This window comes from Polaribacter sp. OB-PA-B3 (genome assembly GCF_054589375.1).
Map to the genome: position 1 here is coordinate 172,661 of NZ_BAAIIX010000001.1, position 56,376 is coordinate 229,036.

Consider the following 56,376-nt stretch of genomic DNA (forward strand, 5'->3'; position numbering starts at 1 on the left):
AACAATCCTAAAATATTAAAAAACGAAACCGAAGACTTACCTAAAACATAATGTACCAATTTACTTTTTTTAATTGGTAAAATTAGCATTGGTTTTATATTCATAACAGGTAATTTCTGCATTAGATATCTAAATATTAAATCTCCTAAAATTGCATATAACAAATAAGAATTTACCAATTGTAGTGGGTCTGATTCTGGAAATTGTTTCTTTAAAATATAATAACCTCCAATACCTATCAATAAAAAAGTAGCTAAAAAATACAGGACAAAAAAGCCCATAATTATTTTAATGGCAATACTTTTTCCGAAAGAAGCTGAGCGAAGAAATTGCTTCCATTCTAGTTTTAAAAAGCGTAACATCATAAGTTTAGTAATTAGTTAGATTGATAATAAGTAGTTAAGTATTACAATTTGTTACAAATTATTTACAATTTTATATTCTGGGTAGGTTTCTATTAACAATTGTTCTGCTTTTTCTGGCAACACATAATTAGAAATATAAAACAAAATGCACAATAAGGTTAAGACTACAGAAATCACAAAAAGCCAATAGATATTTAAGTGACTAAAATCGAACCTTGTTAAGTTAGCAATGTTAAATAAGTTTACAAAAGTAAAGCCAGTGTAGGTGTTTTTTGTTGTACCAAGCATTGCTTCTAACAAAAAGATTTTCTCTTTTTTAACTTCTTTTTCTTTATGTTTTTTTCTGATTTTATAAGCGCTGATTCCTTCTAAACTTATTAAAACCAATAAGGTTCCTAAAAAAATATATTCTGAAAACTTTACTTGTAAAACACTAAAAAATACTAGAAAAATGGTAATTGTAATTACAATTTTTGGAAGCGTAAACCACTCTTTGGCAAAATTTAGAATAATGTTCCAGTAACGTTTATTCATCTGTTTTTGCTTTTCTTCTACAACATCCATAAAACCAAAAACGCCAAATTTTTTAAATGATTTATCTCTTGCAGCTTCAAATGATAAATATGGTTGTGACTGCCAAATTTCTTCAATATCATTTGCCAAATGATCTACCAATTCACTTTGTACATCGTAATATTCTACATAATGTTTTCTAGTGAATTTGTAAAGTTCTTGTATGTGGTTTTGGGTCAGTTTCATGGTTTAAACAATTACATTAGGGTACTGTGTTTTTACAAGTTGCTTATTCTTCTTATACACAAATTCACCAGACCAATAAAAGAGTATAATCAACACAAATACCGCTAATTGAATATTATTATGTACTGGATTTAAAAAACTTTCATCGGTTCTAAAATTTGTAATTGAATTAAAACAAATAAAAATGAAGTTTAAAACTTGTAGAAATACATTTGTTTTATTTAAAATTAAAAAGGATTCTTTATTCTTCTTTTTGTCTTGTTTTATTTGATAAAAAACGTAAAAAACAATTAGTAATAAAATACTATACAATCCAAAAAAGAAATCTTTTTTACCTTCAAAAAAATTCATCAACAAAAACAAGACATAAAATATACTTGCAGAAATTAAAATTCTAGGAAGTTTAAAAAATGTAATTAAATGCTTTAAAGTTGCGTTATAGAATTTTTTTTGAACAGCTCTTGTTTTATCCTTTAAAAGGTTACTAAAACCTCTATCAGAAAAATTTCTGTGGATATTTTGTATTTCTTTTTTGAAATTTATATCAGGATTTTTAGCTAACTTTTGCTCTAAAATATTGGCAAAATGGTCTACAATTTCTGTTCGAACATCGTAGTATTTTATTCCGCAAGAAAACACGTAATTGTCTATTTGTAAAAGTTGCTCTTTTGTTAATTCCATAACTACGAAATTTTATATTTCTTAATGGTTTCTTTGTGTTTTTTATAAAAGTAGAAATAGCAAAATAAGTTTAAAATATACATTGATAGAAAACCAACATTAAAAGAATTCAAAACTCCTTTTTCTGATAAAAACCTTAATCCAAATAATATTAAAAAACCAATAAGAATCCCCAAACTTTGCGTTTTTAAAACAAAGCTGTAAGTAGTTTTTACTTTTTTTGTATCCTTATTTACAAATAGATAAGCAAAAGATAATAAACAAATAAGAATAATACTATAAAAGACAATATTTAAAATATTTTCGATTTTTGTTGAAAGAATAATATTTAACTTATCAATTAAAATTAATGGTATTGAATATGATAAGAGCGATAAGAAAAACCATTTTTTATAATATTTTTTAGCTTTTTCTAATATAATTTTTGGAGCAGAATACATTACTCCGAAATAAAAACTTGATGTGTCTTTTAAATGTTTATTCCATTTGTCTGTAATAGCATAAAATGAAGTGTCAAAATCTAATTTTTCTAATTCCATTTTTTCTTCAATATCAGAAATAATATGGTCAAAAATTTCTAATCGAATATCGATATAATCAATCTGTTTTACATTTAAATAATGCTCTACTCTTTGTGTTTGTTCTTTTGTTAATTCCATAGCGTTAGTTTAACAAGTGTTTGTATTTTTCTAAAATGATTTTTTTATGTTTTAAAATAACCATTAAAGCCGACAAACCATAAATTATTATAAATAAAGCCACTAAAGTATACAACCAGCTATATTTCATAATTGAATAACACAAATTTGTAATTCCCAATAACTGAACCAATGTAAAAGGCAACCAAATTTCATTACCTAAAAACTTAACCTCGTCCAAATTTTTTAACTCTTTATTCTTAATCATTCCTTTAAAAACAGAATATCCAAAAATAAGAGTAGACAAAATTATAGTTACTAAGTAAACTATTTTATCAGTAACAGTTTCATTTAAAAAATAAAAAAACAATAAAGTACTAATGGAAATTAATAACAATTTAGGTTCTGTAAAAAATTTAAAAAACTGCTCCCAAGTTTCTTTTCTATAAGTCTTTTTCATTAGACTTACACCTTTAAAAACAAATCTTGCAATAAACTCTAACTCATTAGATAAATATTGAGATAAATTACCATTTTCTGTTGTAGCTTCAAAATCAGACACCAAATGATCTATCAATTCAATCTTGGTTTCATTAGAAATACCTGGATATTTTCTGAGTAAAAAATCCTCTAAAAAAACCAATTGCTTTTCTGTTATTTCATAGCGCTTTTCCATCCTACTCCAAACTTAATTTAGGGTTCACCAATTGCTGCATCGTTCTTAAAAACTCTTGCATTTCATCCAACTTATTGGCAGTTTCTTTAGTACCAGATTCTGTTAATTTGTAATATTTACGTAGTCTGTTACCAACTTTTGCAACCTCTACATCTAGCAAACCATCGGCTTCTAATTTATGTAAAGCTGGGTACAAAGCTCCTTCGGTAATTTTAAGTTCGCCTTTGGTTAATTCTTTTACTTTTTGTGTAATTTCATAACCGTACATTTTATCATTACTTTCTAATAATTTTAAAATGATGGTTTGTAAAGAACCTTTATATAATTTCTGATTTCCCATTTTTTTGGTGTGTTTTTGTCAGTTTAACAGATTTCGATTTTTTCATCTAAATCAATCGAATTAACAACCTTTAAATCTATTTCGTCAAATATACATAATTTTCTTATACATAGAATTCTTATGTATTTGTTTTTTGAATAAAAAAAATCCTGAGTTTTTTAAAAACTCAGGATTTAAAATATTTCCAATCTAAAAAAGCGGTCTATTTTTCTACTTTTAAAACCTCTTTAATAATACGTTCTAAATCTGCTTTTGGTAAAGCTCCGTTTGCCATTTGTGGTTCTCCTTCTGCAGGACAAAATAACATAGATGGTATGCTTCTAATACCAAAAGCTGCAGATAATTCTTGCTCTGCTTCCGTATCAATTTTATAAATATCTATTTTACCTTCGTATTCGGTAGATAATTGCTCTAAAATTGGCGCAAGCATTTTACATGGTCCGCACCAATCTGCATAAAAATCTATTAATGCGGGTCTTTTTCCTTCAAATTTCCATTCTTTATTTTTTTCGAAATTAAATACTTTTTCTAAAAATGTTGCTTTTGTTAAATTTTCTGTCATATAAATGTTTTTAATTCAACGCTGTTGAATTTTATTTTAAAATTATTTTTCTACATAAATAGTCGTAAAAACCTCTAAAGTATTACAAATAGCTATCGATAACAAACATCGTAAAGTTAAAAACAGTTAAAACATTCTTTAATAAAGCGATTATAATTTAATTTTGATAAAACAAGTAACTTTGTTTGGCATACTTAACATCATAAATAAACTTGCATTGATATATCCAAAAACAAATAAAAATCCAGTTGTAGATACTTATTTTGATACAGAAGTTACAGATAATTACAGGTGGTTAGAAGATGATAGAAGTAAAGAAACCGAAGCTTGGGTAAAAGCACAAAATGAGGTTACTTTTAACTATTTAGACCAAATTTCTTACAGAGATCAATTAAAGAATCGATTGGCAAGTTTATGGAATTATGAGAAAATAGGCACACCTTTTACAGAGGGAGATTACACATATTTTTCTAAAAATGATGGGTTACAAAATCAAAACGTAATTTATAGAACCATAGGTAATTCTGAACCAGAAATATTTTTAGATCCAAATACTTTTTCTAAAGACGGCACAACTTCTTTAGGCGCATTAAGTTTTTCTAAAGACGGCAAAACTGCCGCGTATTCAATTTCTGAAGGTGGTTCTGATTGGCGAAAAATAATTATTATTGATGTTGTTTCTAAAAAACAAAAAGAACCTGTTATTGTTGATGTAAAATTCTCTGGAATTTCTTGGTATAAAAATGAAGGTTTTTACTACTCTAGTTATGATAAACCAACCGGAAGTGAATTGTCTGCTAAAACAGATCAGCATAAATTATATTATCATAAATTAGGAACTTCGCAAAAAGAAGATGTTATTATTTTTGGTGGAATTCCATCGGAAAAACACAGATATATTGGTGGTTATGTTACAGAAGACAACCGTTTTTTAGTAGTTACTGCACAAATTTCTACATCTGGTAACAAATTATTTATCAAAGATTTATCCGAAGAAAAAAGCACTTTAAAACCAATTATAGAAACTCTAGAAAGTGACACTTATGTAATTACTAACAAAGCATCTACACTTTTTTTAGCCACCAATTTAAATGCACCCAATAAAAAAGTTGTTACTGTAGATTTTTCGAATCCTACACCAAAATATTGGCAAGATTTTATACCAGAAACAGAACATGTTTTGGCTATTTCTAAAGGCGCAGATTATTTGTTTGCAAATTATATGGTAGATGCGGTTTCTAAAGTTTTTCAATACAATTTTAATGGTGATTTTATAAGAGAAATTTCTTTACCTGGTATTGGCTCTGTTGGCGGTTTTAGCGGTAAAATAGAAGCTAAAGAATTGTATTTTTCTTTTACGAATTACAACACTCCGAATTCATCTTATAAATTCAACCCAAAAGATGGCACTTACCAAGCGTATTGGAAGCCAAAAGTAGCTTTTAATACTGATGATTATATAAGCAAACAAGTTTTTTATCCGTCTAAAGATGGCACAAAAATTCCGATGATTATTACACACAAAAAAGGAATTGAGTTAAATGGTAAAAATCCTACTATTTTGTATGGTTATGGCGGTTTTAATGTAAGTTTAACGCCTAGTTTTAGTATTGCCAATTTAGTTTGGATGGAGCAAGGTGGCGTTTATGCTGTTGCAAATTTACGCGGTGGCGGAGAATATGGTAAAAAATGGCACAATGCCGGTACAAAACTTAACAAGCAAAATGTTTTTGATGATTTTATTGCTGCTGCAGAATTTTTAATTGATAAAAAATATACTTCATCAGAATTTTTAGCGATTCGTGGTGGTTCTAATGGCGGACTTTTAGTTGGCGCAATTCTTACACAAAAACCAACTTTAGCAAAAGTTGCGTTGCCTGCTGTTGGTGTTTTAGATATGTTGCGTTATCATACATTTACTGCTGGCGCAGGTTGGGCATATGACTATGGTACTGCAAATGACAACAAAGAAATGTTTGAGTATTTAAAAAGATATTCGCCTGTACACAATGTAAAAAAGGGAAATAAATATCCTGCAACATTAATTACAACAGGTGACCATGATGATAGAGTTGTACCAGCACACAGTTTTAAATTTGCAGCAGAATTACAAGAAAAACAAACAGGCAAAAATCCAACATTAATAAGAATAGATACCAATGCTGGCCACGGAGCCGGTACACCAATTGCAAAAACGATAGCGCAATTTGCAGATATTTTTGGTTTCACTTTATTTAACATGGGCTTTAAAAAACTACCTAAACTCCTAATAGACAATTAATTATTTTCAATAAAACTCTTTTTCGTTAATTTAATTACCTTTGATACATCTCATTTAAAATATTTCATGCTATTAAAGTATGTAACATATTACTATTTCGAATACTAATTATCATAACACTCAAATTATATAAACAATGAAAACAGTTAAAAAAGTTCTTTTTACAACTGCAATCGCATCTTTTGCTTTTGTTGCTTGTAAAGAAGAAAAGCCAGAAGAAAGATCTGCAGGAATCATTATAGAAAACATGGATACTTCTGTAAAAGCATCTGACGATTTTTTTAGACACGTAAACGGTACTTGGATAGATAGTACATCAATTCCAGAAGACCGAACATCTTGGGGTGGTTTTGGTGAGCTACGTAAAAAAACAGATGAAGATGTTTTAACTATTTTAAATGAAGCTATCGCTCAAAAAGATTTTCCGAAGATAAAAGATGCGCAAGGAAATGAAATAGATTCAGATCAAGAAAAAGCAGTAAACTACTACCAAACAATAATGGATACTGTTGCTAGAAACAAACAAGGTAAAGCACCTGTTATGCCTTTTTTAGCTAAAATAGACGAAATAAAAACAAAAAAAGATGTACAAAACTACATTACAAATATGGCGCCTTATGGTGGTGCTGGTTTTTATGGTTTTGGCGTTTATAACGATTTAAAAAACAGTAGCCAATATGCAGGTTATATGGGTGGTGGTTCTTTAGGTTTATCTAGAGATTATTACGTAGACGCAAAAGTTGCAGATAAATTGGCTAAGTACGAAATATTTGTTGCTAAAATGCTTCAAGAATTTGGTGATGATGAAGCTACAGCTAAGAAAAATGCAGCTACAATTGTTGCTTTTGAAACTAGTTTAGCAACACCAATGATGACTAAAGAAGAACGTAGAGATACTCGTAAAATCTATAACCCAATGTCTGTTGCAGAGTTAACAAAGTTAGCACCAGCTATAGATTGGCAAGCTCATTTAGAAGGAATTGGTGTTACAGATTTAGAAACAATTATAGTTACAGATCCTGGTTATTTTAAAGCTATGAGTAAAATTTTTACAGATAGATCTGTAGAAGATATGAAATTATTATTCCGTTGGAACACTATAAACAGTTCTTTAAGTTCTTTATCTACAGATTTAGAAACTGCAAACTGGGAGTTTTATAGCAAAGAAATGCGTGGTGCTAAAAAACAACGAGCAAGAAACGAGCGTGCTTTAGGTAACTTAAACGGTGCTGTTGGTGAAGCTTTAGGTAAATTATACGTAGAAAAAATGTTTCCGCCAGAAGCAAAAGCCAAAGCAAAAGAAATGATTGACAATGTGATGTTAGGTTTCGAAAAAAGAATTGCTGGTTTAGAGTGGATGAGTACAGAAACTAAAGAAAAGGCTTTAGAAAAACTACATAAATTAACTGTTAAAATAGCGTATCCAGATGTTTGGAAAGACTACTCAGAATTACAAGTTAAAGGTTTAGAAGATGGTGGTTCTTATTTCGAAAACAGTATTAATGTTACAAAATGGAACTACAACAAAAATATGGCTAAATTAGGTAAAGAAGTAGACAGAACAGAATGGGGAATGTCTCCGCAAACTGTAAATGCTTATTTTAACCCTACAAATAACGAAATTGTTTTTCCAGCTGCAATTTTACAACCTCCGTTTTACGATTACAAAGCAGATGAAGCTGTAAATTATGGTGGAATCGGAGCTGTTATTGGTCATGAAATTTCTCATAGTTTCGACGATTCTGGATCACGTTTTGACGGCGACGGAAACCTTAAAAACTGGTGGACTGAATCAGATTCAGAAAAATTTGCAGTAATAGGTAAGCAATTGGTAAAACAATACTCAGATATTATTGCTATAGATTCTATGCACTTAAATGGCGAATATACGTTAGGTGAAAACATTGGAGATTTAGGTGGTGTGCAAGCAGCTTATGAAGGTTTACAAATCTTCTTAGAAAAAAGCGGCAGACCAGAAAAAATTGATGGTTATACACCAGAACAACGTTTCTTCCTTTCTTGGGGAACTATCTGGAGAACAAAAATGCGTGATGAAGCACTTAAAAACTTAATCATGACAAATACACACGCTCCAGGAATGTACAGAGCATATATGCCTCTTAAAAACGTAGATGCTTTTTACGAAGCTTTCGATGTTAAAGAAGGTGATAAAATGTACTTAAAACCAGAAGAAAGAGTTAGAATCTGGTAAGGTCGCAGACCTTTTTGGTATAATTTTCTTTTTCTAAAATTTATACATTAAAATTCAAAACCGATACGAAAGTGTCGGTTTTTTTTATGTTTTTTGGGCGTTACCTAAAGGTCGCGCTTTTCGCACTCGCTTTTTATTCGTTCCTCATAAAAGAGCTCAAACAAATGCTTCAATCGCTAACGCAGGCGTACTTGCTGTCTTATTTACAACAAGAAATCAAATAGAAACCTTATTTTTGCAAGATGCTAAAAGTCCAAAATATCTCTTTCGGGTACACTAAAAACAAAATGGTTTTAGACAACTTTAACTTCAATATAAAAGAAGGAGAACACCTATGTGTTATGGGAGAAAGTGGCTGCGGAAAATCGACACTTTTAAAAGCAATTTACGGTTTATTAGATGTAAATAAGGGAACCATTTTTTGGAAAGATCAACAAGTTCTAGGGCCAGAATTTCATCTAGTTCCAGGTATGGATTTCTTTAAATATGTAGCACAAGATTTCGATTTAATGCCTTACATTTCTGTATCAGAAAATATTAAAAAATTTCTGTCTCGATTTTATCCAGAAGAAAGCGAAAAAAGAACACAAGAGTTGTTAGAAGTTATAGAAATGAAAGCTTTTGAAAACACAAAAGTTAAAAATTTAAGTGGCGGACAAAAACAACGCGTGGCAATTGCAAGAGCTTTGGCAAATGAACCAGAATTACTATTGTTAGACGAACCTTTTGGACAAATAGATAACTTCAAAAAAAACTCTCTAAGAAGAAAACTTTTTGCATATTTAAAAGAAAAAAATATTGCGTGTATTGTTGCAACGCATGATAAAAATGATGCGCTTTCTTTTGCAGACAAGCTGCTAATTATTCGTAATCATAAAATACTGACACACAACACACCAAAAGAAATTTATAAAAATCCAAAACAAAAATATGTTGCTGCATTATTTGACGATGTAAATGAAATTGAAATAAATGGCAAGACAATTTTATTATATCCGCATCAAATAAAAATTGTTGATAATTCTGAAACCAACGCTATTGTAAGAAACGCGTACTTTAAAGGTTCTTTTTGGTTGATAGAAGCTGAATTTGAAAACCAAATTGTATTTTTAAATCATACAGATTTTATAGAAACCAACACTAAAATTAAGCTATCTCTAAAATCTTAAATGCATTTCCGTTAAAAGAAATTGTTTCGCCTTTTTGTTTTCCTAAAAGCAGTTTCCCTATTGGCGATGAGACTGAAACTGCAAAATAAGTTGTGTTTTCAATAGTTAAATGGCCTGCAGAAATACTCAAAAAATAATTTGGCTTATCCGTATAAACAATACTGCCTAAATGTGCATTCTTCGAAGTTTTAGAAATATCAATTTTTGCTAATATTTCTTTCATTTGAGTAATTCCAGCCAATTGTTGGCCCGCTTTCTCCATTTCTAATTGCAACATTGCTCTACCAGTTTCGTGCTTATCTCCTGCAGAACTTTTAGTTTCTGTTTGTAATGCTTTTTGATTAGAAGAAATAACTTCTTCTATATTTTGTAAACGTTTATTTACAAATTCTTCGCATTTATTGTAAAGTTCTTCTTTAAGTTTCATTGTTAAGCGTAAATGCAAATGTTCCGTAATTTCCATGATGAGAAATAGAACAAGATTGAGTTATCTTTTTTTCTTGATGATAAAATAATGGCGCACCAATAGAAGATTTTCTTTTTGTTATTTCTTCTGGTAGCACGTTAATTATTAATGCTAATTTAATTTTTAAATCTTTATCTACATTATCTGCTTTTCCAATTTTTGAAAAAATAGAAGTTGTAGTTGCCTTTTGTTTTGCAATAGTAGAAAGATAAAACAAGCTAAAAATTGTAGTTGTATAAAAGATATTGTCTTCAAAAATTACAGTTCCTTCATCTTTAGAAATTAAATTACATTCAAATTTTAAAGGAGCAAAAAAACGTTTTTCAACTTGTTGTGTATAACATTTATAAGCAGCTTCTTTCATAGACCAGAATTGCCAAACTTGTAAAAACGGATTTTTAGATTTTAAGATTATATCTTGTTCACTTTTGGTAAATTGTTTCTCTAAAAAACCATCTCTTTGCCAATTACTTTGAGTTTTAGCAAGGTTTAAATCAACAATATCATTACCAATATTATCCATTCATTTTTTCTTGAATAATTGCTACAGTTGCTTTTACAGATAACATTTTTTCCATAGAATCGTTGTCTATTTCTATCTTAAATTCGTCTTCAACATCTAAAATAATATCTACTAAGTTTGCTGAATTTATTTCTAAATCGTTTATAAAATCTGTGTCTTCAGAGATGTTTTTAAACCCATCTTCATTTTGAACATAAGGCTTTACAATAACTGTTAATTTGCTTATAATTTCTTCTTTTGTCATTTTTATTCTGAATATTTTTTAAAGATAACACAAGCATTCACATCACCAAAACCAAAGCTTGCTTTTGCTAAAATAGTAATATCTTTCTCTATTATTTTTGTTGGAATTTTATCCGTAGAAATTAATGTTGTAATTTCAGAATCTACATCTTCACAATTTATATTAGGAAACACAAATTGCTCTTTAATTTGTAAAACAGCTGCTACAGATTCTATGGCTCCTGAAGCTGCTAAACAATGCCCAACCATAGATTTTAAAGAATTTATATAAGGAAAATTAGTTCCTTTTCTATTCAAAGCAAGTGTCCAGTTTTCTATTTCTAAACTGTCTTTTGATGTTGCTGTTAAATGCCCATTAATAACATCAATTTCCGCTGCAGAAATTTCTGAATCTAAAATGGCATCTGTAATACAATTCTGAACTGCTTCTGCATTTGGCGCAGTTAAGGTTCCGCCATTTCTTTGCCCGCCAGAATTTATATTTCCTCCTAAAACCTCTGCGTAAATAGTTGCTTTTCTTGCCAAAGCACTTTCTAAAGATTCTAACACCAAAGCTCCTGCTCCGCTTCCAGGAACAAAACCAGAAGCAGTTTCACTCATTGGTCTCGAGCCTTTTTCAGGCGTTTCATTATGTTTATAAGACATTACACGCATAGCATCAAAACCACCCCAAGTATATAAACTACTATCGCTAGAACTACCAACTAACATTCGTTTTGCTTTGCCACTTTGTATTCTCTCAAAACCCATTAATAATGCTTCTGTACCTGTTGTACAAGCAGATGAATTTGTGGTTACTTGATTTCCTAAACCCAAAATTCCGCCTAAATAAGCAGAAATTCCACTTGCCATTGTTTGCACCACAGAGGTACTTCCTAAACGTCTTACATTTTGATCATCAATTTTATAAATTGCTTCTCTAAATTTTTCGATTCCTGAAGTTCCTGTTCCAAAAATCAAACCAGAATCGTAATCTAAATTTGAGTTTTCATCAACAGAAAAACCAGCATCTTTCCATGCATCAACACCTGCCATCACTCCATATAAAATAGAGGTTGAATTAAAACCACGTAATTGCAAAGGCGATAAATATTCGCTTATTTTTTCTTCAGAAACACTTGGAATTCCGCCAATACAACAAGAAAAACCTTTGTCTTTTAAGTTCTGATGAAACGTAATGCCAGATTTTCCTGTTTTTATTGCATTTGTAAATTCTTGCAAACCAACTCCGTTTGGGGCAACAACGCCTAAACCTGTAATTACAACTCTGTTTTTTACGTATGTTGAATTCATTTCAGTATTTATTTAGCGATTATCATTCCAGAAATAGTTCCTCTACAAACCAATTCATTTTTAGAGTTTAACATCTTTACTTTGCATTTTAGTTTATTAAATCTAAAAAACTCTTTCTCTGAAATTACTGTTACTTTTTCATTTGGTAAAACCGGTAAAAAGAAATCTATTTGGTTAGAAGTTAACGCAATTTGTGGTTTTTTATCCGAAGAAATTTTATCTTTTAATAAGAAAACACCTAAAGAAACAACACCAATTTGTGCCATTGTTTCCGTTAAAATAACACCAGGCGTAATTGGATTTTTTTTAAAATGTCCTTCATAAAAAAATTCATCTTCTCTATAAGTATAATTTCCCGTAATTCCATTTTCTGAAATTTCTATCAATTCATCAACAAACAAAAATGGTTTTTTGTACGGTAATAATTTTATGATTTTAGTTGAATTCATCTTATTAATTTTACCATTCTAACAAAATTCTTTGCGCAGAAAAACCAGGACCAAAACTTAACATAATTCCTCTTTCTCCTTTTTCTGGGTTTCTATCCATAAAACGCTCTAAAACATATAAAACCGTTGCACTAGACATGTTTCCGTACAAACGTAAAACTTCTTTTGTATCGTCTATATTTTTTCCTAAAACACCAAATAAAGCTTCTACTGTTTGTACAATTTTCTTTCCTCCAGGATGAAAAATTAAATGGTCTATATCTTTAATAGTTAAGTTGTTTTTCTCTAAAAAAGGATGAATGATTGCTGGAAAATGATCTGAAATTTTCTGCGGAACTTCTTTATCTAAAATCATTTGTAAACCAGTATTTACCAATTTAAAACCCATCATATTTGTAGCATCATAAAAATGATACATGGCTTCATCAATAATTGCAGGACCTTTATCATCTTCAAAAGAAGACAAAATAACTGCAGAAGCTCCGTCTCCAAAAATGGCTGCAGAAACAATATTTGTCATAGAATAATCTTCTAGCTGAAACGTTGCTGTTGGTGCTTCTACTGCAATTACTGCAGCTCTTTTATTAGGGTTAGATTTCAAGAAATTCTTCGCATAAATAATACCAGAAACTCCTGCTGCACAACCCATTTCTGTAACTGGCAAACGTACAATATCTTGTTTCATTCCTAATGAATTTATTAGATACGCGTCTACAGAAGGAATCATAATTCCGGTACAACTTACCGTAATTATATAATCGATATCCGTTGGTTTTAATTTGGCTTTATCTAAAGATTTTTTTAACGATTTTTCTGCCAATTGCACAACTTCTCTTGCATAAATATTATTTTTTTCTTCAAAAGATGTGGCAGTAAAAACTTCTTCAGGATCCATTATAGAGTACCGTTTATCTACTGCAGCTCCTTCAAAAAGTTTAATAACTTTTCTCTGAAAACGAGTATCTTGATCTTGCATCCATAATTTTACAAACGGAATAATATCTTTAGTTTCTCTATAATATTTTGGTAGTTGCTTTGCAACCGATGTTATTTTTACAGCCATTTATTTTTTTATTATCCAAAGAAAACGAAATGCCCATTTCCATGAAATTCTTGGTTTTACTTTTATTTGTCTAGATATATTTTCTAAATCTTTTCGTTTAAATCCTCGTAAAACTGAGGTTAAACCATCTTCAATAATCATTTTATTAGAAATAAAAATAGATAATAACATAAATAAATAATACGCTAATTTATGTCTGTGTAAATCGTTTACAACAATTCCTATTTTTGCAGATTTTATTGAATTCTCTAAAAAAGAAACCAGTTCTGGTTCTTTAAAATGATGTAAGAATAAAGTCGCCAAAACCACATCGAACTTTCTTTTTTTAAATTCCTCAGAAAAAATATCTTGTGTTTCAAAAGACAATTCTGGGTAATTTACAGACAACTCATTTGCATAATCTATAGCTGTTGGGTTTGCATCTACTCCAATCAATTTAAATTTATAATTATTCTTTCTTCCAAATTTTGCAACATCTCGTAAAATATCTCCATGGCCACAACCCACATCTATAATTATAATTTCTTTGTTTTTAGGATGTTTTTTTAAAATAGATTTTAAGCCATTTACAGTCACTTTATTACCTCCTAACCATCTATTTATATTTTCTAATTTATCTAAAGTATCGCGTAATAAATCTCCACCAATAGAAAAATCATCCATTAGTTCTTCTTTATCTGTTCGTTGTTTTGTGCTTATGAAAAAATCCATTAATTTTCTATTGGTTTTCCGTGAGTTTGTTTAATAATTATGGGTAATAAAAAAGGAATTTTCTTTAAAATTGATAATAAAAGTGAAGCAATTTTGTCTTTTCTAAACAACATAGCAATAAAATGCCCCATTTTTAAACGCCATTTAAATTGCTGATTCCACTGTCTAATATACTGCTTTTCAAGATCCTTTCTTGTCTCGATAGTACCATTCAAGTAATTTAGAATCAATTTAGACGCAATTTGTGCAGCTTGTATGGCCATACTCATTCCGTTTCCACAAAGTGGATGAATCATTCCCGCAGAATCACCACACATTATCATATTATTTTCTACTGGTTTTTTTGTTTCAAATGAAATCTGACTAATAGAAAGTGGTTGTTCCCAAATTGGTTCAGAATTCTGAAACATTTCTTTTAAAAACCTATTTTTAAAAACTACATTTTCTTGAAAATCTTCTATGTTTTTATACTTTTTAAAAGAAGAGAAATTAGTGATATAACACAAATTAATTGCATTATTTTCTACTTTAGAAACCCCACAATAACCACCTTTAAAATTATGAAGTGCCACTAAATTTTCTTGAAAAGTACCTTTTACATGTATTTTTACACCTAAATATGGCGATTTCTTTTTGATAAAATCTCTCTCTAATTTTACGTCTAATACAGAACGTTTACCAAAAGCACCAATACAAATTTTAGAATAAAAACTTTTATTTTCTTTGGTTTCAATATTAAAAAAATCTTCTTTAAAATCTACATTTAAAACGGAATCTTGTAAAATTATAACGCCATTTTCTTTGGCTTTTTCTGATAAAATAAAATCTAATTTGTAACGAGAAATTCCAAATCCGCCCAAAGGTAATTTTGCTGTAATAAGTTTATTTTTTGTAGTTGATAATTGAAACTCTTCAATTTTTACGGCACCAAAATTAAACGGATTAATATCTAAATATTCTAAATAAGGTAATACTTCATTCGAAATATATTCGCCACAAACCTTGTGTTTTGGATATTCATTTTTTTCTATCAGTAAAACTTTTTTTCCGAATTTAGACAAATTGATTGCGTTGCATAATCCTGCTAAACCTCCACCAATTATTACAATTTCAAAATTTTTATTCATCTAACAAATTTGCTAAATCTTTGCCCACTAAACTTCCAATAGCAACTCCCATTCCGCCCAAACGAACTCCGCAAAAAACATTATTTGAAACTTGTTTTACAATTGCTTTTTTCTGCCCTTTTAAATTTTTAAATCCTACGCCCATAATTCCACTCCATCTATGTGCTATTTCAAAATCTGTATTTGGCAAAATAGTTTCTTTTAAAATACTTTCTAATTTATTCTGAATAATGTCTGTTTTACCAAATAAGCTAGTTTCTTCAGTTTTAAAATCTAGATTTCTTCCACCACCAAACAAAATTCTATTATCAATATTTCTGAAATAATAGTAACCCTTATCTAAATGAAAAGTACCTTTTATATGTAAGTTTTTAATTGGTTTTGTTATTAAAACTTGTGCTCTTGCAGGTTTTACTTTTTCTTCTAGTAAATTATTAGCAAAGCCATTGGTAGCAATTAATAATTTACCTGTTTTAAAGGTAATTTTATCCGTTTTTACTTCAACATTATTTCCAATTTCTGTAAAAGCTTTAACAGAAATATTATTTAAAATTTTAACGCCTAATTTCTGCACTTTATGTAATAATTCAAAAGCCATTTTACCGGTATCTATTTGTCCTTCAAAATTATTTACTAGGTATTGATTGTGTATTTTTTGAAATCTAAAAATATTCTCTGAAGTAGAGAAAACATCTGCATTAAAAATAGGTTTTAAAAGTTGATTGATTTCATTTTTCTTAGATATACAATCTTCAAAAAAAGCTTCATTTTCACACAACTCAAAACCTTTATTTTGCTGAAAATGGATGTTTTTATCTCCTAAATTATTTCTTAATAACTGTAAGCCTTTCCAACGTTTGTCTACCAAATTAAAAACCTCTTCTGTAGTATGAGACTTTAAATCATCTATAATTTCAGACAAACTCCCAAAACAGGCAAAACCAGCATTTTTAGTACTTGCACCTTGTGGTAACATCCCTTTTTCGAGAATTAAAATATTTGCTTTTGGGTGCTGTTTCTTTAACTGTAAAGCACAATTTAAACCCACAATTCCGCTACCAACAATTGTAAAATCTACGTTGGTAAACCATTCTTTTAATTCCCAATAACTGTAATTCATCTACACGTTTTTTTCGAAACAAATACTATTTTTCATTCCAACATATTGTCCGTAATTTTCTATTACATTGTAATTGCATTTCTCATAGAACTTAACAGCTGCTTTTTGTCTTTTTCCGGTTTCTAAAATACATTTAGATAAACCCAATTCTTTTGTCCAAGTTTCTAATTCTGCTATTAATTTTTGTGCTAAACCTATGCTTCTATAATCATTAGAAACATACATCCTTTTAATTTCCATAGTAGAATTGTCAAACTTTTTAATAGCGCCACAACCCACCGCAACTTTATTAACATACAATATAACCACATGTTTTATTACATCAATATTATTAAATTGATTGTAAAAATCGTGCTCATCTTTATCAGTAATTTTTAAATAAGCATCTAATTCTTTTACCAAGGTTATAAAATCTTGATGTGCTGCGTTGGTTCTAATAATTTCTGAATTCATTTCTTTATTCTTCTTCTTTAAAAAAATCTGATTCCTTAAATTTTAACTTTAACTGTACCCAAACAGGTTCTTTAATTTCGGTATTTAAATTACCAAAAGAAAGCCCCAATAATCTAACTGAATTTGGCAATTCATCTTGAAATAACAACTCTTTTACTACAGGAAAAAACTCTTCTTTTTTCTGCATAAAATAGTTTTTTGTTTTGCTTCTGGTTTGTTGTGTAAAATCAGAATATTTAATTTTTAAAGTTATAGTTTTCCCTTTGGTATCTGCCTTTAACATACGTCTTTCTAACTCGTCTGCAATTTTATCTAAACGCTCTAACATGTAAATTTCCGAAGAAATATTTTCGCTAAAAGTTCTTTCTGCTGCTAACGATTTACGAATTCTGTTTGGTTTAACTGCACTGTTATGAATACCTCTAACAATATTGTAATAGTGCACACCAGATTTACCAAAAAGCTTTACAAGTTCTTCTAAAGAACGTTTTTTTAAATCATTGCCAACAAAAATACCGTTGTTGTACATTTTTGCAGCTGTTACTTTACCAACACCATAAAATTTATTTACCGGTAATTCTTCTAAAAACTGAATTACCTCATCTGGATGTACCGTTTTTTGCCCGTTTGGTTTGTTAATATCAGAAGCAACTTTGGCAATAAATTTATTAATAGAAATTCCTGCGGATGCTCTTAAACCTGTTTCTTCGAAAATTTTTTGCCGTATTTCTCTTGCGATTTCATTGGCAGACGGATTTCCTTTTTTATTTTCTGTTACGTCTAAATACGCCTCGTCTAAAGATAGCGGTTCTACTAAATCTGTGTACTCGAAAAAGATTTCTCTTACTCTCGCAGAGATTTCTTTATAACGCGCAAAATCTGATTTTACAAATATTAAATGCGGACATTTTTGTCTTGCCAAACTACCGCTCATAGCAGATCTTACACCAAATTTTCTTGCCTCGTAACTTGCCGCAGAAATAACACCTCTTCTACCTTCGCCGCCAACAGCAATAGCTTTTCCTTTTAACTCTGGATTGTCTAATTCTGCAACAGATGCATAAAACGCATCCATATCTACATGAATTATTTTTCTAAAAGGCGGTTGCAATTCCATATGTCTAAATTACGAAGTTAGACAGGAATATCATTAATTATTTTAATAGAAAAACTATTCTTTATGCTAAAAAACGAAGGCATAAATTTTTAACTTCTTCTAACTCTTTTGATAAGTTTTCTTGTAACCAAGGATGTGAAACATTAAAAACATGATCGGCATTTTCAATAATTTCTAATTGACTATTTGTAGACCAAAATTCAATTTTTTGACCTTCTTTTAAAGAAATTGAGGTATCATTGTCTCCGTGAATAATTAATAACGGTATTTTTAAATTCTTTACAGCGTTTTCTATAAATAACCGATTTTCGTTTTCTTTAAAATTGGTGTAAAATTGATAAAAATGTGGCATATTTTGATTTGTTCGTCCATTTAAAACATATTTTACACCGTTTTTACGCCAATTTTCTAAATCGCCAATTGTAGAACTTCTACTACCAAAATCTGAAACCGCGGCAAGTGTAATTACCTTTTTTACTCTCGAATCTTCGTTGGCTTTCAGTAATACAATTCCACCTCCTCGACTATGACCAATTAAAGCAATATGATTCAAATCGACATCATTTGTAAAATTTTCTTCGGATGAAATCCAATCCAATACATTTTCTAAATCGTCTAATTCTTTGGTATAATTATTATTACCGAAAGCTTCTAAATCGGGAAAATCTATCGGTTGTTCTGCTGTACCACCATTATGCGAAAAATTAAATTTTATAAAGAAAAAACCTGCTTTTGCAAATGCTTCTGCCATTAAATTCCAAGCGCCCCAATCTTTAAAACCTTTGTAACCATGACAAAAAATTACTACTTTTTTGGGTGTTTTATCTTCTTTGTAAAAAACGTCTGTTACAATCGGTTTTTTATGTTTTCCTAGCACTAGAATATTCTGTATAACTTTCATTTTAAACAAATTTTAAAGAACGAATTTTAAAAGTGTACATAACGCAAAAACAGCAGTTAAAACACATAGAAATAAGTTGATATGATTGGTAAATTTACCTGTTTTTTGCTTAATTACAACTGCAAATTTACCGTATATTAATAAAATAGAATATGTACCAAAAACTGCGCCTACAACAAAAAAAAAGTTAGAAACTGTATTGAAACTAAAAGAATTAAATGCAATAAGTATGGCTACAAGTGTACAGAAAAACGGAATTGCAAACATGTTTAACAAGGATAAAATTACGCCTGTAAAAAAAGAGTTTTTTGTTTTAATTTCAGTTTTCTTTTGTTCTTTTTTATGCTGTACATAAAAGTAAATCGATAACAATACAAGAACCAAAACACCAGTTTTTTCTAAAAATGCTATTAAAACAGTGTTCGTAGAAAAATATTCTAAAATGTAAACAGAAATGTAAACCTGTATAAAAACTACCAACAAAACACCTAAGGTAAAATTTGTAAATTCTTTTTTGGTAGCGTTTAATCTAATTTTTAAAGCCGTCATGTTTAATACACTAGGCAGTGTAAAACCTAAAAAGGCCCCTAAAAAACCATAAAGAAATATAGAAAACATAAACACTATCTTGTATAAAAAATCAGTCGGCTTACAAACTTATTCATTACTTTTCTAAATTAAAAAAACATTTTTAGTATCGAAAATAAGGCAACAAATCCTGTTAAAATTGATAGTACTAAGTTTATATCCTTAGTAAGTTTTCCTGTTTTTTGTTGAATAATTTTTGCATACTTTCCGTAGAAAAATAGAATATAAAAGGTTCCTAAAACAGAGCTTATTGTAAAAATAAATGTATCTAAATTTGAATAATTAAATATATTATAAGCATTTAATAAAATGATTACACCACAATAAAATGGTATAGAAAACATATTTAAAATCGAAAGAATTATACCCGTTAAAAACGGATTCTCTTTTTTAGAATTGATTTTAGCTATTTTAATTTTACTTTTTCGAGATTCTTTATAGTAATAGTAACTTAAAAATATAAATATAATGGTCGCAATTTTTTCTAATGTTACCAAAATAGAAGGATTGTCTGCTAAAAAATTGGTTAAAGTAACTGCTATAATTATTTGAGGTACTACAATAATTGCTACTGCAAAAGCATATTTATAAGCTGCTTTTTTTCCGTTGGCTAAACTAACTTTTAAGGCTGTCATGTTTAAAAGACTAGGTGTAATAGAGCCTGCAAAAGAGAATAAAAAGCCTAAGAAAAAGAGAAATAAAAGTTTCACATATTTTATTTATACAGCAAATATAATAGATTTCCTAGAGCAACAACACCTGTTAATGCACCTAAAATAAAATCCATTTTTGTAGCTATATATGTTAACTTGTGTTCTATATTTTTTGCCACTATTGCATACAAAGAATATAAGGTAAAAGAACCTATAGTAGAACCTATAGAAAAGTAAAATCCGTTTAAATAAGAATATTCAAAATAATTTAAACCTATTAAAAGTGAAATTGTAGTAAAGTAAAACGGAATTGCAATTGTGTTTAAAGAAGACATCATTATACCATGTAGATAGGCTTTTGATTTTGGGATTTCTTCTTTTACTTTTTTCTCTTTTGATGAAAAATGCAATCGGAAAAAATTTAACGACAATAAAAATAAAATACCTGTTCCTATTTTTTGAATTAAGGAAATATATTCAGAATTTTTCATTAAAATACTAGATAAATATGCACCAATATTTGCTTGAAAAAATAAAACTGTTGCATAACCTCCAATAAGATAAAAAGCTGCTTTTTTTCCGTTTCTAAGGCTAAACTTTACAACTGTTAAATTTAAAAAACTAGGCGTAATACTGCCAGAAGCCGCAATTATAAATCCTAAGATTACACAGATAATAAAGTTCATACTTATATTTTATATCTACAAAAAAACAAAAAAACGCGTTAAAAAATTAACGCGTTTCAATTTTATAATAACTTATAAGAAAATGTTGACTAAACAATTCCTTGTGCTAACATAGCATCTGCTACTTTTACAAAACCAGCAATATTTGCTCCTTTAATGTAATCAATAGATCCATCTTCTTGTGTACCGTATTCTACGCAAGAATCATGAATATCTTCCATTATATCTTTTAATCTTTCATCTACTTCTTTACGAGACCAGCTTAAACGTAACGAGTTCTGGCTCATTTCTAATCCAGAGGTTGCTACACCACCTGCGTTAGATGCTTTACCTGGGGCAAATAAGATTTTTCCTTTTTGAAACTCGTGAATTGCTTCTGGTGTAGAAGGCATATTTGCTCCTTCAGAAACACACATACAACCATTTGCTATTAATGTTTTTGCTTCTTCTCCGTTTAACTCATTTTGAGTTGCACATGGTAAAGCTACATCACATTTAACAGACCAAGGTCTTTCTCCTGCCACATATTTTGCATTTGGATACTTCTCTACATATTCACTAATTCTTCCACGCTTTTCGTTTTTGATATACATTACGTGTTGTAACTTTTCTGAATCGATACCTTCTTCGTCTAAAATATATCCTCCAGAATCAGATAAAGTTAAGATTGTAGCACCTAATTCTAATGCTTTTTCTGCTGCGTATTGTGCAACATTACCAGAACCAGAAATTACTACTTTTTTACCTTCGAAAGAATCTCCTTTGCGTTTTAACATGTTGTCTGCAAAGTATACGTTACCGTAACCTGTAGCTTCTGGTCTAATTAAAGAACCACCCCAAGATTGTCCTTTACCTGTTAATACACCTGTAAATTCGTTTTTAAGTTTTTTATACATACCAAACATAAAACCAATCTCTCTAGCACCAACACCAATATCTCCGGCAGGTACATCTGTATTAGAACCAATGTGTCTAAATAACTCGCTCATAAAAGCATGACAAAAACGCATAATTTCGTTGTCTGACTTTCCTTTAGGATCAAAATCAGAACCTCCTTTACCACCACCCATTGGTAAAGTTGTTAAAGAGTTTTTAAACACTTGTTCAAAAGCTAAAAACTTTAAAATACTAGCATTTACAGTTGGGTGAAAACGCAAACCACCTTTATAAGGTCCAATTGCAGAATTCATTTGAACTCTATAACCTCTATTTACTTGAATTTCACCTTTATCATCTACCCAAGAAACTCTAAAAGAAATTAATCTTTCTGGTTCTACCATTCTTAAAAGAATGTTTTTACCATGATAAATATCATGATTTACAATATAAGGTATTACAGTTTCTGCAACTTCTTGTACAGCTTGCAAGAATTCTGGCTCATGGTTATTTCTTGTTTTAACCATTTCCATAAACTCATTTATTTTTAACTCTATACTTTCAGCCATAATTTTTTATGAATTTAATAAAAATTTAATGGGACAAAGATAGTTAATTTCTGAATTCGCAAATAAAAAAAGTATTTTTATTTATTTCGAAGATATCCTTATTTCAATCGATTTCGAAAGCTCTTGTTGTTTTCTTAACTTTAGCTTGATAAAACTCTATAAAAAACACTAAATTTGTGGCATAATTTTACGCAAGAAATGTTAGACAAAGTAAAAGAACTTATTGGAGAGGTACAAGCATTTAAAGCTACAACCAAAGATGAAGTAGAAACATTTAGAATTAAATATTTAGGAAGCAAAGGTTTACTTAAAGATCTTTTTGCAGAATTTAAAAATGTAGATGCAGAATTACGTAAAGATTTCGGTCAAGCACTAAATAATCTAAAAAAATCTGCCGAAGGTAAAGTTGCAGAATTAACAGATGCTTTAGAAAGTAATACAACAGAAAAATCTTTTTACGGAGATTTAACAAGACCATCAGAACCAATAGAACTAGGTTCTAGACATCCTATTTCTTTAGTAAGAAACCAAATTATAGAAGTTTTTAATAGAATTGGTTTTACTGTTTCTGAAGGACCAGAAATAGAAGACGATTGGCACAATTTTACTGCCTTAAACTTGCCAGAATATCATCCGGCAAGAGATATGCAAGACACGTTTTTTATAGAGCAAGATCCAGATATTTTATTAAGAACACACACTTCTTCTGTACAAGTACGTTATATGGAAGAAAACGAACCACCTATTAGAACAATTTCTCCTGGTAGAGTTTTTAGAAACGAAGACATTTCTGCAAGAGCACACTGTATTTTTCATCAAGTAGAAGGTTTGTATATTGATACTGATGTTTCGTTTGCAGATTTAAAACAAACCCTTTTATATTTTACTAAAGAAATGTTTGGTAAATCTAAAATTAGATTAAGACCTTCTTATTTTCCGTTTACAGAACCAAGTGCAGAAGTAGATATTTATTGGGGATTAGAAACAGAAACAGATTACAGAATTACAAAAGGTACTGGTTGGTTAGAAATTATGGGTTGTGGTATGGTAGATCCTAATGTTCTTAAAAACGCCAATATCGATCCAACAAAATATTCTGGTTACGCATTTGGTATGGGTATAGAACGTATTGCAATGTTATTATATCAAATACCAGATATTAGAATGTTTTACGAAAATGATAAACGTTTCTTAGAACAATTTAAATCTATTATTTAATGAATTATTTTACACAGGTTTGGGATGAAAACAGAGATGATGAATATGCAGATTGGGGCAACTCTGTTTGGTATTTTGAAACGAATGATGCAGACCAAGTAATAAAACAAGTTACTATTTATGATAATGGTAAACTTGTAAAATATAGTGAAGATAATATAGAAGATAAATTTGGTGGTTTATGTGAAGGTGCATTAACCATTGATGATTGCGACGGAGAAGAAATTACAAAAGAAGACTTTTATAAAGTTTGGTCTTAATTGACACAATAAACTTTTAGATTTCATGAAAAAAGACATTCAAATACCAGAAGTTACGGGCGTAGAAATGGCTGTAGTTTACGAGTTTAATGATATTTACAACACCAACGATTGGAACATTTATATTATCAATAATAAAAATGTAGATTTAGAAATGATGGTGATTGTGTCTCAAGGTTTTTCTGATACAAAAACAACTTCTTTATTACGTAAAAAAGTAGAAAAACTTCCTGCGAATTCTTTTGCTAAGATTGAGTTTATTCAACCAGAATTATTCAAACTAAATAATCGTTTTCAGGTTACTTTTTTTGAAGGAAACACGTTATATGAAAAAACATTTATCTTTAAAGAAAACACTATTAAAGAAGGTGCTTTGCGTATGATAGACGAAATTAAAAAGCGTGGAATTTTAGCAACTTAATTATCTTTTATGTTTTGCTTTATAATATAGATAAAAAACACCTTAATTTTTAAGGTGTTTTTTTATTTTATATACTTATTAAGTGTAAACTAACCAACAACTACACAAAAAATTAATTACTTGTAATTTCTGTACATTTCTAAAGAAGCCCGCGTTAGCGATTGAAGCATTTGTTTGAGCTCTTTTATGAGGAACGAATAAAAAGCGAGTGCGAAAAGCGCGACCCTTGTGGTAACGCCCAAATTATTTAAATTAGTAAAAATCTATTGCAACAATGTTAACCAAAAAACCCAATTGCCAAATACAATAAAACGGTTATTACACCACCAATTAACGCGTAAGGTAATTGTGTTTTTACATGATCTATATGATCACTTGCAGACGACATTGAGGAAATTATAGAAGTATCGGAAATTGGAGAACAGTGATCTCCAAAAATTCCTCCTCCTAAAGTTGCCGCTACAACAATTGTAATATCTGCACCATGAATATTTGCCATCGGAATAGATATTGCCAACATAATTGCAAAAGTTCCCCAAGAGGTTCCTGTAGAAAAGGCAATAAAAGAGCTAATTATAAAAACTACTGCTGGTAACAACTCTGGTGACAACCAATCTTTGGTTGCATTTGCTACGTAAATACCAGTTTCTAATTCTTTACATGCATCACCAATTGCAAATGCTAATAACATTAATAAAGCCAAAGGCATTAATTCACTTATTCCTTTTAAAGTTAAGTTTACGGCTTCTTTTGGTTTTAGAATTCCTTGTATAAAATACATTAGAATTGCTACTAAAATAGCAGTTATAACTGCATATAAAACAGAAGAAGAACCAGAACCTTCTCCGATAGCTTGTGAGGCATGATTTATAAATGATGTAGATTCTTTTACTGCATCCCAACCTGTATAAATTAAATTAATAGGCATCATAAAAACCATTACCAAAAGTGGCACAATCATATTATAAGCCTTTGCTTGTATGCCTTCTTTAGGCGGAAAAGAGGTTACCTCATCAGAAACCATTGGTTTAGAACCTTCGTTCATTAATTTACCTGTTTCTTTGGTTCTTTTCTCTGCTTTTTTCATCAAACCAATATCTTTTTTAAATAAGATGGTAAAAAGCAAAATAGCGATTGCTAATAATGGATAAAAGTTATACTTAATTGCGGCAATCATTACAGAAAAGGGTTTATCGATACCTTGTGTTAATAACAAACCCATTATAAATGCGCCCCAAGCGTTAAAAGGAATTAATATTGATGATGGTGCAGAACTAGAATCTGCGATATAAGCTAATTTTTCTCTGGGGATTTTTAATTTATCAAAAATTGGTCTGTATAAAGTACCCACCGTTAAAGAACTAATGCTAGTTTCTACAAATAATAATAAACCTGTAAATGTTGCTAAAAGTTGCACCATTACTCTACTGTATCCTGTTTTTTTAGTTTCTAGTTTGGTAAGTTTTCTGTTGATAATATTTATAAAACCTTCTACACCTCTAGAATATTGAATAAATATTAACAGCGCACCAACCAAAGCACTAAATATTATGGTTCTTGTGTTTCCTTTCGATTGAAAAACATTTACCATACCTTCTATCATTGAAAGTGTTCCTTTTAATGGATTAAATCCTTCTATTATCAACCAAGAAAACCAAATTCCGAACAACAAAGCAATATATACTTGCTTGGTTCTTAAAGCTAAAATTATGGCAACAATTGGTGGTATTACTGATAAAAATCCATATTCCATATAAAAGTGTTTAAGATTGCTAAAGGTAATAATTTAGTTGGGTTTTTTAAAACTTCAATGTTTGTCGGAAAAAAGACCAAGTTTGTCGATTTTTATTTTTTTTCCTTAGATTCATTCTTTCATTTGTAGAATAATCTATAAATTTAAAATTATGAAAACTAGAAACTTAATCATTGCTCTTAGTTTGTTAATGTTTACTTCTTGTGTTGTTAAATCTTTAAACCCTTTTTACACAAAAGAAACCATTTCTTTTGATGAAAATTTTATTGGTGAATGGGAAGATTCTAAGAAAGGAAATTGGAAAGTAATAAAATTTGAAAACGTATTTTTATCCAATGCAAAAAAAAACTGGGAACCTAAATTTGTGAATGGATATTTAGATAACAAAGTAGAAATTTCAAAAAAAAATTTATCTAAAGAAGATAAAAAATTATATGCAGTATATAAAGACAGTTATTATATCTTAAGAGAAAATAAAAACAAGAAAGTGGCATTTATTGCCACACCATTTAAAATAAATAATCAGACTTTTTTAGATTTTATTCCAATAGATATACAAGATAATATAGATAACTTACTCGAAAGTCATACTATTTATACGCATAGTTTAGTTAAGTATGATTTAAGAAATAATGGAGAAATAGAAGTAAGGTGGTTAGATGAAGATAAGGTTGAAGCACTTTTTAAAGAAAAGAAAATTAAAATAAAACATGAAAAAATTGGAATAATAGATGACAAATATTTACTAACCGCAAAACCTGAGGAATTACAACGCTTTATTAAAAAATATATGGCTTCTAATGATTCTGAAAAATGGGAAACTTCAACAAAATTTACATTAAGTAGATTAAATGGAACAGATTAACACTTTTTTTAAAAGAACAAATTCTTATAATATAGTTGTCTTTAACACTATATTATGGGGATTTTCATTTCTTGTTTTATTGTTTTTATTTTCGGAAAATTTTTCTCCTTCCAAAATAGATTATGTATACACAATTGCATTTTTAATTACCATTATAATTCCAGTAACTATAAATCTATATATACTAATTCCATATTTTTTAAAGAATGAAAAATATGTGTTTTTTATACTCTTATTTATACTAAATTTATGGTTTTTCTCTCAATTAAATATTTGGTTTTTTAATTCTATAATAGAAGGCGTTTTTTCTGATTATTATTTTATTTCTTATCATTCTGATTTTAAAATAATAATAATTTTCGGTGCTTTTTTATTGGTAACAACTTTTATAAAACTTTCTGAAGATTGGTTGTATTTAAACCAGTTAGAGAACCGTACTTTAAAGTTAGAAAAGCAGCAAATAGAAAATCAATTATCTTCTTTAAAAGCGCAAATAAATCCGCATTTTTTGTTCAACTCTTTAAACGTCTTATATTCTTTATCTCTTGTAAATAAAGAAGAGACTACAGAAGCAATTTTAAGACTTTCAGATATTTTAAGATATCTTTTATATGATACAAATACTAAAAAAATAAGTTTAAAAGAAGAAATTATTTTACTTGAAAAATTTATCGATTTTCAAAAATCTAGGCATAAAAAACCTAATATTAATATTGATGTTGAAATTGATGATGACGAATTTGAAATTTACCCAATGTTATTATTACCCTTAATTGAAAACAGTTTTAAACACGGAATTAAAGGTGATACTGAAAATACATTCATAAACATAGAAATAAAGAAAAAGAACACCGAATTTTATTTCTTTATAGAAAATAATCTACCTGAAAAAAAAGCTGAAAATTTTGTTACAGTTGGTGGAATTGGTCTAAAAAATATCAAACGAAATTTAGCGCTTATTTATCCAAAAAATCACTCTTTTTCTACGCATATAATAAATCAAAAATTTCAAGTCTCTTTAAAAATTAAAACAAATGAATATTAATTGCTTAATTGTAGATGATGAGCCAGCAGCGCAATCAATTTTAAAAATTTTTATAGAAAAAATAAATTTTTTATCTCTTGTAGGAATTGCTAACAATGCTGTTGAAGCGCTGACCGAATTAAAATCTAATTCAAAAATTGACTTACTTTTTCTGGATATTAATATCCCAAAAATATCTGGTTTATCTTTTTATAAGTCTTTACAAAACCCACCTTTTGTAATTTTCACAACTGCATATCCAGAATATGCAGTAGATGGTTTTAGTGTAAATGCAATAGATTATCTCTTAAAACCATTCTCTTTTGATCGTTTTTTAACAGCTGTAAATAAAGTTGTAGATAAATTAGAAGCAAAACCTCTAACCGTAATTTCTGAAGAAACTATTTTAATTAAAGCAGATAAAAAACTTCATAAAATTGCTGTTTCTTCTATTTTCTATATCGAGGCTTTTGGCGATTATGTAAAGATTTATTTAGAAAAAGAGTTTCTTTTAACAAGTAGCACTTTCAAAAATATTTTAACATTACTTCCTCAAAAAAAAATTATTCAGGTTCATAAATCATTCGCAATAAATTTAGAAAGGGTACATATTCTCGAAGGAAATCAGATTTTGATACAATCTCGTAAAATACCTATTGGTTTAAAATTTAAAAACAATTTTTTAGAGAAATTTAAAAATGAATAAGTAAATTTATAGCATGTCTAAATTTTACACAAAACTTACAACAAGACTTCAAAAATTTATTGAAGCACAAAAAATATTCTTTGTTGCAACTGCGCCAACTTCTGGCAGAATTAATTTATCGCCAAAAGGAATGGATTCTTTTAGAGTGGTTGATGAAAACCGTGTTTTATGGTTAAATGTTACGGGAAGCGGAAACGAAACTGCTGCACATTTATTAGAAAACAACAGAATTACTATTATGTTTTGCGCTTTTGAAGGTGCACCAAATATTTTACGTTTGTACGGTAAAGGAAAAGAAATTAAAGAAGGTGATGCTTCTTGGAATGAATTAATTACACTTTTTCCAGAAACACCAGGAACGCGTCAAATTTTTGATATTACGGTAGAATCTGCACAAACTTCTTGCGGAATGTCAATTCCGTTTTTTGAGTATAAAAGCGAAAGAAACGAGCTAAATGATTGGGCAAGCAAACAAGGTAAAGAAGGGATTTCTAAATACTGGGAAGAAAAAAATCAAATAAGTATTGATGGCTTACCAACACATATTCTAGATTAATTTTTTAATCTTTATCTACTTTTTTAATTGCGTTAATAAAATCGTTTAGGCTATTATTATTGGCAACTAAATGTATTGCTTCATCACAAATTTTTTCTGCCCTTTTTATTGAAAAATGTAGACCAACAGCTATTTTTCGCATTAATGCAACTTCTATTAATTTAGCTTCACCATCAATTAAAATCATTTTTGTTAAACGATACAAACGCTCTATTCTTTCATCATAATTAATTGGCGGATTTATCGGGTACTTTTCTGGGTTGTTTAAGATTAAAGAAAACTCTTCTAAAGTTATATTTAAGTTTTTTCCTGCTCTTATTAACAATTCTTTTTCTTCGTCTGTAATTTTACCATCTGCTCTTGCAATTTTTACAATATTAGCAAAATGACCAATTTCTTGTTTGTGTTGTCCGCTAGAATATAAATCTGATATTGCCATTTAATTTTTTTTATAAAAATAAATAAAAACAAGTAAAAAGGCTATTAAAAAAAAGCTAAAACATAAATCTAATGAATCGCTTTTTCGTATTTTGCTATACCATATCGTTATAAAATTTTAATCTAAAACTTAACTTTAGTTATGACCAATTTTTCTTACTTAAACAGAAATAATAGTATCAAAGAATTAAAAGAAACTGAATTTGATATTTTGATAATTGGTGGCGGAATTACAGGTGCTGGAATTGCTTTAGATGCAGCTTCTAGAGGAATGAAAGTTGCCTTAATAGAAAAAAATGATTTTGCTTCTGGTACAAGTAGTAAATCTACCAAACTTATTCATGGTGGCTTACGATACTTAAAACAATTCGATTTTTGGTTGGTTAAAGAAGTGGGTACAGAGCGTGCAATTGTGCACAAACTAGCACCGCATTTGGTAGTACCAGAAAAAATGATTTTACCTTTAATAGATGGCGGAACCTATGGTTCTTGGTTAACTTCTATAGGATTAAAAGTTTATGATATTTTAGCATCTGTAGAAGGAGAAGACAAACGTAAAATGCTCGATAAAGAAGAAGCTTTAGAAAAAGAACCTCTTTTACCAGAAAGTATATTAAATGGTGCTGGTTATTATGCAGAATATAGAACCGACGATGCTCGTTTAACTTTAGAAGTTTTAAAAACAGCTCTAAATTACAATGCAAAAATTGTAAATTATACAGAAGCTACAGATTTTATTTATGAAGACAACAGAGTGGTTGGCGCAAAGGTGAAAGATATTTTTACCAATGAAGATTACCAAATTAAAGCAAAATATGTAGTAAATGCAACAGGACCTTGGGTAGATAATTTACGTCAAAAAAATCACTCTAAAACAGGCAAACGTTTGCATTTAACCAAAGGAGTACATTTGGTTGTTGCGCATGAGAAATTACCGGTAAAACAATCTGTTTATTTTGATGTACCTGATGGCAGAATGATGTTTGCAATCCCAAGAGGTAAAGTAACTTATTTTGGTACTACAGATACCAACTATCAAAAAGACAAAGACAACGTAGAAACAAGTTTGGTAGATGCAACATATTTAATTTCTGCAGTAAATAATATGTTTCCAGATATAAATATTTCTTTAAAAGATATACAATCTTCTTGGGCAGGTTTAAGACCGTTAATTCACGAAGAAGGTAAATCTGCATCAGAATTGTCTAGAAAAGATGAGATTTTTGTTTCTGATACAGAACTAATTTCTATTGCAGGTGGTAAATTAACTGGTTACAGAAAAATGGCAGAACGTATTGTAGACTTAGTTGCCAAAAAATACAAAAGAAGATACAACAAAGAGTTTGATGAAATTAAAACCAGAGATATTGTACTAAATGGAGGCGATTTTAAAGATTCTAGCGAAGTACAAAGTTATACAGATGCAATTTATAACAGAATCGCAGAAGTAGATTTTAATCAAAAAGACGCAGAATATTTAGTGCATAATTACGGAAAACAAACAGACATTATCTTGCAAAAATTTGACGATTTAATGCATGATAATATGCAAGAAAAAATGATAAAAGCAGAAGTTTGGTTTGCTATAAATTATGAAATGACTTGTACACCAACAGACTTTTTTATGCGTAGAACGGGTCGTTTATTTTTTGATGCAAACAGTGTTTACACACATAAAGATTTAGTAATACAACTATTTAACAATCAGTTTAATTGGGATGAAAATCAGAAAGAAAAAAATAGTAAAGAATTGGATGAAAAATTAACATCAATTTTAAATTTCAATTAAAAAAAAAGATATATTTGTTATAGCAAAATTTAATTTTTAAGGCTTATGAACATATAGTTAGTTATACCTCAGCAAAAGCGGGTTCTTTTAAGAAAAAAGAACAGCTACTATATTAATAATAAGAACAACCTTAAATTTTAAAATAATGAAAAAAACATTCAATATAGCATTCGTGCTATTTATAGCTACGGCTTTATCTTTTACAACTAAAATTACCAATATTCAAAATACTTTAACTGCTACTTTTATAGAAGTTACAGACGATGATTTCTTTAAATTTATAGATGCTGATAAAAAAGAAATCCTTTTTTACGATGTAGTCGAAGAAGTAGAAATAAGTTTGTATGATGATGAAAACCTAAACAAGAAATTTAAAATTACTTGGGTAGAAAAAGAAATCGAATTAATGGATGATGAAGGAGATTTAACCGGAGAAAAAAAGAAAGTGAAATCGATAACTTCACTTACATTAATAAACTAATTTTATAAAAGAAACCGCTTATTTTTAAAGCGGTTTTTTTTATACATTTTCTCTTAAAAGACTTTTATATGTTTTTCGAAGTTGAACGGGCGAAACACCTAATTTATATTGTAAAAAAACATATCCATTAATTAAATTTACTTTTAACCAAGAATTTTGTTCGTATTTTCTTGCGCTAACAGTAGCTTTAGATTGTATAATATTAAATTTTATTTTTTGTTTTCGAACTCGACCAATCATTTCAAAATCTTCCATAATACAAAACTGTTCGTTATAGCCATTTAGATTATAAAATGTTTTTTTTGTGAAAAATTGGCATTGATCTCCGCCACCCGCAAATAAGCCATCTTTGGTTGTAAACTTACTGTTAAAATTTAAAAACGCCGAATCTTTATCGAATTTATAAGCAAAAAAACCAGCCTTATTTCCTTGGTTTACAGCTGTTATAATTTCTGAATAAAAATTAGTTGGTAATGCGACATCAGCATGTAAAAAAAGAAAAATATCACCGTTTGCCTTTTTTGCACCAAAATTCATTTGTGCTGCTCTTCCTTTTTTATCGCTTGTAAAATATGTAACTTTAGAAAAAGTTTTACAAACTTCCGGACTTTCATCTGTAGTTTCAGGAGAATTAGATACAATAATTTCTAAAGGAAATTTGTTAGCTTGTTCACATAAAAACGACAACCTTTTTAGAAGGTTTTCTTTCTCATTATATACCGGAATAATAATACTTAATAACATATTTAAACGTACGTAAATTTATATGAAACAGTTTTTTTTAATACTTGCTTTTGCTTTTAGTTTTCACCTTGTTGCACAAGATAACATAAATTATAATGAGGTTTCTCAAGATTTATTACAAAATATAATGGATGGAAAATCCTATATAAAAGAAGTTAAAATTTTAGAAGAAAGTACTTTAGAAAATTTGGTTGCACAATTAAAAACCGACAAAGAAAAAATTGCTTTTTGGGTAAATGTTTACAATTCTTTTATTCAAATATCTTTAACCGAAAACCCAAAAGAATATGAAGATAGAGGTGCTTATTTTAAAAAAGAACGTGTAAAAATTGCTGGTGAAATTTTATCTTTTGATGATATAGAACACGATATTTTAAGAAGATCTAGAATAAAACTAAGTTGGGGTTATTTAAGAAAGTATTTTAGACCAAAATGGGAACGCAAATTACGTGTAAAAAATATTGATTGGCGAATTCACTTTGCACTTAATTGTGGCGCTAAAAGTTGTCCGCCAGTAGCAAAATTTACACCAAAAGGTTTAGATAAAGAATTCGATTTTATGACAACAGAATACTTAAAAGAACAAACTACTTATAATAAAGATACAAGAACAGCTAAATCTGTTTCTTTATTCTCTTGGTTTAGAGCAGATTTTGGGGGTTTGTGTGGCGCAAGACAAATTTTAGCTGATTATAAGATCACATCAGAAAAACCTAAAAAAATAGAATTTAATAATTACGATTGGACTTTGAGTTTAGGTAATTTTAGAAAAATTCCTAACTAATTATAAAAATTTTTAGTTTAAAAAAAGCCTTCTATTTGAGTAAATAGAAGGCTTTTTTTAAACTTCTTTTTGATTATTTTCTATTTCTTCTGTTAAATCTAAATCTCTTAAAACAGGGTTTTTTAAAGCGGTTACACCAACGGTTAATAAAGTCATTGTTCCACCAAAAACCACCGCCGCCACTGGACCAATAAGTTTTGCTGCCAAACCACTCTCAAAAGCACCTAATTCGTTAGAAGAACCTACAAACATAGAGTTTACAGAAGAAACTCTACCACGCATATCATCTGGTGTTTTTAACTGTAAAATAGTTTGTCTAATAACCATCGATATACCGTCTGCAGCACCGCTTATAAACAATGCTAAAATACTTACCCAAAAGATAGAAGATAATCCGAAGGCAATTATACTAAGTCCAAAAACAAAGACAGATACCAACATTTTTTTACCAGTATTTTTATTGATAGGAATATACGTTGTTAAAAACATTGTTACGATACTTCCCATAGAAATAGAAGCATTTAAAATACCAAATCCTTCTGGGCCAACTTTTAAAACATCTTGAGCAAATACAGATAAAATAGCAACTGTTCCACCAAATAACACTGCAATCATGTCTAAAGTTAAAACTCCTAAAATTGCTTTATTTTTAAAAACAAAGCTAATTCCTGCCTTTAAACTTTCTTTCATTGGCTCGCCTATTTTTTTATTTAAAATAGGTTTCTTTTTAATTAAAAATGTAAAAATTAAAGATAGAATTACTAAAATAAATACTAAGCAAAGGGTTTGATCTACACCAATCCAACTTATTAAAAAACCCGCAGCTAAAGCACCAGAAACGGAAGCAGTTTTCCAGGTACTTGTGCTCCAGGTTGCTGCATTATGATAAATATTTTTAGGAACAAGTAAGGCAACTAAAGAAAATATTGTTGGGCCGAAAAAAGATCTTAAAAATCCGCCAAAAAAAACCAAACCGTATATAGAATATAATATCGAATTGGTAGACCAGCTATTAATTACACTATCTGTGGTTAGTAAAAATAACCCCAAACTAATTAAAGAAAATGCAGCTGTACAAACTGCAAGCAAATTTCTTTTTTCTTTTTGATCTACAATATGACCCGCAAATAATGCCATTGTAAATGCTGGTATAATTTCCATTAAACCAATAATACCTAAAGATAACGGATCTTTTGTAATCGAATATACTTGCCATTCGATAACAATAAATTGCATAGACCAACCAAAAACCAATAAAAATCGTACAAATAAGAAAATATTAAATTCTCTAATTCTTAATGCTGCATAAGGATCGAGCTTATTCATTTTAATAAATTTTAAATATTGAACTTTTTAAAAAACCAATTCTTAATTAAAATCGTAAGTCTTTCGAGTTCTTTTTGTTTTCAACTTAAAAATAATTAAAAACAAAAGTAGGGTAAATCTAAATAGAGTTGTCTTATAAATGAACAAGAATAATATCAATATTAAAAAACATACAAATGAAAAAAATTACATTATTAGTAGTATTTATTTTTACGGGGTTATTTAGTGTAAGTTCTAGTGCACAATCAAACGAAAAAACGATAACTGCAATTTATAAAGGCATGACGATTTCCGATAATTTTAAATTTGAGGACAGTAAAGGAAATCCTATTGTTTTTCATGATGAAGACCAATCTTTTGAAGGTTCAATTACTCTTTGGGATGAAGGTTTAATTGGTAAAAGAATTAAAGTTTCTTATAAATGGGTAGATGTACATTTATTTGATGATCAAGGTTTGGCTACAGGAGAAACTATGAAAGTTAAAAGAATTTTTAATTACAGTTTACAATAATTAGTAGAATTAAAACTTTTTTGAATTAATTATTAAAAGCCAGCTTTATGCTGGTTTTTTTGTGCTCATTTAAACTAACACACTTACTATATACTGATATACAATTGTTTAAACTGTTAAAGTTGTTTAATATTCTTTCTTTTTGGGTTAACAATTTTCACATATGGGTTAATTTTAACTGTAATTACGTTGTTACTTTGTATCGGAATTAAAGGACATATTTTAAAACCTTAATTTATAAAAAAAAGACAATTATGAAAATTGTCATCAATCAATAAAAAACTTTAAATATTAGAAATTATGAAAAAATTATTTACTCAAACAGTTGCCTTATTATTTGTTGCTATTTTATCTTTTAATGTACAAACAACTAACGCACAAGAAACTACTAAAACAAGCAACGAAAAAACTTTAACTGCTACTTTTAAAGGATTAAATGTTAGTGATAACTTTAAATTTGAATTTAATAACGGTGAAGCAATTGTATTTCACGATGAAGCAAAATCATCACCAAGTAAAATTAGTTTATTTGACGAAGGATTAATTGGAGAAAGATTTACAATTTTTTACAAGTGGGTAGATGTAATGTTATTCGAAAACGGTGAAGCTACCGGTGAGACAATGAAAGTTAAAAGAATTTACAACATTATGCCAGCAAATAATTCTTACCAAAGACCAGATGTTTTAGTTACTTCTAACGAACAGTAAAATATATAAATATTTATAAGAAAGGCTTAAAGTGTTAACTTTAAGCCTTTTTTGTTAACTCAACTTCATGTCCATTAAAATGGCAAAAGTTTGATTTATATCTTGCTCTTTTACAACAATTGTCATTTCATTTGTTGTAGAAATAATTTCTTGTAACGGAATATCTGCCCAAGCCAATTGCTTTAATATAAAGTAATAAATACCAGATTGTTCTAAATTTTCTTTTGGCAACTTTATAGTAATCGAAGCCAAATCTAATACATTAGATATTAAAGTTTCTTTTTCGAAAATATCATTTACAAAAGGTTGCAAATTTTTACTAGTAACAATATTTGTTTCGAAAATACCTTGAGAAACTGTTAAAAAGTAATCTGAATTTTCTGATGATTTCGTTAAAATCTTTGCAATTTCTTTTAAAAGAGAAGGCGTATTTTTAAATGTAAAATCACATAAATCAGATCTTACAATTACATCACCTAAATCTAAAGCTAACTTTTTTATATTCTTTCTAATACGAAGTTCGCTAGCAGGAGAAAGCCTATTAATTGCCATCATTACTGCACCAACCTTAACATCTTTCTTTAATAAAGTAGAAACTTCTGGTAAAATAATTCTAGCCAAAGAAGAAACATTTATCAATTTTTCATGCAAAGCTTCTTCAATAAATGGTGTTTTTCTAATGGTACTTTCTACAACTTCTTGTATTGTTTTCATACTTATTGTTTAATATAACATACTAATGTTCAAAATTAAACAATTAATCTAATTTATTCGTTAACTTTTTAAATTCTTTTTTAGCGTCTTTATTATTGTATAAAACGTTGTAAACGGCATTAATAATTGGTGTGTTTGCTCCGTTTTGCTCTTTCATTTTAAAAGCACTTTTTGTAGCATAAAAACCTTCTGCAACCATACTCATTTCCATTTGTGCAGATTTTACAGTGTAACCTTTACCAACCATATTACCAAATTGTCTGTTTCTACTAAAAACAGAATAACCAGTAACTAATAAATCACCTAAATATGCAGAGTTATTAATGTTTCGCTTCATTTTATGAACTTTTTTAATAAAGCGTTTCATTTCTCTAATTGCGTTACTCATTAACACAGATTGAAAATTATCTCCGTAACCCAAACCATGTGCAATACCTGCGGCAACTGCATAAATATTCTTTAACATTGCGGCATATTCTGTACCAATAATGTCATCAGAAATTTTAGTTTTTATATACCAACTTTTAAGAGATTTGCTCATTAACTTGGCATTCTCTTGGTTTTGACATGCAATTGTTAAGTAAGACAAGCGTTCCATGGCTACTTCTTCTGCGTGACAAGGCCCAGTAATAACACCAATATTTTCATAAGGAATGTCATAAACATTATGAAAATGCTCGCCAACAATTAAACCTGTTTCTGGTACGATACCTTTTATTGCAGAAAAAATTATTTTCCCTTTTAATGATTTTTTTAATTTTTCTAATTCACTAACCAAAAATGCAGACGGTATCGCAAAAATTAAAACATCATAGTTTTCTACCATTTTATTAATGTCGTTAGACAAATCTAGTTGACTCGCGTAAACATCTGCAGATCTTAAATAATTAGGGTTATGATTGTTCTTTTTTATATGATCTATGGCAGATTTGCTTCGCATATACCAACCAACGGTTTCTAAATTTTCTGAAAGCATCTTCACAATTGCAGTTGCCCAACTTCCTCCACCTATAACCGCTATTTTTTTCTGATTATTCATTTATTTATAAATTTTATGCCCCAAAAGTAAGAAATTTACTATCTAATGATGAATGCTAGTATGAATTATTATATTTGTAAGACTTCAAACTTTATTATGAAAATACAAATCTCTATTCTTTTTAGTGTTTTTTTATTGATAACATCTTGTAAAGTTAAATCACAATCTAAAGAAGCGTCTAATATAGAAATCAAAAATCAGACCGAAACTAAAGGTACTGTTAGTATTTTAGAAAAAGAATTTGTAATTAAAAATTTAAATAACGTTTCGCATAAAGTTTGGTTGTATTTACCACCAAATTATACAACTTCAAAAGAAAAATATCCAGTAATTTACATGCAAGACGCTCAAAATCTATTTGATGCAAAAACCTCTTTTGCTGGCGAATGGGAAATTGATGAAACCTTAAATAAATTATATAATAAAACTAAAAAAGGTTTTATTGTTGTAGGTGTAGAAAATGGCGGAGAAAAAAGAATTGAAGAATACACCCCTTGGTCTAACACAAAATATGGTGGTGGTAAAGGAGACGTTTATTCAGATTTCTTGGTAAATACATTAAAACCATATATCGACAATAATTATAAAACTAAATCCTCTGCAGAAAATACAGCTATTATTGGAAGTTCTTTAGGTGGCTTGATTTCTTTTTATACCGGTTTAAAACACTCTAAAGTATTTGGTAAAATTGGTGCACTTTCTACTTCTTTCTGGTTTTCTAGCAAAGTAAATTCTTTTGCAGAAAAACACGCAAACCTAAAAAACACGAAATTGTATTTATTAGTTGGCGATAAAGAAGGGGCTTCTATGGTGCCAGATACAGAAAATATGGCCGAAAGGTTAGTTGATAATGGTTTCGAAGCAAAAAATATAAAAACTAAAGTTGCTGCAAACGGTACGCACACAGAATCGTTTTGGAAATCAGAATTTTTAGAAACAATAACTTACTTATTCAATTTATAAACAAAAATGAACGTACAAATTATAAACAAATCTAAACACGCTACAGCAAATTACGAAACAAATGGTGCTGCTGGTATGGATTTAAAAGCTAATATAGAAGAAGCAATTATTTTAAAGCCTTTAGAAAGAGCCATTATTAAAACAGGCTTATTCATAGCCTTACCTATCGGATTTGAAGCACAAGTTAGACCTAGAAGTGGTTTGGCTGCAAAAAAAGGAATTACAGTATTAAATTCTCCTGGTACAGTAGATGCAGATTACAGAGGAGAAATTGGTGTTATTTTGGTAAACCTATCTAATGAAGATTTTGTTGTAAATGACGGTGAAAGAATTGCACAATTAGTAATTGCAAAACACGAAAGGGTTGTTTGGCAAGAAGTAGATGCTCTTAGTGAAACAGAAAGGGGCTCTGGAGGTTTTGGAAGCACAGGCGTTTAAAATGGATGATATAGATTTACAACCTTTAAGAATTACAAGTAGTTGGCATGTAGAATGGAATTTATTTTATGAAGTTGATCCTTCTAAAGAAACCATGCAATATCTAGATTCTAGCTCTTTATTACATCTAAATAATTACAGTTTAATGCGTGCTATAAACTTAGATTATAGACCAGAAAATGATGTAAACGGACACTTTTATTTAAGGGTTCTTAATTTAAAAGAAGTCATAAGTTCTAAATCTAAAGAAGTATCTTTTGATGCTGATTGGGAAAATTTATATTTCGAATTAAAGTCTAAAAGTAGAATTGAAATTGTCAAACAAATAGAAAGGTTGGTTAGAGAAACCCCTCCTTTTAAAGAAAAAAATATAAACTAAATAAATTTAAATTATGATTTTAGGTGTATGTGAATGGTTAAGTACAAAAACGCAATTTTCAGCAAAAAACATTAGAATTCTATTTGTTTTACTCGTATTATTTGCTGGTTTAGGTATTGGTGCTTACTTTATTTTATGGTTGGTAAAAATTCTATCTAAAGAATAAGTTTATATTTTTTTATAAACCTGACTCATTTTTCGAACCTTATCATGTAATAATTCAAAAGGTAGAAAAGTGTGAGAATGATATTGATACCCAAGTTTTTTTATAAAATTGAAACGCTTGGGGTTGTTCATTCATAGCATCTAACCAAATAATTTTATAGTCTTTTTCTTTAGCTTTTTCTTCTAACCAATTTAGTATTTTTTTACCAAAACCTTTGCCTTGAGTTTTTTCATGAAGATATAATCTATGTAATTTCATTTGTTTTTCTTCGGATAAACCTTCTAAGGTTTTATCCCAAATAATTCTAAGGTTTCCTGTTATCTCATTCTTATAACAGATAAAATAATAAGATGAATTCTCTTCTAAAAGCTCTTGTTTTAGGTTTTCTTTAGAATATTGAGAGTTGATATACCAATTTCCTTCATCTTCCCAAAAATGACTATACGCTGTCGGATATACAGTTTTCATTAAAGCATATAAAACCTCAGCATCAGAAATTAAAATCTTTTTTAATTTAAGATCTTCTGTAATTTTTATCATAACTAAATATAATAAAAAACTGCCATAGATTGATTAATTCTATGGCAGTTAATAATAGTTAGAACTTTTAAATAAACTTATTCTTGATTTTCTATAGCAACTTTTATTTTACCTTCAAGTTCTTCTGCCAATTCAGGATTGTCTTTAATTAAACCTTTAACGGCATCTCTACCCTGACCTAATTTTGTGTCTCCGTAGCTGAACCAAGATCCGCTTTTTTTAACAATACCTAAATCTACACCAATATCTAAAATTTCACCAACTTTAGATATTCCTTGCCCATACATAATATCAAACTCTGTAATTTGAAAAGGTGGTGCAACTTTATTTTTAACAATTTTAACCTTTGTACTATTTCCAATAACTCGGTCACCGTCTTTAATTTGTGTTCTTCTTCTAATGTCTAATCTAACAGAAGCATAAAATTTTAATGCATTACCACCAGTTGTTGTTTCTGGGTTACCAAACATTACACCAATTTTTTCTCTTAACTGGTTAATAAATATAACAGTACAATTTGTTTTAGAAATAGTACCTGTTAATTTACGCAATGCTTGCGACATTAAACGTGCATGAAGACCCATTTTAGAATCTCCCATTTCTCCTTCTATTTCAGATTTTGGTGTTAATGCTGCTACAGAATCAATAACAACAATATCAATAGCACCCGAACGAATTAAGTTTTCTGCGATTTCTAATGCTTGTTCACCATGATCTGGTTGAGAAATTATTAAATTATCTATATCTACACCTAAGTTTTCTGCATAAAATTTATCGAATGCATGTTCTGCATCAATAAAAGCTGCAATTCCACCAGCTTTTTGTGCTTCTGCAATTGCGTGTAACGTTAATGTTGTTTTACCAGAAGATTCTGGTCCGTAAATTTCTATAACTCTACCTCTTGGATAACCACCAACACCTAAAGCCAAATCTAAACCTAAAGAACCAGATGAAATTGCATCTATATCTTCTGTAACTACATCACCTAATTTCATTACAGAACCTTTACCATATGTCTTATCTAGCTTATCTAGAGTAAGTTGAAGTGCTTTAAGTTTTGCTGCTTTTTCTTTATCTGCCGCCATAAATCTTGCTTGTTTTATTTTTAAATAAGTGCCACAAGTTACAAAAAACTAAGATGAATTCACTAAAAAAAAAGAGTCAAATTTATACTATTTTTACACAAATTATTTATGCAAATGAAAACCAAGGTAATCTTACAAAACAATTTTTCTACTGTTGTAATAGAAAAAGGAGAGTTAATCAGTTTTATAAAAAACAACCAAGAATTTGTACATCAAAAAGGTAATAAAGGTTGGCGAAATTCTGATGATGAAATGTTTCCAGTAATTGGTCCGACGGTTAAAAATAATTTTAGAGTACACACCAAAAATGGCGACGCTATTTTAGACCAACATGGTTTGTTGCGAGAATTAGAATACAATTTAATTTCTTCGGATGAAACTTCTGCAAATTTTATAAAAGAATACGTTAAAAATACTATAGTTACAAACAGTAAGTTTCCTGCTAAATCGAAAGAAGAAAATTTAAATTGGCCTTTTAATTTTACGTTTGAAAAACATTTTACTTTAGAAAATGATATTCTAAAAATCGATTTTATTATACATTCTGAAGTAGGAATGCCATTTATGTTAGGTTATCATCCGGCTTTTTTATTATCTAATACGGGTAAAGAAACTTTAGAAGCAGGTAAAGAAAAAATTACATTAAAAGATATTTACAAAGCGGGCTCAAACGCTTTTCCGGTATTAGATACAGAAAAAATTACGTTAAAAAACATCAATAAAAACGACTTAGAAATTACCACAATTGGTTTTAACAACTTTATGCTTTGGACGGAAGTTGATAACATGTTATGTATTGAACCAATTACGCAATATACCTCTTATACAGACCAAAAGTTTTCTGAAGAAAATATGAGTTTATCTAAAGGTAAAAATGAATTTTCTGTAATTTTAAATGTACTATAATTTGCCAGAAACTCATCATCATTTTATGATTCATAAACCTTGGGGAATGATTTCTCAGTTTATAAATCCCGCGAAGCGGAAAAAAAAATTATTAGGCGATTTGTACGATTTTCCTGAAGGAACGATGGCAATTGGTCGTCTAGATGTGCCTTCTGAAGGTTTATTACTTTTAACTACAGATGGTAAAGTATCCGCAGAAATTAGATCTAAGAAATACGAAAAAGAATATTATGTACAAGTAGATGGTGTTATAACAGAAAAGGAAGTTGAGCAATTAAGAAATGGTGTAGAAATAGGTTTTAATGGTAAAAAATATACCACAAAACCAGGAAAAGCCTTTTTAATTGACGATCCCAAATTTCCGTTAAGAAGTCAGAAAATAAGAGATGAAAGACATGGCCCAACAAGTTGGGTTTCTATAATTATTAGAGAAGGTAAATTTAGGCAAGTTCGAAAAATGACTGCTGCTGTTGGTTTGCCCACTTTGCGACTAATTAGAGTAAGAATTGGCGATATACTTTTAGGAGATTTAGAAGTTGGCGGCGTTAAAGAAGTAACGAATTTAATAGAAAAAGAGAAGTAAAATTACTTCTCTTTTTTATTTTTAGTTCTAACTAAAATTCAAATCCTAAATAGATTTGTACTACTCTATTTTTTGGTTTGTCTTGGTCATAAATATCACTTTGACCGATATGATATCTGGCACCTAAACTAACACCTGCATCACTTTTAAAACCAGCACCAACATTTACACCCCAATCAAAATTACTTGGTTCAAACTCTTGTTCTGTATCATATAAAACAAAACCGGCATCAAAAGTTTCTTTATGTGAAATCGAAAACCCTATTTGCGGACCCGCTTCTATAAAAAAGCTTTTTACAGGATACATTTTTAACATTACTGGCACATTTATGTATTCTAATTTCTGTGTATAAGTACCGTTTTCATCTACTATTTTATATCCTTGTTGTGAGTATAAAATCTCTGGCTGAATTGCAATGTGTTTACCAACATAAGATTCACCATAGATACCAATATGAAATCCGTGTAAATTAGATGTTTCAGATGTGCCGTCGAAACTTACAGAAGATAAATTGTAACCTCCTTTAATACCAGCCGAAGCTGAGTTTTTTCTGTCTTGTGCGTTTAATGTAATACTTGTAATAAACATTAAAGCTATTGTAAAATATAATGTTTTCATTTTTTTCAATTTTAAATTATTTACCGCCATTTGCTTTTAAATCTGCTAAACATTGTGCATCTAAAGTTGGTAAACTTCCACCAGAAACCATGTTGCCAATTCCTTGGCTAGATTCTGCGGCCCAATACATTAAACAATCTTGTTCGATGCAATGTTTTGGGTGTTCTTCATCTTCATGATCACTTTGTAATTCGGTTCCTAGATTTGTTAAACCTAAAATATGACCAAATTCGTGATGAATAACAGAGCTTTCTAAAAGGCTTCTATTTGGCTCGAACGTACTATCGCTTAATCCTTGTATAGTTTCTTCATAAATAACAAAAGAAGTGTTCCAATAAGCGGTTCCTAAAATTGCACCTTGATTGCTGTCTTTAGATGATTTACCATCAATAAACAATACCCAAACTGCAATTGTATTATTTGTGTTGTATTGTGTTCTATTTTCTTTTTCAATTTCTACAACCTCTTCTAAAGTATAAGTTGTTTTACCTGTGTTTTCTATTGATTTCTCTACAAACGTTACCCCTTCTGGTTTAAAAGTTCTTTCGTTTATAAAGTTTTTAAAATTATTTAAAGCTGCTTCTGTTGGTTTAAAACCTTGTATATAGGCAACTTCAACAATCATTTTTTTAAAAGTAGAAGCAGAAAGTAAATCGTTAGCAGAAGAACCTGTTTGCTGTCTATTTAAGTTAACATTTATAGGTGTTTCTGGCTCTGTAATTATATCTGTTTCTGAGGAACAAGATGTAATAATTAAACAAACTAAAAATACTTTTAATAAAAATTTTATCATTATTGATTGTTCTTTAAAACTTTACAATTGCTATAACGTAAATAACAATTGTAAAGTAATTCTATTGTTTTTTACTATTAAATTTTCTGAAAAGTTAATGTAATGCTAGCATCTGTTTTACTTTCTAAAGCTACCATTGTATCGCTATAAGAAGTTATTACCCAATCGTTATTTAAAGCACTTACACTATTGTTGCTACCAAATGCAATATTTAAAAATACTGATGTATCTGAACTTACAGAATACGTACCTTCTATTTCTGATAATGCAGCGTTTACATTATTTTTAGCAACTAATTTAAGATCGTTTGTAAACTCTATAGACCAATCTGCAAAATCTGCTGCCGTGTTAACACCTGCGTTTACAAAACTTTGTACTTTAAATTGTGTGTTTGTTAAAGTTGCTTCTACTTCTGCAGCCATTGTTGCAGCTTCATCTTCTTCTTCTTCAAATTGAACACAGTCTGAAATTGAATCTCTAAATTCAGTATCAGAATTTAATTGAACTGTTGTACCATTACTTAATGTTGCACTAATAGGATAATTTACTGTAAAAAATTCATCTGATTGTAAACCGGTCATAAAAGTATATAATTGCTTTTCTGATTGTAAAACCACTGTACCTGTTTGTTCTAAAGCAATATCATAAGTTAACATGGTAATAGGAAAATTAAAATCTAAACAAGAAATTGCATCTCTACCTTCTGCTTCTGCACTTTCACATTCTGCATTTAAAGCATCTAATTCTTCTTGATTATTTACGGTAACTTCTGTGTAATTACTAGTTCTTACTTTTATAGGAAAGTTAAATGTTACACTGTCTGTATCATCATTAAATTCTGCAAAAATATTTAAAACAGCAGAAAAATCTAATTCAGATATTATTGAAATATTTTGTCCGTTTACTATTGCTGTTAAAGGAAATAATAACTCTGTACAGGCATTACCGTCTAAAAAATCATCATTAGAACCATCGTTCATAGAAGCTCTTTCAAAATTAGAAGCGGTTGGCGATGTAGAAGAGTTTGCGTTTGGATTAGAACCAACTTGTGTATTTTCTTCTGATTGGCATGATGTAAATCCTAAAACTGCTGTTAATGCAAATACTGTAATTAATTTTAATGTTTTCATTTTAATACGTTTTAATAATAAATGTTTATTGTTTCTGTTAGTAAGACAACTCTATTTTATTTTACCCTACTTTTTTTTTAAAGACTATTTTTTGCCCTTCTGTTAGTTAAACAACTAAACATTTATTTACCCTACCTTTGTATTCTATTTTTTTTATTTTTATAATTTAAAACCCTACAATGACTAATAAATCTCTTTGCGACGAAATTTATTTTAATGAGTTTTACACATCTCATATACAGTCTGCTAGTAACTTTGCTTACTACAAATCTGGCAATAAAAATACGTCATTAGATTTAGCGCAAGAAGCTTTTATAAAAATATGGGAAAATTGTGCAAAAATAGATTTTTCTAAAGCTAAATCTTACTTATTTACAGTTGTTAACAATCTCTTTTTAAATAAAGTTAAACACGAAAAAGTTGTTTTTGAATATGCGAAAAATAGCCCGTATTTAGACGTTAATAACCAAAGTCCAGAATATTTATTAGAAGAAGAAGAATTTAAAGAGAAACTAAAAAATGCCATAGAAAACTTAACCGAAGGAGAACGAGAAGTTTTTCTGATGAATAGAATAGACGGCAAAAAATACAGAGAAATAGCAGAAATGCTAGAAATATCGCAAAAAGCAGTAGAAAAAAGAATGTCTTCTGCCTTAAAAAAGTTAAGAAATAAAATTGATGGTATTTAAAAGTAGGGTAAATAAACATTTAGTTGTTACATATATAGAAGTCTAACAAAATGGAAAAAAACAAAGACATATTAAAATGGCTAAACAGAGATATTTCTGACGAAGAACTACTGCGTTTAAAAGAAACTGAAGGTTTTGATACATTAGAAAAAATTGCACATTACGCATCGCAAATAGATACGCCTAAAGTTAATGTAGAAAATGCATTGGCAGAGTTAAAATTAAAAACTCAAAACAAAACTAAAAAAGGAAAAGTTGTTGCTTATAATTTTAATAAAATATTTAAATACGCCGCAGTTATTGCAGTATTGTTAACAACAAGTTACTTTTTACTTTATAGCAACGATACCAATTATACTACGGAATTCGCACAAACAAAAACATTTAATTTACCTGATAACTCAGAAGTTATTTTAAATGCAAATTCTAACATTTCTTATGCTAAAAAAGAGTGGGAAAATAATAGAAATTTAAACCTAGACGGAGAAGCTTTTTTTAAAGTACAAAAAGGAAAAAAATTTACTGTTAATACAGAAATTGGTAATGTTACCGTTCTTGGTACACAATTTAATGTAAAAGAAAGAGCTAATTATTTCGAAGTAAAAACTTACGAAGGTTTGGTAAGTGTGGCTTATAAAGATACACTTGTAAAATTACCTAAAGGATCAATTTTTAAAGTTGTAAATGGTATTATAGATACTAATACCACTTTTGATACATCAGAAAAATCTTGGTTACAAAAAGAATCTAATTTTAAAAGTACACAGCTTAAATTTGTACTTAAAGAAATAGAAAACCAGTTTGGTTATACAATTACAACAAACAATATAAATTTAGAAACGTTGTACTCTGGTGGTTTTACACATTCAGATATTAATGTTGCATTACAATCGGTAACAATACCGTTGCAGTTGTCTTATAAAATTGATGGTAAAACAATTACGATCTATACATATGATCAATAAATTATCTTTAATTTTATTAGGTTTATTACTTACTACAAGTATAAATTATGCTCAGAAAACGCCTTCTAAAGTTGCGCTTTCTTCTTTGCTAATTTCCTTAGAAAAAACATACGATATTAAGTTTTCTTATTCTGATGATGACGTTGAAAACATACAAATTATAGCTCCAAAAACAGGTATTTCTTTAAATGCTCTTTTAACTTATTTAAACCAAAAAACTTTTTTACAGTTCAAAACCTTAGACAACAGATATATAACAGTTTCATTTTTAAATAAAACTATTAATATCTGCGGGAATGTATTAGAAAACCAAAATCTTATGCCCTTAGCTTTGGCTTCTGTTAAAGTAAACGGTTACAATTTAGGAACAACAACAAACACAAACGGTATGTTTTATTTGCAAAATGTGCCCGTAAAATCTGTTATAACTATATCATATATTGGTTTTAAAAACTTAAAAATTTCTGCCAAAGAATTATTTATAAATCCTAATTGTAAACAGCTGTATTTAGAAGAATCTTCAGAAATTTTATCAGAAATTACAATGCAAAAATTTTTAACTTCTGGCTTGCAAAAAAGTACCGACGGAAGTACTATTTTAAATACAGAAAAATTCGGAATATTACCAGGATTAATAGCACCCGATATTTTAAAAACTATCAAAATTTTACCTGGCGTAGAAAGTGTAAACGAAAGTATTTCTAATATAAATGTAAGAGGTGGTACAAATGATCAAAATTTAATGCTTTGGGACGGAATTAAAATGTACCATGCTGGTCATTTTTTTGGATTAATTTCTGCTTACAATCCGTATTTAACAAAAAAAGTTACGGTTACTAAAAATGGTACAAGTAGTGTTTTTTCCGACGGAGTTTCATCAACAATTAACATGGAAACATCGAATAGAATAACTAATAAATTTTCTGGTGGTGCAGGTTTTAATTTAATAAGTGCAGATGCCTTTGTGCAAATACCAATTAAAGATAATTTAGAATTGCATATTTCTGGTAGAAGATCTTTTACAGATTTTTTAAACACGCCAACTTATACCAATTATTTTAATAGAAGTTTTCAAGAAAATTCTATTGTTTCTAACAATGTTAACAACTCAGAATCTAAATTTTTCTTCTACGATTATTCGTTTAAAGTTTTATACGATCTTAGTTACAATCATGCAATTAGAGCCAACTTTATTCACATAAAAAATAATTTAGATTATCTAGAACAATACTCAAACGATAACAATTCTATTGAAGAAAATAGTAATTTAAAGCAAGAAAATTTAGGTGCTAAAATTAATTGGGAAGCTAATTGGAATTCTAAATTTACAACCAATCTCTCGGCCTTTGTTTCAGATTATAGGATCAATTCTTCAGACTATAATAAAGATACAGATCAGTTTCAAACACAATTTAACAACGTTTTAGAAACAGTTGTAAAACTAAATACTGTGTATGAATTTTCTGATATTTTTCAGTTAACAAACGGTTTTGTTTTTAACGAAATAGGAGTTAAAAATACAACAAGTATTAATGCACCAACTTTTTCTAAAACGATAAAAGAAGTGTTGTTAAAAAGTGCTTTTTATTCTGAAATTGAATATCAAAAAAATAATACTTACGCTAGAGTTGGTTTTAGAGCTAATTACTTTGATAAGTTTCAAAAATTTATTTTTGAGCCTAGAATTAACATAAGACAAAAATTAAATAAAACGTATTCTTTAAAGTTAGAAGGAGAGTTTAAAAATCAAACAACGGCTCAAAAAATAGATTTTGAAGATAATTTTTTAGGTATCGAAAAACGTAGATGGATCTTATCTGATAATGATAGAACGCCTATAATTACAAGCAAACAAGTATCTTTTGGTGTTTCTTATTCCAAAAATAAACTGTACGCAGATATTACAGGTTTTTACAAAGTAGTTAACGGTATTTCTACAGCAAATCAAGGTTTTTACAACAACACTCAAAACTTTAATTCTATTGGTAATTATAAAATTAAAGGAATTGAATTTTTAATAAACAAACAAACCGATGTAATTAGTACTTGGTTAAGTTATACGTTGGCAGAAAACAACTATACATTTGGTGTTTTTAATCCGAAGAAATTTGCAAATAGCTTAGATATTACACACTCTTTAAGTGCTGGTTTAAATTATAATTTTACTAAAAATTTAAAAGCATCTATTGGCGGAATTTTACGTTCTGGTAGGCCTTTTACAAAACCTGTAAATGGTAACGAAACTATACAAAATGGCGATAAAACCATTGTAAATTACGACAACCCAAATACAGAAAATCTAGGTAACTTTTTTAGAATTGATGTTTCTGGAAGTTATAATTTTTTATTTTCTGATGCTATAAAAGCCACTATTAGACTTGGTTTTACAAACATTACTGATAGAAAAAATACAATAGATTCTTATTTTGTTGTAGATGAATCAGAAGAAAATAATGTGAAAAGAACAGATAATTACTCGTTACCTTTTACGCCAAATTTAAGTTTTAGAGTACGTTTTTAATTCTAATATCTATCCATTCTAATATGTGGTATACCATCTTCTAAGTACTCCTCTCCTACTTTTGTAAAATTATGAGATTCATAAAATTTTTGTAAATATTTTTGAGCAGAAATGGTAATTGTATCGCTATTAAAATTTTCTTTTATTGCTTTTATAGAAGCTTTCATTAAATTGTGCCCGTAACTATGTTTTCTTTCTAATGCTGCTACCACTACTCTACCAATACTAGCATTTTTAAAATAATCACCAGGTTTAAAAATACGTGTGTAAGCAATAATTTTTTCATTTTTAAAACCAATTACATGTAAAGATTTTTGATCTTTAAAATCTATATCTTGATACACACAATTTTGCTCTACCACAAAAACTTCCGATCGCAATTGCAAAATTGCATACAATTCGTCTACTGTTAGTTCGTTAAAAGATTTTACTTTAATATTCATATTATTAACTACTTAATTTACTAAAAAAATCACTTAAACTATCTTTTTATAAGTTTAAGTGATTTTATTAAAAACTTACAAGATGTTATCCTGCACAAGAAATTTTACCTACTCTATTTGCATGTCTACCACCTTCAAATTCTGTAGAAAGAAAAATATCTACAAAACCAATAGCTTGTTGTAAAGAAACAAAACGTGCCGGAATTGTAAGAATATTTGCATCGTTATGTTGTCTTGTTAATGCAACTAACTCATTGTTCCAACACAAAGCAGCTCTTATGCCTTGGTGTTTATTTGCCGTCATTTGTGCGCCGTTACCAGAACCGCATAAAATAATTCCTAAAGTTGCTTTACCAGTTTCTACTGCTTCTGCAGTAGGATGAATAGCATCTGGGTAATCCATAGACGCATTAGAATCTGTACCAAAATTAATAACATTGTGTCCTTTCTCTTCTAAATGTTTTATAATTTCGAACTTGTATTCTGTACCAGCGTGATCGTTACCAATAGCAATTGTCATAATAAATTGATTTTAATTAAGTTGTGTGTTACAAAAATACAGAAACTAACGGTTATCAACAGTTATAAACAATCAAAAAAATAGCTTTTTTAATAACTCTTTAGTTTTTAAGTTTTTAGCATTTTAATAGAATGTTAAGAACTTGCAATGAAAAACTGAAAAGTATTTTTGGTGAATTCAATATTTATTACAATACAGCGAGTAGTTTAACATATGCAACTTTTTTTATGAGTTTTTGATAAAAGTTTATCAACATAAAATTTACAATTTGTTTACATAGAATTACAAGATAGTTATTCAGATTATTTAGTTAATACCTGTTTATAACTATTGTTAATAACTCTATTTTATTATTGATTATAAAGCTTTTAAACTACTCATAACATGTAAACGTTTTTTAATAACTCATATATTAAAATAAAAAAGTAAAATTTTATTGTAACTATTCACACACTATTATAACCATCATTGTTTTTTAAAAATTTTATAAAAGAAAAATAATTATAATATAGAATGTTTATAACTGTGAAAAACCGAAAAAAAAATTGAAGTGAAAATTAGAAAGATAAAGTTTGAAAAAATTTAACTGTTTTCTTTTCTGCTTTTAGTAGGTAAGTGGTGTCTTTTTGAATTTCTAAGCTTTTTTCTTGCGGATCTATTTTTTTTAAAGATTTATTAACAGTAATTACTGTTACAATAATTCCTGAAATAAAAATAAAAGCAAATAGGCCGATAATTTTACGTAGATTTTTCATCTTAATTTAAAAGTCTCTTTTTATAAAGACGCTAATTTTTAAAATTCGTTACACAAAAATTAAGATTTTTTTAACTTTTGTATTTGAAAACTAATTAATTACGAAATTAATTGCTTTGGGTATGATATTAATTTGAAGTTTATCTGAAGTTATTAATTCCCCATCAGCTTGTATAAAAGAGGTGCCATTTATAGGTTTTATTGTAATTTCTGATGTTTTATAAGTGCTAACTTTTTTATGATTTACAATTGCACCAGAGTAGAGTTTTGGTAAATTAATTATTAAATCTAAAAAGTTTAAGTTTTTAGCAATAGTTATATCTAGTAAGCCATCTGTTGTATTTACGTTTTTTGTAAACTGCATACCGCCGCCAGAATATTTACAAATACCGCAAACCACCATTAAGCACTTGGCTTTTAATTCTTTATTATTTATAAGTATCGTGTAATCTTTTTTCTTGTAAAAAATTAAACCATAAATACCTGCTAATAAATAAGATAAAGCACCAAATTTTTTAAGGTATTTTAGTTTATTAACAATGTAACCATCATAACCAATACCTGCTACATTGTTGTAATAAATTAAATTTTTATCTGTAGTAATTGCACCAATATCTTGTAAAGTTGTATTTTTATTTGATATAATTTCTATAGTTTTTTCTAGAGATTTGGGTTGTTTATAGGTTTTAATCCAATCGTTACCTGTACCTAAAGGAATCACTGCAATAGTTATATCAGAAGTTTTTACATATCTTTGCAGCATTATTCCGTTAACTACATTATGCAATGTACCATCTCCGCCAACGGAAATAATATTTCTAAACCCTTTTTGAATAGCGTTTTGTACCAATTCAATTTCATGTTTAGAAAACCTTGTAAAAGCAAAAGAGTAATCTACATTCTTCTTGTTTAATAATTGTTGAATTTCCTTCCATTGTTTAGAAAAATTCCGATTTCCAGAAGCTGGGTTAGCAATTATATACCAAGAATTAATATTGATTTTATCAATAGTAGACATAAATAAATTATTATAAACAAGCCAAATTACAAAATAGATTCATAACAGTTTTTTAATGCTTTATTAAACTTATAATTGTAATTTGCAGAGTACGTTAATTTTTATCAAAAAAATAGAAAGAATTAACGCTTAAATAGAAGTATAAATGACAAAAAAGAAGAAAAAAATATATAAAAAGAAAGGTAAAGTCGTAAAAAATTTAACTAAAAATATATTCAGAATTTTAAATGAAGACAGTGATAAGTTTTACAATTATAAACAAATTGCTGCTAAATTAAGTATTGTAGATACCGATGGTAAAAACCAAGTAATTAAAAAGTTAGCAGAACTTGCATCTACAAAAAAAATTGTAGAAGTAGACAGAGGTAAATTTAAAATAAATGCAGATAGAAAATACTCTGTAGGTACTCTAGATATTACATCTAACGGTAATGGTTACTTTGTTACAGAAGATTATGAAGACGATATTTTTATACCAAACGTTAATTTAGGTAAAGGTTTACATAACGATATTGTAAAAGCTTATGTGTACAAAAAACGAAGTGGTAAAAAGTTAGAAGCAGATGTTGTAGAAATTTTAGAACGTGCTAAAACAGAATTTGTAGGGGTTTTACAAAAAAGTAAAAACTTTGGTTTTGTGTTGCCAGATAGTAATAAAATGTATGCAGATATTTTTATTTCTGAAAACAAAATGAATGGTGCCGAACACGGAGATAAAGTACAAGCTACAATTTCTGATTGGCCACAAAACTCTAAAAATCCGTTTGGTAAAATTACCAAAGTATTAGGTAAACCTGGTGATCATAACACAGAAATGCATTCTATTTTATTAGAATACGATTTACCATACGAGTTTCCGGAAGAAGTAGAAAAAGATGCAGAAAGTTTGTCTTTAGAAATTACTGAAGAAGAAATTTCTAAACGTAGAGATATGCGTAAAGATTTAACTTTTACGATAGATCCTAAAGATGCAAAAGATTTCGATGATGCTTTGTCCTTTGTAAAATTAGAAAATGGTAATTACGAAGTAGGAATTCATATTGCAGATGTTTCGCATTATTTACAACCAAAAACAATATTAGATGACGAGGCTTATGACAGAGCAACATCTGTATATTTAGTAGATAGAGTAGTGCCAATGCTACCAGAAATGTTAAGTAATGGTGTTTGTTCTTTACGTCCGCATGAAGAAAAATTAACATTTTCTGCTGTGTTCGAAATCAATCAAAAAGCACAAGTAGTAGGTGAGTGGTTTGGTAGAACTGTAACGTATTCTGACCAACGTTTTGCTTATGAAGAAGCACAATCTATTATAGAAAATTGTAAATTATCTGATGATGTACAACCTTACACAATGCCATTAGAAACATCTATTATAGATAAAGAATACGAAGTATCTTCAGAAATTGTAGAAGCAACCTTACAACTAGATAAATTAGCAAAAGTATTGCGTAAAAAGAGAATGAAACAAGGTGCAATTTCTTTTGATAGAGTAGAGGTGAAGTTTAATTTAGATGAAGAAGCAAACCCAGTTGGGGTTTTCTTTAAAAAGTCTAAAGATGCTAATAAATTAATCGAAGAATTTATGTTGTTAGCAAATAGAAAAGTAGCAGAATTTATTGGTCGTAAAAAAGGAAAACCTTCTAACGATACATTTATTTACAGAGTTCATGATGAGCCAGATTTAGAAAAATTGGCCTCTTTACAAAACATTATTAGTAAGTTTGGTTATAAGATAAATACAGAAACTAAAGAAAGCACATCTGCAACTTTAAATCAGTTGTTAAATGATGTAAATGGTAAAGCAGAATCTAATATGATAGAAACTTTAGCAATTAGATCTATGTCTAAAGCAGTTTATACTACACAAAATATTGGTCATTATGGTTTAGCTTTCGATTATTATAGCCACTTTACATCACCTATAAGACGTTATCCAGATGTAATGACACATAGATTACTTCAACATTATTTAGATGGCGGAAAATCGCCAAAAGCAGAATTGTATGAAGAAAAATGTAAACATTCTTCGAAAAGAGAAGAATTGGCATCAAAAGCAGAAAGAGATTCTATAAAATATATGCAGGTAAAATACATGCAAGATCATAAAGATGAAGTTTTCGATGGTGTAATTACAGGTGTAACAGAATGGGGAATTTATGTTGAAATTTCTACAAATAAATGCGAAGGAATGGTAAGAATTAGAGATATAAAAAGTGATTATTATATTTTTGATGAAAAACAGTATGCTATTGTTGGCCAATCTACTAAAAACATGTACCAATTAGGTGATGATGTAAGAGTACAAGTTAAAAAAACAGATTTAGAGCGTAAACATTTAGATTTTAATTTGATAGAAGATTAATTATTATGATTTTAACAACTACAAACAACATAGAAAATTTTAAAATAGTAGACTATTTAGGTATTGTAACCGGTACAGCTTACGATTCTAGTTATTCTGCTAATGGTACAAAATTATCTTTTAAAGATATGTTTAGCATGTCTAAATATTACGAAAAATATAGTTTAGCTTTAGAAAGTATTAAAGAAAAAGCTTTTCAAAATTTAAAAGACAACGCTACCAAGCTAGGTGCTAATGCAGTTGTAGGTATACAATTAGATGTAGAACCATTAGCAAATTCATCTACATTATTAGTTTCTATAACTGGTACAGCTGTTAAAGTAAAATAAACCAGCTTAGTTTTACAATATTTTTAATAATTTACCTTTATTATATTGGTATAATTATTGATTTATATTAAATATCAAACTTATAAAAATGAAAAATTTAATTTTAATATGTGCTTTTATTGTTGGCTTATCAACTTACGCACAAAACACAATTAAACAAGATTTAGGAGACTTTAACACGCTTAAAGTATATAATGGTATAGAATTAGAATTAGTTAAATCTTCTAGCCAAAAAATAGAAATTACGGGCGAGAAGGCTAACCTTGTTAAAATTAAAAATGTAAATAATACATTAAAACTTTCTTTACCGTTTTCTTTAAAACCATCAGACAACTCTGCAGAAGGTAAAATACTTGTTAAATTATATTACAATAAAAATATAGATTTAATTGATGTAAATGAAGGTGCTACTATAACTGGTAAGAACTTTAATCAAGATAAAGTATCTTTAAATGCACAAGAAAGAGGTTTTATTAACTTAACTACAAAAACAAAGTATTTAAGTATTAGAGCAACTTCTGGTGGTATTATTAAAGTATCTGGTACATCTAAAAACCAAGAAGTTGATTTAGACTTATATGGTATTTACCATGGTTTTAATTTACAATCTACTGGCAATACTAATGTAAAAGCTGGTACAGGCGCTAAGGCAGAAGTAAATGCTGGCGAAACATTAAATGCTAAAGTAAGTTTTGGTGGTACAATATTCTATAAAGGAAACCCAGAGGTTGTAAAAGACAAAAAGGTTATTGGTGGTATTATCGAAAAAAGAAATTAATACAGAAATAGATTCGATTGCTATAACAACCTTTTTTGTATCTTTGTAACTTATAAAATTATAAAATGATGAATAATTTATCTATTTTTTTTGGATTTGTTAGCGGGCCTCAAATTGCAATTATACTTGTAGTTGTTTTATTATTATTTGGTGGAAAAAAAATACCAGAATTAATGAAAGGTTTAGGTAGCGGAATTAAAGAATTTAAAAACGCTTCTAAAGAAGAAAATCCGGAAGAAAAACTAGAAGAAAAAAAATAGATTTTAATCTCTATTTTTAACAAAATAAAAAAGCTCAATTTGTATAAATACAAGTTGAGCTTTTTAGTTATCAAATTAAAATATTCCCCCAAATATTCAATCTAAATTTCTTCGAGACAAATATAGTTTTCATTGTTAGATATTTAAATAATTTGTTGTAAAAAGGAAGATTAATAGGGTTTTTGGGATAAATGGGAATGTTTAATTAAGTAATCTTAATAAAGACTGTTTAGAAAAACTTCTAGATACTGGTATATTTATATCTATTATTTC

67 protein-coding genes (2 of these 67 only partly in view) are annotated in these 56,376 nt (G+C 28.7%); 28 read left to right on the forward strand and 39 right to left on the reverse strand.

Going from position 1 to position 56,376, the window contains the following annotated elements:
* From ACYPV9_RS00685 to trxA, 7 genes are all read right to left on the reverse strand, one after another.
* A protein-coding gene (locus ACYPV9_RS00685) for a DUF5687 family protein (protein WP_299064320.1) crosses the window boundary here: on the reverse strand, positions 1-365 show its 5' portion. The gene continues 1,102 nt to the left of window position 1, outside the view; 365 of the gene's 1,467 nt are visible here — the first part of the coding sequence; its start codon is at positions 363-365; its stop codon lies off the left edge, out of view.
* 51 nt (positions 366-416) lie between these two features.
* Positions 417-1,124 carry a hypothetical protein gene (locus ACYPV9_RS00690; RefSeq protein ID WP_459741261.1) on the reverse strand — a complete coding sequence of 236 codons (708 nt, stop codon included), beginning with the start codon at positions 1,122-1,124 and terminating at the stop codon, positions 417-419.
* 3 nt (positions 1,125-1,127) lie between these two features.
* Positions 1,128-1,805: a hypothetical protein gene (locus tag ACYPV9_RS00695; RefSeq protein WP_459741262.1), complete on the reverse strand. Its 678-nt coding sequence runs from the start codon at positions 1,803-1,805 to the stop codon at positions 1,128-1,130.
* A gap of 2 nt (positions 1,806-1,807) precedes the next feature.
* A complete protein-coding gene (locus ACYPV9_RS00700) occupies positions 1,808-2,464 on the reverse strand; it encodes a hypothetical protein (protein WP_299064331.1) in 657 nt (218 codons plus the stop codon).
* A 4-nt stretch (positions 2,465-2,468) separates the two neighbouring features.
* A complete protein-coding gene (locus tag ACYPV9_RS00705) occupies positions 2,469-3,119 on the reverse strand; it encodes a hypothetical protein (protein WP_459741263.1) in 651 nt (216 codons plus the stop codon).
* Between the two features lies 1 nt (position 3,120).
* A complete protein-coding gene (locus tag ACYPV9_RS00710) occupies positions 3,121-3,459 on the reverse strand; it encodes a PadR family transcriptional regulator (protein WP_079737829.1) in 339 nt (112 codons plus the stop codon).
* 202 nt (positions 3,460-3,661) lie between these two features.
* A complete protein-coding gene (gene trxA / locus ACYPV9_RS00715; protein WP_299064335.1) occupies positions 3,662-4,021 on the reverse strand; it encodes a thioredoxin in 360 nt (119 codons plus the stop codon).
* Between the two features lie 163 nt (positions 4,022-4,184).
* On the opposite strand from trxA, the gene ACYPV9_RS00720 reads away from it, so the two are divergent.
* The 3 genes from ACYPV9_RS00720 to ACYPV9_RS00730 all read left to right on the forward strand — a co-directional run bounded on the left by ACYPV9_RS00720 (position 4,185) and on the right by ACYPV9_RS00730 (position 9,683).
* Entirely contained in the window at positions 4,185-6,302 is a 2,118-nt protein-coding gene (locus tag ACYPV9_RS00720) for a prolyl oligopeptidase family serine peptidase (protein WP_459741264.1), read from the forward strand.
* A gap of 136 nt (positions 6,303-6,438) precedes the next feature.
* Entirely contained in the window at positions 6,439-8,514 is a 2,076-nt protein-coding gene (locus ACYPV9_RS00725) for a M13 family metallopeptidase (RefSeq protein ID WP_459741265.1), read from the forward strand.
* Between the two features lie 242 nt (positions 8,515-8,756).
* Positions 8,757-9,683, forward strand: a complete 927-nt coding sequence (locus tag ACYPV9_RS00730) for an ABC transporter ATP-binding protein (protein ID WP_459741266.1) — start codon at positions 8,757-8,759, stop codon at positions 9,681-9,683.
* On the opposite strand, the gene ACYPV9_RS00735 is transcribed toward ACYPV9_RS00730, so the two are convergent.
* From ACYPV9_RS00735 to gdhA, 16 genes are all read right to left on the reverse strand, one after another.
* Entirely contained in the window at positions 9,661-10,110 is a 450-nt protein-coding gene (locus ACYPV9_RS00735; protein ID WP_459741267.1) for a 3-oxoacyl-ACP synthase, read from the reverse strand. The two genes, ACYPV9_RS00730 and ACYPV9_RS00735, sit on opposite strands and share 23 nt — an antisense overlap.
* Positions 10,100-10,672 carry a 4'-phosphopantetheinyl transferase family protein gene (locus tag ACYPV9_RS00740; RefSeq protein ID WP_459741268.1) on the reverse strand — a complete coding sequence of 191 codons (573 nt, stop codon included), beginning with the start codon at positions 10,670-10,672 and terminating at the stop codon, positions 10,100-10,102. The genes ACYPV9_RS00735 and ACYPV9_RS00740 overlap by 11 nt, the downstream gene beginning before the upstream one ends.
* The gene (locus tag ACYPV9_RS00745; protein ID WP_299064345.1) at positions 10,665-10,916 is read right to left on the reverse strand and encodes an acyl carrier protein; all 252 of its coding nucleotides are present in this window, start codon (positions 10,914-10,916) and stop codon (positions 10,665-10,667) included. The genes ACYPV9_RS00740 and ACYPV9_RS00745 overlap by 8 nt, the downstream gene beginning before the upstream one ends.
* Before the next feature lie 2 nt (positions 10,917-10,918).
* A complete protein-coding gene (locus ACYPV9_RS00750; RefSeq protein WP_459741269.1) occupies positions 10,919-12,208 on the reverse strand; it encodes a beta-ketoacyl-[acyl-carrier-protein] synthase family protein in 1,290 nt (429 codons plus the stop codon).
* 8 nt (positions 12,209-12,216) lie between these two features.
* Complete coding sequence (locus ACYPV9_RS00755; RefSeq protein ID WP_459741270.1) at positions 12,217-12,657, reverse strand: 3-hydroxyacyl-ACP dehydratase FabZ family protein; 441 nt, start codon at positions 12,655-12,657, stop codon at positions 12,217-12,219.
* Between the two features lie 10 nt (positions 12,658-12,667).
* Positions 12,668-13,720, reverse strand: a complete 1,053-nt coding sequence (locus tag ACYPV9_RS00760; RefSeq protein WP_459741271.1) for a type III polyketide synthase — start codon at positions 13,718-13,720, stop codon at positions 12,668-12,670.
* The gene (locus ACYPV9_RS00765) at positions 13,721-14,431 is read right to left on the reverse strand and encodes a methyltransferase domain-containing protein (RefSeq protein WP_459741272.1); all 711 of its coding nucleotides are present in this window, start codon (positions 14,429-14,431) and stop codon (positions 13,721-13,723) included.
* On the reverse strand, positions 14,431-15,558 hold the full coding sequence (locus ACYPV9_RS00770; RefSeq protein ID WP_459741273.1) for an NAD(P)/FAD-dependent oxidoreductase: 1,128 nt from the start codon (positions 15,556-15,558) through the stop codon (positions 14,431-14,433). The genes ACYPV9_RS00765 and ACYPV9_RS00770 overlap by 1 nt, the downstream gene beginning before the upstream one ends.
* Entirely contained in the window at positions 15,551-16,678 is a 1,128-nt protein-coding gene (locus ACYPV9_RS00775) for an NAD(P)/FAD-dependent oxidoreductase (RefSeq protein WP_459741274.1), read from the reverse strand. Before ACYPV9_RS00775 ends, ACYPV9_RS00770 begins: the two co-directional genes overlap by 8 nt.
* Entirely contained in the window at positions 16,679-17,131 is a 453-nt protein-coding gene (locus tag ACYPV9_RS00780) for a GNAT family N-acetyltransferase (protein ID WP_299064353.1), read from the reverse strand.
* Between the two features lie 4 nt (positions 17,132-17,135).
* Positions 17,136-18,248 carry a DNA polymerase IV gene (dinB, locus tag ACYPV9_RS00785; protein WP_459741275.1) on the reverse strand — a complete coding sequence of 371 codons (1,113 nt, stop codon included), beginning with the start codon at positions 18,246-18,248 and terminating at the stop codon, positions 17,136-17,138.
* A gap of 61 nt (positions 18,249-18,309) precedes the next feature.
* Positions 18,310-19,149, reverse strand: a complete 840-nt coding sequence (locus ACYPV9_RS00790; protein ID WP_459741276.1) for an alpha/beta hydrolase family protein — start codon at positions 19,147-19,149, stop codon at positions 18,310-18,312.
* Between the two features lie 12 nt (positions 19,150-19,161).
* Positions 19,162-19,767: a LysE family transporter gene (locus ACYPV9_RS00795; RefSeq protein ID WP_459741277.1), complete on the reverse strand. Its 606-nt coding sequence runs from the start codon at positions 19,765-19,767 to the stop codon at positions 19,162-19,164.
* 59 nt (positions 19,768-19,826) lie between these two features.
* On the reverse strand, positions 19,827-20,447 hold the full coding sequence (locus ACYPV9_RS00800) for a LysE family transporter (RefSeq protein ID WP_459741278.1): 621 nt from the start codon (positions 20,445-20,447) through the stop codon (positions 19,827-19,829).
* A 5-nt stretch (positions 20,448-20,452) separates the two neighbouring features.
* Positions 20,453-21,076: a LysE family transporter gene (locus ACYPV9_RS00805; RefSeq protein WP_459741279.1), complete on the reverse strand. Its 624-nt coding sequence runs from the start codon at positions 21,074-21,076 to the stop codon at positions 20,453-20,455.
* Between the two features lie 89 nt (positions 21,077-21,165).
* The gene (gene gdhA, locus ACYPV9_RS00810) at positions 21,166-22,521 is read right to left on the reverse strand and encodes an NADP-specific glutamate dehydrogenase (protein ID WP_459741280.1); all 1,356 of its coding nucleotides are present in this window, start codon (positions 22,519-22,521) and stop codon (positions 21,166-21,168) included.
* A 198-nt stretch (positions 22,522-22,719) separates the two neighbouring features.
* On the opposite strand from gdhA, the gene pheS reads away from it, so the two are divergent.
* From pheS to ACYPV9_RS00825, 3 genes are read left to right on the forward strand one after another with little or no spacing between them, the layout of a single operon-like run.
* Positions 22,720-23,739: a phenylalanine--tRNA ligase subunit alpha gene (gene pheS, locus ACYPV9_RS00815; RefSeq protein WP_077810696.1), complete on the forward strand. Its 1,020-nt coding sequence runs from the start codon at positions 22,720-22,722 to the stop codon at positions 23,737-23,739.
* Positions 23,739-23,999: a hypothetical protein gene (locus ACYPV9_RS00820; RefSeq protein ID WP_299064359.1), complete on the forward strand. Its 261-nt coding sequence runs from the start codon at positions 23,739-23,741 to the stop codon at positions 23,997-23,999. The genes pheS and ACYPV9_RS00820 overlap by 1 nt, the downstream gene beginning before the upstream one ends.
* A 25-nt stretch (positions 24,000-24,024) precedes the next feature.
* Positions 24,025-24,420 (forward strand): hypothetical protein, encoded by a 396-nt coding sequence (locus ACYPV9_RS00825; RefSeq protein ID WP_299064360.1) that lies wholly within the window; start codon positions 24,025-24,027, stop codon positions 24,418-24,420.
* Between the two features lie 277 nt (positions 24,421-24,697).
* Here ACYPV9_RS00825 and ACYPV9_RS00830 read toward each other — a convergent pair whose 3' ends face one another.
* Positions 24,698-26,173, reverse strand: coding sequence for a Na+/H+ antiporter NhaC family protein (locus ACYPV9_RS00830; protein WP_459741281.1), 1,476 nt, complete (start codon positions 26,171-26,173; stop codon positions 24,698-24,700).
* A 151-nt stretch (positions 26,174-26,324) separates the two neighbouring features.
* Between ACYPV9_RS00830 and ACYPV9_RS00835 the strand changes: the two genes are divergently transcribed.
* The 4 genes from ACYPV9_RS00835 to ACYPV9_RS00850 are packed head-to-tail and all read left to right on the forward strand — an operon-like array spanning position 26,325 to position 29,324.
* Positions 26,325-27,038, forward strand: a complete 714-nt coding sequence (locus ACYPV9_RS00835) for a hypothetical protein (protein WP_299064362.1) — start codon at positions 26,325-26,327, stop codon at positions 27,036-27,038.
* On the forward strand, positions 27,025-28,083 hold the full coding sequence (locus ACYPV9_RS00840) for a sensor histidine kinase (protein WP_459741282.1): 1,059 nt from the start codon (positions 27,025-27,027) through the stop codon (positions 28,081-28,083). Before ACYPV9_RS00835 ends, ACYPV9_RS00840 begins: the two co-directional genes overlap by 14 nt.
* On the forward strand, positions 28,073-28,768 hold the full coding sequence (locus ACYPV9_RS00845; protein WP_459741283.1) for a LytR/AlgR family response regulator transcription factor: 696 nt from the start codon (positions 28,073-28,075) through the stop codon (positions 28,766-28,768). Before ACYPV9_RS00840 ends, ACYPV9_RS00845 begins: the two co-directional genes overlap by 11 nt.
* Positions 28,769-28,781: 13 nt before the next feature.
* On the forward strand, positions 28,782-29,324 hold the full coding sequence (locus ACYPV9_RS00850; protein ID WP_299064365.1) for a pyridoxamine 5'-phosphate oxidase family protein: 543 nt from the start codon (positions 28,782-28,784) through the stop codon (positions 29,322-29,324).
* Positions 29,325-29,328: 4 nt separating this feature from the next.
* Here the strand turns inward: ACYPV9_RS00850 and ACYPV9_RS00855 are convergent, their stop codons facing one another.
* Entirely contained in the window at positions 29,329-29,763 is a 435-nt protein-coding gene (locus ACYPV9_RS00855) for a TerB family tellurite resistance protein (protein ID WP_459741284.1), read from the reverse strand.
* 141 nt (positions 29,764-29,904) lie between these two features.
* Here ACYPV9_RS00855 and ACYPV9_RS00860 point away from each other — a divergent pair, with 141 nt between their 5' ends.
* Together ACYPV9_RS00860 and ACYPV9_RS00865 are read left to right on the forward strand one after the other, a co-directional pair.
* Positions 29,905-31,551: a glycerol-3-phosphate dehydrogenase/oxidase gene (locus ACYPV9_RS00860; RefSeq protein WP_459741285.1), complete on the forward strand. Its 1,647-nt coding sequence runs from the start codon at positions 29,905-29,907 to the stop codon at positions 31,549-31,551.
* Between the two features lie 145 nt (positions 31,552-31,696).
* The gene (locus tag ACYPV9_RS00865; RefSeq protein WP_299064368.1) at positions 31,697-32,032 is read left to right on the forward strand and encodes a hypothetical protein; all 336 of its coding nucleotides are present in this window, start codon (positions 31,697-31,699) and stop codon (positions 32,030-32,032) included.
* Between the two features lie 39 nt (positions 32,033-32,071).
* On the opposite strand, the gene ACYPV9_RS00870 is transcribed toward ACYPV9_RS00865, so the two are convergent.
* On the reverse strand, positions 32,072-32,776 hold the full coding sequence (locus ACYPV9_RS00870; RefSeq protein WP_459741286.1) for a TIGR04283 family arsenosugar biosynthesis glycosyltransferase: 705 nt from the start codon (positions 32,774-32,776) through the stop codon (positions 32,072-32,074).
* Between the two features lie 22 nt (positions 32,777-32,798).
* Between ACYPV9_RS00870 and ACYPV9_RS00875 the strand changes: the two genes are divergently transcribed.
* Positions 32,799-33,560: a DUF547 domain-containing protein gene (locus tag ACYPV9_RS00875; RefSeq protein ID WP_459741287.1), complete on the forward strand. Its 762-nt coding sequence runs from the start codon at positions 32,799-32,801 to the stop codon at positions 33,558-33,560.
* A 57-nt stretch (positions 33,561-33,617) separates the two neighbouring features.
* Here the strand turns inward: ACYPV9_RS00875 and ACYPV9_RS00880 are convergent, their stop codons facing one another.
* Positions 33,618-34,886 (reverse strand): MFS transporter, encoded by a 1,269-nt coding sequence (locus ACYPV9_RS00880; RefSeq protein ID WP_459741288.1) that lies wholly within the window; start codon positions 34,884-34,886, stop codon positions 33,618-33,620.
* Positions 34,887-35,062: 176 nt separating this feature from the next.
* Here ACYPV9_RS00880 and ACYPV9_RS00885 point away from each other — a divergent pair, with 176 nt between their 5' ends.
* Both ACYPV9_RS00885 and ACYPV9_RS00890 read left to right on the forward strand, forming a co-directional pair.
* A complete protein-coding gene (locus ACYPV9_RS00885; protein ID WP_299064376.1) occupies positions 35,063-35,398 on the forward strand; it encodes a hypothetical protein in 336 nt (111 codons plus the stop codon).
* Between the two features lie 300 nt (positions 35,399-35,698).
* The gene (locus tag ACYPV9_RS00890; RefSeq protein WP_459741289.1) at positions 35,699-36,106 is read left to right on the forward strand and encodes a hypothetical protein; all 408 of its coding nucleotides are present in this window, start codon (positions 35,699-35,701) and stop codon (positions 36,104-36,106) included.
* A 54-nt stretch (positions 36,107-36,160) separates the two neighbouring features.
* On the opposite strand, the gene ACYPV9_RS00895 is transcribed toward ACYPV9_RS00890, so the two are convergent.
* A complete protein-coding gene (locus tag ACYPV9_RS00895) occupies positions 36,161-36,820 on the reverse strand; it encodes a hypothetical protein (RefSeq protein ID WP_299064379.1) in 660 nt (219 codons plus the stop codon).
* Between the two features lie 43 nt (positions 36,821-36,863).
* Positions 36,864-37,859, reverse strand: a complete 996-nt coding sequence (locus ACYPV9_RS00900; protein ID WP_299064381.1) for an NAD(P)H-dependent glycerol-3-phosphate dehydrogenase — start codon at positions 37,857-37,859, stop codon at positions 36,864-36,866.
* A gap of 96 nt (positions 37,860-37,955) precedes the next feature.
* Between ACYPV9_RS00900 and ACYPV9_RS00905 the strand changes: the two genes are divergently transcribed.
* From ACYPV9_RS00905 to ACYPV9_RS00920, 4 genes are read left to right on the forward strand one after another with little or no spacing between them, the layout of a single operon-like run.
* Positions 37,956-38,822: an alpha/beta hydrolase gene (locus tag ACYPV9_RS00905; RefSeq protein ID WP_459741290.1), complete on the forward strand. Its 867-nt coding sequence runs from the start codon at positions 37,956-37,958 to the stop codon at positions 38,820-38,822.
* A 6-nt stretch (positions 38,823-38,828) separates the two neighbouring features.
* Positions 38,829-39,260 (forward strand): dUTP diphosphatase, encoded by a 432-nt coding sequence (gene dut, locus ACYPV9_RS00910; protein ID WP_459741291.1) that lies wholly within the window; start codon positions 38,829-38,831, stop codon positions 39,258-39,260.
* Position 39,261: 1 nt separating this feature from the next.
* Entirely contained in the window at positions 39,262-39,639 is a 378-nt protein-coding gene (locus ACYPV9_RS00915) for a hypothetical protein (protein ID WP_299064387.1), read from the forward strand.
* A 13-nt stretch (positions 39,640-39,652) separates the two neighbouring features.
* Entirely contained in the window at positions 39,653-39,805 is a 153-nt protein-coding gene (locus ACYPV9_RS00920; RefSeq protein WP_077810678.1) for a PspC domain-containing protein, read from the forward strand.
* A gap of 54 nt (positions 39,806-39,859) precedes the next feature.
* Here the strand turns inward: ACYPV9_RS00920 and ACYPV9_RS00925 are convergent, their stop codons facing one another.
* Together ACYPV9_RS00925 and recA are read right to left on the reverse strand one after the other, a co-directional pair.
* Positions 39,860-40,345, reverse strand: a complete 486-nt coding sequence (locus tag ACYPV9_RS00925; protein WP_459741292.1) for a GNAT family N-acetyltransferase — start codon at positions 40,343-40,345, stop codon at positions 39,860-39,862.
* Between the two features lie 77 nt (positions 40,346-40,422).
* Entirely contained in the window at positions 40,423-41,430 is a 1,008-nt protein-coding gene (recA, locus tag ACYPV9_RS00930; RefSeq protein ID WP_299064391.1) for a recombinase RecA, read from the reverse strand.
* Between the two features lie 114 nt (positions 41,431-41,544).
* Here recA and ACYPV9_RS00935 point away from each other — a divergent pair, with 114 nt between their 5' ends.
* The gene (locus tag ACYPV9_RS00935) at positions 41,545-42,336 is read left to right on the forward strand and encodes an aldose 1-epimerase (protein ID WP_299064393.1); all 792 of its coding nucleotides are present in this window, start codon (positions 41,545-41,547) and stop codon (positions 42,334-42,336) included.
* The gene (locus tag ACYPV9_RS00940; protein WP_299064395.1) at positions 42,326-42,919 is read left to right on the forward strand and encodes a pseudouridine synthase; all 594 of its coding nucleotides are present in this window, start codon (positions 42,326-42,328) and stop codon (positions 42,917-42,919) included. Before ACYPV9_RS00935 ends, ACYPV9_RS00940 begins: the two co-directional genes overlap by 11 nt.
* A gap of 31 nt (positions 42,920-42,950) precedes the next feature.
* On the opposite strand, the gene ACYPV9_RS00945 is transcribed toward ACYPV9_RS00940, so the two are convergent.
* The 3 genes from ACYPV9_RS00945 to ACYPV9_RS00955 form a co-directional block, all read right to left on the reverse strand.
* Positions 42,951-43,538 carry a porin family protein gene (locus tag ACYPV9_RS00945; RefSeq protein WP_299064397.1) on the reverse strand — a complete coding sequence of 196 codons (588 nt, stop codon included), beginning with the start codon at positions 43,536-43,538 and terminating at the stop codon, positions 42,951-42,953.
* Positions 43,539-43,554: 16 nt separating this feature from the next.
* A complete protein-coding gene (locus ACYPV9_RS00950) occupies positions 43,555-44,331 on the reverse strand; it encodes a membrane metalloprotease (RefSeq protein ID WP_459741293.1) in 777 nt (258 codons plus the stop codon).
* 77 nt (positions 44,332-44,408) lie between these two features.
* Entirely contained in the window at positions 44,409-45,461 is a 1,053-nt protein-coding gene (locus ACYPV9_RS00955) for a hypothetical protein (protein WP_459741294.1), read from the reverse strand.
* A gap of 179 nt (positions 45,462-45,640) precedes the next feature.
* Here ACYPV9_RS00955 and ACYPV9_RS00960 point away from each other — a divergent pair, with 179 nt between their 5' ends.
* From ACYPV9_RS00960 to ACYPV9_RS00970, 3 genes are read left to right on the forward strand one after another with little or no spacing between them, the layout of a single operon-like run.
* The gene (locus ACYPV9_RS00960; RefSeq protein ID WP_459741295.1) at positions 45,641-46,150 is read left to right on the forward strand and encodes an RNA polymerase sigma factor; all 510 of its coding nucleotides are present in this window, start codon (positions 45,641-45,643) and stop codon (positions 46,148-46,150) included.
* Positions 46,151-46,200: 50 nt separating this feature from the next.
* A complete protein-coding gene (locus ACYPV9_RS00965) occupies positions 46,201-47,115 on the forward strand; it encodes a FecR family protein (RefSeq protein WP_299064405.1) in 915 nt (304 codons plus the stop codon).
* Positions 47,105-49,636: a TonB-dependent receptor gene (locus tag ACYPV9_RS00970; protein WP_459741296.1), complete on the forward strand. Its 2,532-nt coding sequence runs from the start codon at positions 47,105-47,107 to the stop codon at positions 49,634-49,636. Before ACYPV9_RS00965 ends, ACYPV9_RS00970 begins: the two co-directional genes overlap by 11 nt.
* A gap of 2 nt (positions 49,637-49,638) precedes the next feature.
* Here the strand turns inward: ACYPV9_RS00970 and ACYPV9_RS00975 are convergent, their stop codons facing one another.
* The 4 genes from ACYPV9_RS00975 to ACYPV9_RS00990 form a co-directional block, all read right to left on the reverse strand.
* Entirely contained in the window at positions 49,639-50,079 is a 441-nt protein-coding gene (locus ACYPV9_RS00975) for a GNAT family N-acetyltransferase (protein ID WP_299064409.1), read from the reverse strand.
* 85 nt (positions 50,080-50,164) lie between these two features.
* Positions 50,165-50,599: a ribose 5-phosphate isomerase B gene (gene rpiB, locus ACYPV9_RS00980; RefSeq protein ID WP_299064411.1), complete on the reverse strand. Its 435-nt coding sequence runs from the start codon at positions 50,597-50,599 to the stop codon at positions 50,165-50,167.
* Between the two features lie 557 nt (positions 50,600-51,156).
* Positions 51,157-51,354 carry a hypothetical protein gene (locus ACYPV9_RS00985; protein WP_459741297.1) on the reverse strand — a complete coding sequence of 66 codons (198 nt, stop codon included), beginning with the start codon at positions 51,352-51,354 and terminating at the stop codon, positions 51,157-51,159.
* Positions 51,355-51,444: 90 nt separating this feature from the next.
* A complete protein-coding gene (locus ACYPV9_RS00990; protein ID WP_459741298.1) occupies positions 51,445-52,371 on the reverse strand; it encodes a diacylglycerol/lipid kinase family protein in 927 nt (308 codons plus the stop codon).
* Positions 52,372-52,516: 145 nt separating this feature from the next.
* Between ACYPV9_RS00990 and rnr the strand changes: the two genes are divergently transcribed.
* From rnr to ACYPV9_RS01010, 4 genes are all read left to right on the forward strand, one after another.
* Positions 52,517-54,736: a ribonuclease R gene (rnr, locus tag ACYPV9_RS00995; RefSeq protein WP_459741299.1), complete on the forward strand. Its 2,220-nt coding sequence runs from the start codon at positions 52,517-52,519 to the stop codon at positions 54,734-54,736.
* 5 nt (positions 54,737-54,741) lie between these two features.
* On the forward strand, positions 54,742-55,065 hold the full coding sequence (locus ACYPV9_RS01000; RefSeq protein WP_299064419.1) for a YbjQ family protein: 324 nt from the start codon (positions 54,742-54,744) through the stop codon (positions 55,063-55,065).
* 88 nt (positions 55,066-55,153) lie between these two features.
* Complete coding sequence (locus tag ACYPV9_RS01005) at positions 55,154-55,843, forward strand: head GIN domain-containing protein (RefSeq protein ID WP_299064421.1); 690 nt, start codon at positions 55,154-55,156, stop codon at positions 55,841-55,843.
* A 68-nt stretch (positions 55,844-55,911) separates the two neighbouring features.
* The gene (locus ACYPV9_RS01010; protein WP_077810662.1) at positions 55,912-56,103 is read left to right on the forward strand and encodes a Sec-independent protein translocase subunit TatA/TatB; all 192 of its coding nucleotides are present in this window, start codon (positions 55,912-55,914) and stop codon (positions 56,101-56,103) included.
* A gap of 201 nt (positions 56,104-56,304) precedes the next feature.
* Here the strand turns inward: ACYPV9_RS01010 and ACYPV9_RS01015 are convergent, their stop codons facing one another.
* Positions 56,305-56,376 carry the final stretch of a LytTR family DNA-binding domain-containing protein gene (locus ACYPV9_RS01015; protein ID WP_299064423.1) on the reverse strand. The gene runs 804 nt beyond the window's last position, so the window shows 72 of its 876 coding nt (coding positions 805-876); the start codon falls outside the window, past its right edge; it ends in the stop codon at positions 56,305-56,307.

Bases quoted from the DNA above. Each gene is read 5' to 3' on its own strand.
- ACYPV9_RS00690 (WP_459741261.1), bottom strand. From the start codon at position 1,124: ATGAAACTGACCCAAAACCACATACAAGAACTTTACAAATTCACTAGA.
- ACYPV9_RS00695 (WP_459741262.1), bottom strand. From the start codon at position 1,805: ATGGAATTAACAAAAGAGCAACTTTTACAAATAGACAATTACGTGTTT.
- ACYPV9_RS00700 (WP_299064331.1), bottom strand. From the start codon at position 2,464: ATGGAATTAACAAAAGAACAAACACAAAGAGTAGAGCATTATTTAAAT.
- ACYPV9_RS00705 (WP_459741263.1), bottom strand. From the start codon at position 3,119: ATGGAAAAGCGCTATGAAATAACAGAAAAGCAATTGGTTTTTTTAGAG.
- ACYPV9_RS00710 (WP_079737829.1), bottom strand. From the start codon at position 3,459: ATGGGAAATCAGAAATTATATAAAGGTTCTTTACAAACCATCATTTTA.
- trxA (WP_299064335.1), bottom strand. From the start codon at position 4,021: ATGACAGAAAATTTAACAAAAGCAACATTTTTAGAAAAAGTATTTAAT.
- ACYPV9_RS00725 (WP_459741265.1), top strand. From the start codon at position 6,439: ATGAAAACAGTTAAAAAAGTTCTTTTTACAACTGCAATCGCATCTTTT.
- ACYPV9_RS00730 (WP_459741266.1), top strand. From the start codon at position 8,757: ATGCTAAAAGTCCAAAATATCTCTTTCGGGTACACTAAAAACAAAATG.
- ACYPV9_RS00735 (WP_459741267.1), bottom strand. From the start codon at position 10,110: ATGAAACTTAAAGAAGAACTTTACAATAAATGCGAAGAATTTGTAAAT.
- ACYPV9_RS00740 (WP_459741268.1), bottom strand. From the start codon at position 10,672: ATGGATAATATTGGTAATGATATTGTTGATTTAAACCTTGCTAAAACT.
- ACYPV9_RS00745 (WP_299064345.1), bottom strand. From the start codon at position 10,916: ATGACAAAAGAAGAAATTATAAGCAAATTAACAGTTATTGTAAAGCCT.
- ACYPV9_RS00750 (WP_459741269.1), bottom strand. From the start codon at position 12,208: ATGAATTCAACATACGTAAAAAACAGAGTTGTAATTACAGGTTTAGGC.
- ACYPV9_RS00755 (WP_459741270.1), bottom strand. From the start codon at position 12,657: ATGAATTCAACTAAAATCATAAAATTATTACCGTACAAAAAACCATTT.
- ACYPV9_RS00760 (WP_459741271.1), bottom strand. From the start codon at position 13,720: ATGGCTGTAAAAATAACATCGGTTGCAAAGCAACTACCAAAATATTAT.
- ACYPV9_RS00765 (WP_459741272.1), bottom strand. From the start codon at position 14,431: ATGGATTTTTTCATAAGCACAAAACAACGAACAGATAAAGAAGAACTA.
- ACYPV9_RS00770 (WP_459741273.1), bottom strand. From the start codon at position 15,558: ATGAATAAAAATTTTGAAATTGTAATAATTGGTGGAGGTTTAGCAGGA.
- ACYPV9_RS00775 (WP_459741274.1), bottom strand. From the start codon at position 16,678: ATGAATTACAGTTATTGGGAATTAAAAGAATGGTTTACCAACGTAGAT.
- ACYPV9_RS00780 (WP_299064353.1), bottom strand. From the start codon at position 17,131: ATGAATTCAGAAATTATTAGAACCAACGCAGCACATCAAGATTTTATA.
- dinB (WP_459741275.1), bottom strand. From the start codon at position 18,248: ATGGAATTGCAACCGCCTTTTAGAAAAATAATTCATGTAGATATGGAT.
- ACYPV9_RS00790 (WP_459741276.1), bottom strand. From the start codon at position 19,149: ATGAAAGTTATACAGAATATTCTAGTGCTAGGAAAACATAAAAAACCG.
- ACYPV9_RS00795 (WP_459741277.1), bottom strand. From the start codon at position 19,767: ATGTTTTCTATATTTCTTTATGGTTTTTTAGGGGCCTTTTTAGGTTTT.
- ACYPV9_RS00805 (WP_459741279.1), bottom strand. From the start codon at position 21,076: ATGAACTTTATTATCTGTGTAATCTTAGGATTTATAATTGCGGCTTCT.
- gdhA (WP_459741280.1), bottom strand. From the start codon at position 22,521: ATGGCTGAAAGTATAGAGTTAAAAATAAATGAGTTTATGGAAATGGTT.
- pheS (WP_077810696.1), top strand. From the start codon at position 22,720: ATGTTAGACAAAGTAAAAGAACTTATTGGAGAGGTACAAGCATTTAAA.
- ACYPV9_RS00820 (WP_299064359.1), top strand. From the start codon at position 23,739: ATGAATTATTTTACACAGGTTTGGGATGAAAACAGAGATGATGAATAT.
- ACYPV9_RS00825 (WP_299064360.1), top strand. From the start codon at position 24,025: ATGAAAAAAGACATTCAAATACCAGAAGTTACGGGCGTAGAAATGGCT.
- ACYPV9_RS00830 (WP_459741281.1), bottom strand. From the start codon at position 26,173: ATGGAATATGGATTTTTATCAGTAATACCACCAATTGTTGCCATAATT.
- ACYPV9_RS00835 (WP_299064362.1), top strand. From the start codon at position 26,325: ATGAAAACTAGAAACTTAATCATTGCTCTTAGTTTGTTAATGTTTACT.
- ACYPV9_RS00840 (WP_459741282.1), top strand. From the start codon at position 27,025: ATGGAACAGATTAACACTTTTTTTAAAAGAACAAATTCTTATAATATA.
- ACYPV9_RS00845 (WP_459741283.1), top strand. From the start codon at position 28,073: ATGAATATTAATTGCTTAATTGTAGATGATGAGCCAGCAGCGCAATCA.
- ACYPV9_RS00850 (WP_299064365.1), top strand. From the start codon at position 28,782: ATGTCTAAATTTTACACAAAACTTACAACAAGACTTCAAAAATTTATT.
- ACYPV9_RS00855 (WP_459741284.1), bottom strand. From the start codon at position 29,763: ATGGCAATATCAGATTTATATTCTAGCGGACAACACAAACAAGAAATT.
- ACYPV9_RS00860 (WP_459741285.1), top strand. From the start codon at position 29,905: ATGACCAATTTTTCTTACTTAAACAGAAATAATAGTATCAAAGAATTA.
- ACYPV9_RS00865 (WP_299064368.1), top strand. From the start codon at position 31,697: ATGAAAAAAACATTCAATATAGCATTCGTGCTATTTATAGCTACGGCT.
- ACYPV9_RS00870 (WP_459741286.1), bottom strand. From the start codon at position 32,776: ATGTTATTAAGTATTATTATTCCGGTATATAATGAGAAAGAAAACCTT.
- ACYPV9_RS00875 (WP_459741287.1), top strand. From the start codon at position 32,799: ATGAAACAGTTTTTTTTAATACTTGCTTTTGCTTTTAGTTTTCACCTT.
- ACYPV9_RS00880 (WP_459741288.1), bottom strand. From the start codon at position 34,886: ATGAATAAGCTCGATCCTTATGCAGCATTAAGAATTAGAGAATTTAAT.
- ACYPV9_RS00885 (WP_299064376.1), top strand. From the start codon at position 35,063: ATGAAAAAAATTACATTATTAGTAGTATTTATTTTTACGGGGTTATTT.
- ACYPV9_RS00890 (WP_459741289.1), top strand. From the start codon at position 35,699: ATGAAAAAATTATTTACTCAAACAGTTGCCTTATTATTTGTTGCTATT.
- ACYPV9_RS00895 (WP_299064379.1), bottom strand. From the start codon at position 36,820: ATGAAAACAATACAAGAAGTTGTAGAAAGTACCATTAGAAAAACACCA.
- ACYPV9_RS00900 (WP_299064381.1), bottom strand. From the start codon at position 37,859: ATGAATAATCAGAAAAAAATAGCGGTTATAGGTGGAGGAAGTTGGGCA.
- ACYPV9_RS00905 (WP_459741290.1), top strand. From the start codon at position 37,956: ATGAAAATACAAATCTCTATTCTTTTTAGTGTTTTTTTATTGATAACA.
- dut (WP_459741291.1), top strand. From the start codon at position 38,829: ATGAACGTACAAATTATAAACAAATCTAAACACGCTACAGCAAATTAC.
- ACYPV9_RS00915 (WP_299064387.1), top strand. From the start codon at position 39,262: ATGGATGATATAGATTTACAACCTTTAAGAATTACAAGTAGTTGGCAT.
- ACYPV9_RS00920 (WP_077810678.1), top strand. From the start codon at position 39,653: ATGATTTTAGGTGTATGTGAATGGTTAAGTACAAAAACGCAATTTTCA.
- ACYPV9_RS00925 (WP_459741292.1), bottom strand. From the start codon at position 40,345: ATGATAAAAATTACAGAAGATCTTAAATTAAAAAAGATTTTAATTTCT.
- recA (WP_299064391.1), bottom strand. From the start codon at position 41,430: ATGGCGGCAGATAAAGAAAAAGCAGCAAAACTTAAAGCACTTCAACTT.
- ACYPV9_RS00935 (WP_299064393.1), top strand. From the start codon at position 41,545: ATGAAAACCAAGGTAATCTTACAAAACAATTTTTCTACTGTTGTAATA.
- ACYPV9_RS00940 (WP_299064395.1), top strand. From the start codon at position 42,326: ATGTACTATAATTTGCCAGAAACTCATCATCATTTTATGATTCATAAA.
- ACYPV9_RS00945 (WP_299064397.1), bottom strand. From the start codon at position 43,538: ATGAAAACATTATATTTTACAATAGCTTTAATGTTTATTACAAGTATT.
- ACYPV9_RS00950 (WP_459741293.1), bottom strand. From the start codon at position 44,331: ATGATAAAATTTTTATTAAAAGTATTTTTAGTTTGTTTAATTATTACA.
- ACYPV9_RS00955 (WP_459741294.1), bottom strand. From the start codon at position 45,461: ATGAAAACATTAAAATTAATTACAGTATTTGCATTAACAGCAGTTTTA.
- ACYPV9_RS00960 (WP_459741295.1), top strand. From the start codon at position 45,641: ATGACTAATAAATCTCTTTGCGACGAAATTTATTTTAATGAGTTTTAC.
- ACYPV9_RS00965 (WP_299064405.1), top strand. From the start codon at position 46,201: ATGGAAAAAAACAAAGACATATTAAAATGGCTAAACAGAGATATTTCT.
- ACYPV9_RS00970 (WP_459741296.1), top strand. From the start codon at position 47,105: ATGATCAATAAATTATCTTTAATTTTATTAGGTTTATTACTTACTACA.
- ACYPV9_RS00975 (WP_299064409.1), bottom strand. From the start codon at position 50,079: ATGAATATTAAAGTAAAATCTTTTAACGAACTAACAGTAGACGAATTG.
- rpiB (WP_299064411.1), bottom strand. From the start codon at position 50,599: ATGACAATTGCTATTGGTAACGATCACGCTGGTACAGAATACAAGTTC.
- ACYPV9_RS00985 (WP_459741297.1), bottom strand. From the start codon at position 51,354: ATGAAAAATCTACGTAAAATTATCGGCCTATTTGCTTTTATTTTTATT.
- ACYPV9_RS00990 (WP_459741298.1), bottom strand. From the start codon at position 52,371: ATGTCTACTATTGATAAAATCAATATTAATTCTTGGTATATAATTGCT.
- rnr (WP_459741299.1), top strand. From the start codon at position 52,517: ATGACAAAAAAGAAGAAAAAAATATATAAAAAGAAAGGTAAAGTCGTA.
- ACYPV9_RS01000 (WP_299064419.1), top strand. From the start codon at position 54,742: ATGATTTTAACAACTACAAACAACATAGAAAATTTTAAAATAGTAGAC.
- ACYPV9_RS01005 (WP_299064421.1), top strand. From the start codon at position 55,154: ATGAAAAATTTAATTTTAATATGTGCTTTTATTGTTGGCTTATCAACT.
- ACYPV9_RS01010 (WP_077810662.1), top strand. From the start codon at position 55,912: ATGAATAATTTATCTATTTTTTTTGGATTTGTTAGCGGGCCTCAAATT.